The organism is Aeromonas sp. WP2-W18-CRE-05 (assembly GCF_014168615.1).
GTDB classification, from domain to species: domain Bacteria; phylum Pseudomonadota; class Gammaproteobacteria; order Enterobacterales; family Aeromonadaceae; genus Aeromonas; species Aeromonas caviae.
In genome coordinates this window covers 3,689,316-3,744,976 of sequence record NZ_AP021917.1, presented here as the reverse complement: position 1 = coordinate 3,744,976, position 55,661 = coordinate 3,689,316, and the positions used below count along the sequence as shown (strand labels likewise).

Here is a 55,661-nt window from a genome sequence, read left to right as displayed (position 1 = left end):
CCAACGTTGAGCCCCCTTACCGATATGGCCGAACACGTCCACCGCGATGAGCAGCAGCACCACCACCGCAAACAGGGGCACCGACCAGCGGGCATAGAGGGAGGGTGGCAGCTGGGCCATGCCGATCATCAGACCGAAGGCCAGGGCGCCGCGCACCAGCTGGCGCACGATGGAGTCGAGATCCTGGCCCGAGGCGGAGTAGAGCACCACCATGGAGAGGGCCATCAGGGTCAGCAGGCCGAGCAGCAGCGGCAGGTCGATGTGCAGCTTGTACCAGATGCTCTGCTGGCGGGCAGAATTACTCATTGGGAAACGACCTCACTCGGTTGGGACGGCTTTTCCGGTGCCGGTGGCAACTGGGGTTCCGGCGGGAGCAGATAGGCATCCAGCATGTGGCGGGCGACCGGTGCCGCCATGGCGCTGCCGCCCCCGGCGTTCTCCAGCACCAGGGCGACCACTGCCTTGGGTGCCTCGAAGGGGGCGAAGGCGACGAACAGGGCGTTGTCGCGGTGCTCCACCTTGGTGGTGGCCGCGTTGTAGACCTGGTTCTCCTTGAGGCCCACCACCTGGGCGGTGCCGGACTTGCCCGCCGCCTTGTAGGGGGTATTGGCGAAGGCGCGGCGCCCCGTCCCTTCGTGGCCGTTGATGACGCGCCACATGCCGTCCTTGGCCACCTGCCAGTAGGTATCGCTCTTGGCGGCGATGGCCACGTTCGGGTTGATGGGGGCGTTGACCACGCCATCGGAGGAGGCGGTGCTCTTGAGGAGGTGCGGCGTCACATCGTGACCGTTCTGGGTCAGGATGCTGATGGCCTTGGCGAGCTGGATCGGGGTGGCGCTCCAGTAGCCCTGGCCGATGCCGATGGAGATGGTGTCCCCCTGGTACCAGGGTTGACGCCAGCGGGCCATCTTCCAGTCCCGGGAGGGCATGACGCCCCGGGTCTCTTCATAGAGGTCCACGCCGCTGTACTGGCCGAAGCCGAACTTGGTCATGTAGCTGTTGATCTTGTCGATGCCGACCCGGTAGGCGAGATCGTAGAAATAAGTGTCCGCAGACACTTCGATGGCGCGATAGACGTCGAGCCAGCCGTGGCCCCAGCGGCGCCAGTCCCGGAACTTCTTGGTGGTGCCCGGGATGGAGAAGCTGGGCCCGCCGAAGTAGCGGTAATTGGGGGTGATCGCCCCCTCGTTGAGCCCCATCACCGCCATCATGGGCTTGACGGTGGAGGCGGGGGCATAGATGCCCTGGGTGGTGCGGTTCACCAGCGGCCGGGCGGGATCGTTGAGCAGCGCCGAGTAGTTGGCGCTGGAGATGCCGGTCACGAACAGGTTGGGGTCGTAGCTCGGGCTCGACTCCATGGCCAGGATGGCGCCGGTGTTGGGCTCCATCATCACGATGGCGCCCCGGCGGCCGGCCAGCAGCTCCTGGGCCTTCAACTGCAGGCGGATGTCGATGTTGAGGTAGATGTCCTTGCCGGGCTCGGGGGGCTGGAATTTCAGGGTGCGCACCACCCGGCCGCGGTTGTTCACCTCGACCTCCTGATAACCCGCCACGCCGTGCAGCTGATCCTCGTAGTACTTCTCTACCCCCTGTTTGCCGATGTCCTTGGTGGCGGCATAGTTGGCGAGCTTCTCCTCCTTCTCGAGGCGCTCCACGTCACGGGTGTTGATCTTGGCCACGTAGCCCAGGGCATGGGTGAGGGTGTCGCCGAACGGGTAGTAGCGCTTGAGGTAGGCCTCGATGCTGGCCCCCGGGTAGTTATGCTGGTTGACCGAGAAGAGGGCGACCTGGTATTCGGTCAGCTTCTCGAACAGGGGCACGGGCTTGAAGCGGCGCTGACGTTTGACCTCGGCCAGGAACTTCTCCTTGGTCCCTTCCGGCAGGGCCAGCAGGGTGATGAGGTCGTCCGCGGTCTTCTCCAGGTTCTCGGTCTCTTCGGGCACGATCTCCAGGCTGTAGACCGGGCGGTTTTCCGCCAGCAGGACACCGTTGGCGTCGTAGATGAGACCACGGGGCGGCGCCACCGGCACCACACGGATGCGGTTGTCGTTGGAGCGGGTCTGGTAGGTTTCGTAAGACTCTACTTGCAGGTAGTAGAGGTTAGCCAGCAGCACCAGCATGAGGGTGACCATGCCGATGTAGGCGACCAGGGTGCGCCGGAAGAACAGACGTCCCTCGGCACTGTGATCGCGCATTTCAATGCGATTCTTCAGCATGCCGTTACCTTGTGGCTGACGTGCGGGTGAGAGAGGAGAAATGCATGCTCAGGGTCGGCATGGGTCACTCTCTGTGATAAGGGTGATTGGTGGTGATGCTCCAGGCGCGATAGAGGCTCTCGGCCACCAGCACCCGCACCAGGGGATGGGGCAGGGTCAGGGGCGAGAGCGACCAGCTCTGCTCCGCAGCAGCCTTGCACTCGGGGGAGAGCCCCTCCGGGCCACCCACCAGCAGCGCCACATCCCGGCCATCCAGCTTCCAGGCTTCCAGTTGCACGGCGAGCTGCTCCGTGGTCCAGGGCTTGCCCGGAATGTCCAGGGTCACGATACGGGAGCGGCCGGCGGCGGCCAGCATGGCTTCCCCTTCCTTTTGCAGGATGCGGGGAATGTCGGCATTCTTGCCGCGCTTGCCTGCGCCGATCTCGACCAGCTCGAACGGCATGTCTTTGGGGAAGCGGCGACGGTACTCTTCGAAGCCATGCTCTACCCAGGCAGGCATCTTGGTGCCCACGGCAATCAACTGGATCTTCATCTTTGGTTACGCTGTCGCCCTTTATTGCGAATTGACCTGGGCGGCGCCGCTCCAGAGTTTTTCCAGCTGGTAGAAGTCGCGGTACTCATCCTGCATCACGTGGACGATGACCGACCCCATGTCCACCAGCACCCACTCACCGGTGAGTTCCCCTTCCACGCTCAGCAGGTCGAGCCCCGCATGACGGGCCTCGCTGGCGAGGTTGTGGGCGATGGCACTGACGTGACGATTGGAGTTGCCGGAGCAGATGATCATGGTGTCCGTGATGCTGGATTTGCCGCGCACATCGAGGGTGATGATGTCGCGGCCTTTCATGTCATCGATCTTGTCGACGATAAAGGCGAGCAATTCTTGGCCTTGCAATGTCTTCTCCTATCTTCCGGCGCCAGAGGGCGGCGGATTATATCATGGTCACTCCCGTTTCCCAGCCTGGCAAAGGGAGCATCGCCCGGGGAGCCGTCCCGTGGGGGAGGGGCCCCTTGACGATCACTATAGTGTGCAACCCGGCCTGGCAATAGTCAGGGCCGGGCCCGGTGCGCCCGGACGTGTCGGCTGAGCCGCCTGCGTGGCGCCGTTTACTGCGTTGCCGATGAGCGGTAGAGCCCGTGGCGCCGGATATAGTCGGCGACCGGGCTGGGCAGCAGGTATTTGGGATCCTGGCCTGCCGCGAGCAGGGCACGCAGGCGTGTGGCCGACAGCTCGACGGGCAGATTGTCACAAAGCCAGACATGACCGTGGCGCTGGCGATGGAGATCCTGAATGTCCCGGGTCTGGTGGCGGGCCAGCAGCGCGGCCACCTGGACGGGATAATCCGGTTGCCAGCCTGGGCGGCAGCTCACCACCAGATGGGCGTAATCGAGCAGCTCCTGCCAGCGGTGCCAGCCCGGCAGGCCGAGCAGGGAATCCATCCCCATCAAAAAGCAGAGCGGGGTGTCCGGCAGCTCGCTCCTCAATTCGACAAGGGTGTCGATGGTCCAGGAGGGGGTGTTGCGCCTGAGCTCCCGCTCATCCACCACGAATCCCGGGTTGTCCGCCGCAGCGAGCCGGACCATGGCGAGTCGCTGCTCGCTGGAGCAGAGTGGATTGGCCCGGTGGGGCGGGATATGGTTCGGGAGCAGGCGCACCTCGGCCAGACCCAGGGCGTCCCGTGCCTCGATGGCGGGCCTCAGGTGGCCGATGTGAATGGGATCGAAGGTGCCGCCGAGGATCCCGATGGGCGGTGTCAGCATGATTCCGTCTCCAGCAGGGGGAGCGGGGTTCCGTCACGAAAGCCGAGGGCGATGGTTTGCAGCATCAGCCAGGCCTGCTCGGTGTCGAAATGGCGCTGGGCATGGTCCAGCTGGGCCATCAGTTGCCAGAGTTGCCGGATCTTGGGGAAGGGAAGCCGGGTCAGCGCCTGCTGGATGAGTTGCTGGCGACTCTGCCAGATGCGCAGGCGGCTGAAATGCTCCACCAGGGGCTGTCCGGCGCGGGCGGCCAGCGCCAGCTCGGTGAGCAGCTCCAGCTCGCGGCACAGGGTCCAGGCCAGCATGCCGGGTTCGGTGCCCTCGGCGCGCAGGGCCAGCAGGATGCGCTGGGCCCGGTTCACCTTTCCTTCCAGCAGGGTATCGACGAGCTGGAAGGGGGTGAAGTGGGCGTGGCGGATGATGGTCTCCTGCAGATAGGCGACGCTGATGGGCTGGGGCGGCGAGAGCAGGGTCAGCTTCTCGATCTCCTGGCTCGCGGCCAGCAGGTTGCCCTCGTAGGCGTGGCACATGAAGTTGACCGCATCCGGCAGTGCCTTGAGGCCGAAGCGCTGAAAGCGGGCGCTCATCCAGCGCGGGAAGAAGCGGGGCTCGGGGTGGTTGACCGGCACATAGGTGCCGCTCTGGCTCAGCTTGTCGAACCAGGCCGCCTTCATCTGGGTCTGGTTGAGGCGGGGGCCCGAGAGCACCAGCAGCAGGTCGGGGTGGAGCTGCTTGCCAATATCGCTGATGCGGGCGGCGAGATCCTTGTCGATCTTGGCGGGCAGCTCCAGCTCGATGATCTGGCGGGCCGAGAACAGGCTCATGGCCTGGCAGGCATCGTAGACCTGGTTCCAGTCCAGCCCCTGTTCCACCACGAAGCTGTGGCGCTCATCGAAGCCCTGTTTGCGTGCCACCTGACGCACGGCGTCGACAGCTTCCAGTTTGAGCAGGGGCTCGTCCCCAAAAATGAGATAGCAGGGCTTGAGCCCTGCCTTGAGATGATCCGCAAACTGCTCGGGATAGACTCTCATCAACACCCTCTCATCAAGATACGCGCATCAGAACTTGACCTGACTGAGCTGGCGAATAACCAGGTTGGCGGCCTGCTCCTGCATCTCCTTGCCGAGCTGCTCCTGCTCGCGGGAGGAGGCGAGTGCCGCATCCGGCTTGTTCAGGAAGCTGCGGTTGAAGGTGATGGGGAAGACCTGGGTCGGTTTTCCCGGCATGACCACGGTGAACTGGGTGCTGTAACTGAGCAGGTATTCGCGGTCCTGGCCGATGGAGTCGACCGAGGCGACCTGGCTGCGGCTACGTACCCCGGCCAGGGTCAGCACCGGGATGCCCTCCTTGTCGGCGAGCTGCACGCCAGCGGCCTTGAGACGAGTGGTGACCAGTCGGTAGAAGTCGCTCTTGTTGTCACCGACCACTTTCATGGTCATCAGTTCGGGGGGAATGGCGGTGCCCCGCATCTGAAAACCGCAGGCCTGCAGCAACAGTCCTGCCAGCACGATGGCCATCCAGCGCGTGAAGATGGTGCCCATAAAAAATCCTCTTTGCATGAAGGGAAGAGCGGCGGGCGCAGGGCCCGCCGTCATCATCCGTGTGTCGTCAGCCCCTGGCCCAGACCGTCGGCCGCCGCCAGGGGAGGCGTCATCAGTTGGCCACGATGTTGAGCAGTTTGCCCGGCACGTACACGACTTTGCGCACGGTCAGACCGTCGGTGAACTTCTGTACGGACGCATCGGCCATGGCCAGCTTCTCGACGTCGGCCTGATTTATCTCGGCCGGCACGGTCAGCTTGCCGCGCATCTTGCCGTTGATCTGCACCACCACCAGCTTCTCGGTCTCGACCATGGCCGCTTCGTCAGCCACCGGCCAGGCCGCGACATCGATGTCCCCTTCCTTGCCCAGCATCTTCCACAGCTCGAAGCCGATGTGCGGGGTGATGGGGTAGAGCATGACCACGACCGCTTCCAGCGCTTCCTGCATCAGGGCGCGATCCTGAGCGTCGCTGCCCAGTTTGGTCAGGTTGTTCATCAGCTCCATGATGGCAGCGATGGCGGTGTTGAAGGTCTGACGGCGACCCACGTCGTCGCTCACCTTGGCGATGGTCTTGTGCAGCTCGCGGCGCACGGCTTTCTGGTCGCTGGTGAGGGCGGCGACGTCCAGTGCGGCAACGGCGCCACCGGATACGTGCTCGAAGGTGATGCGCCACAGGCGACGCAGGAAGCGCTGGGCACCTTCCACGCCGGAGTCGGACCACTCCAGGGTCATCTCGGCCGGAGAGGCGAACATCATGAACAGACGGACGGTATCGGCGCCGTAACGCTCCACCATCAGTTGCGGGTCGATGCCGTTGTTCTTGGACTTGGACATCTTGGTCATGCCGGAGTGGATCACTTCACGGCCTTCGAGGTCGACCGCCTTGGTGATGCGGCCCTTGTCATCACGTTCCACCTTGACGTCGAGGGGGCTGACCCAGACGTTGCCACCCTTCTCATCCTTGTAGTAGAAGGCGTCGGCCAGCACCATGCCCTGGCAGAGCAGGCGCTTGAACGGCTCGTCGCTGTTCACGAGGCCCGCATCACGCAGCAGCTTGTGGAAGAAGCGGGCGTAGAGCAGGTGCATACAGGCGTGCTCGATGCCGCCGATGTATTGATCCACCGGCAGCCAGTGGTTGGCAGCCGCCGGATCCAGCATGCCCTTGTCGTAGTCCGGGGAGCAGTAGCGGGCGTAGTACCAGGAGGACTCCATGAAGGTGTCGAAGGTATCGGTCTCGCGGAATGCTTCCTGGCCGTTGTAGGTGGTCTTGGCCCACTCGGCGTCGGCCTTGATGGGGCTCTGGATGCCATCCATCACCACATCTTCCGGCAGCAGTACCGGCAGCTGATCTTCCGGGGTCGGCACCACGGTACCATCCGCCAGGGTCAGCATGGGGATGGGAGCGCCCCAGTAGCGCTGACGGGAAACCCCCCAGTCGCGCAGACGGTAGTTGACGGTGCGCTTGCCCTTGCCGAGCCCTTCCAGCTTGTTGGCGATGGCATCGAAGGCACCCTGGAAGTCGAGGCCGTCGAACTCGCCGGAGTTGAACAGCACGCCCTTCTCGGTATAAGCCGCTTCGCTCACGTCGACGTCACCATCAACCGGCTTGATGACAGGCTTGATCTCGAGGCCGTACTTGGTGGCGAATTCGTGGTCACGCAGGTCGTGACCCGGTACCGCCATCACGGCGCCGGTGCCGTAGTTCATCAGCACGAAGTTGGCGACCCAGACCGGCACCTTGCGGCCATCCAGCGGGTGAATGGCGTAGAGGCCGGTGGCCATGCCCTTCTTCTCCATGGTGGCCAGTTCAGCTTCGGCCACCTTGGTGTTCTTGCACTCTTCGATGAAGGCGGCCAGCTCCGGATTGTTCTGGGCTGCTTGCAGCGCCAGCGGGTGACCGGCGGCGATGCCCACATAGGTCACACCCATGAAGGTGTCCGGACGGGTGGTGTAGACCTCGAGGTGCTCGGCCTGACCGTCGATATTGAAGCTGATGTTGACCCCTTCGGAGCGGCCAATCCAGTTGCGCTGCATGGTCTTGACCATCTCAGGCCAGCCTTCCAGATTGTCGATATCGTTCAGCAGCTCTTCGGCGTAGTCGGTGATCTTGATGAACCACTGGGGGATCTCTTTCTGCTCCACCGGGGTGTCACAGCGCCAGCAGCAGTTGTCGACAACCTGCTCGTTGGCCAGCACCGTCATGTCGTTCGGGCACCAGTTGACGGAGGAGGTCTTCTTGTAGACCAAACCCTTCTCGTAGAGCTTGGTGAAGAACCACTGCTCCCAGCGGTAGTAGTCCGGCTTGCAGGTGGCCAGCTCCCGATCCCAGTCATAACCCAGACCCAGCATCTTCAGCTGGTTCTTCATGTATTCGATGTTTTCGTATGTCCAGGGGGCCGGCGCCGTGTTGTTCTTGATGGCGGCGTTTTCTGCCGGCAGGCCGAAGGCGTCCCAACCGATGGGTTGCAGCACGTTCTTGCCATTGAGCCGTTGATAACGGGAGATCACATCACCTATGGTGTAGTTGCGAACGTGCCCCATGTGTAGACGACCAGACGGATAGGGGAACATGGAGAGGCAGTAGAACTTTTCCTTGTCTACTTTCTCCACCGCCTTGAAGGTTTTCTTGGCATCCCAGTGCTTCTGCACTGCTGGTTCTATGGATTGGGGAACGTATTGCTCTTGCATTGGTGACATCCGGATCTGTGAAATGAATAGATAAAACGGCTGGGAAATCCCGATAGAATACCCATATCCTGCGGCGGCAACAACCGCCAGCATCCGCCCGGTCTCGGGCCAGGTCCGGTACCCGCGAGGATTTGCAGAGCCGCAAGAGCCGCGAGAGTCGCAACGAAGTGAGAATGGCAACCGCCGCCCGTGTCCGCCGGGCCCGAGGTCAGGGTCTGGCTCGATCGGGATTCAGCAGAGGAGTGATGGCCATGGACAAACGTCAAAAAGGGTACGAAGCCTTCATTGCCGAGCTGCAAAAGCAGTGGCAAGAGACAGAACAGTTCCAGGGGGAGCGCCTCAACCGGATGATCGCCAAGGTGCAGGCCTATCTGGAGGCGGCCGGGGATCTGACCCAGGACGAGCTGGCGCTGATCGCCGAGTATGTGAAGCGGGATCTGGGCAACTATGACGAAGGGCGCAAGGATGAGCAGGTGGAGGAGTCGGCCTTCATGCTGGCGCTCAAGGACACCGCCTGGTCCTGGCTGGCAGACGTGACCGACCGCACCCAGGTGGAGTGGCAGGAGTTGGCGGACGAGCTGGAACACAAGGGGGTCTACCGGGCGGGGGACTGGGTGGGACTCGGGGTGCTGGTGTGCGATCACTGCGAGTGGCGCCATACCGTGCTGCATCCAGAGCAGCTTGGCACCTGCCCGGAGTGCGGGGCCGATGAGTATCACCGTGAGCCGCTGTCTCCTTGAGCCGCCAGACTGTGCCAAGCCATAAGCCAAACCATAAAAAGAGGCGCCCAAGGGCGCCTTTTTTGTTTATCGGGGTTGTGTGGTCTTAGCCCTTGCGCGCCCAGGGGTGGGCACGGGGGCGCAGCCACAGGGCCAGCCCCAGCAGGGCGGCGGCCAGGCCATACATGGGCCAGCTGCCAAAACGCAGATAGGGGGTCATGCCGTGGGCGGGGCGTACCTCGGCACGCAATACTCCAGCCTCGAACTGCGGGATCTGGGCGATGATGCTGCCGTCTATCTCGGTGACGATGGTGATGCCGGTGTTGGTGTCGCGCAGCAGCGGGCGGGCCAGCTCCAGGGCGCGCATGCGGGCGATCTCCATGTGCTGCCAGGGGCCGATGCTGGTGCCGAACCAGGCGTCGTTGGAGACGGTCAGCAGGAAGTCGGTATCCGGCTGCACGTTGCGGCGCACCTCGTCCGGGAAGATGATCTCGTAACAGATGGCGGCGGCAAACTTGAGCCCCTTGGCGATCAGGTTCGGCTGCACCTCGTCACCCCGGCTGAAGGAGGACATGGGCAGGTTGAAGAAGGGGGCGATGGGACGCAGCAGATCTTCAAAGGGCACGAACTCGCCGATGGGCAGCAGGTGGTACTTGTAGTAGCGGTTCTTGTGCTCGTAGTAGTAGGACTCCTTGCCCTCAGCATCCTGTACCCCCATGCCGAGCACGGTATTGAAGAAGCGCTGCTGTTTCAGATCGTAATGGATGATCCCCGCCAGCAGGCCGGTGTCGTTCACCTTCATCGCCTTGTCCAGGCTCTCCAGATAGGTACCCATCTCCTTCTCGATGGCCGGGATGGCGGACTCCGGCCAGACGATGATGTCGGCATCCTGGTTCTCGCGGCTGAGATCCTGATACTTGCGCACCGTCGGCACCAGGGCCTCCGGATCCCACTTGAGGGACTGCTCGATGTTGCCCTGCACCAGCGCGACCTTGACCGGCTCACCCCGGGTCACCCAGTTGAGCTGCATCAGCCCCTGGGCGGCGCCCACCAGGGCGACGGGGAGCAGCAGCCAGGCCGGCTTGCGGTGCTGCCATACCAGCCAGAGGGCGGAGGCGGTGAGCAGCAGGGCGAGGGTGATGCCTTGCACCCCGAGAAGGGGAGCGAAGCCCTTGAGGGGGCCGTCTATCTGGGTGTAGCCGAACCAGAGCCAGGGGTAGCCGGTCATCACCCAGCCCCGCAGCCAGTCGGCCATCAGCCAGAGCGCCGGGAAGGCGAGCAGCCAGCGGCTCCAGTGGCGGCCGGCAAAGAAGCGGGCGAAGAGCCAGCAGGCCAGGGTCGGGTAGAGGGAGAGATAGGCGCAGAGCCCGGCCAGCAGCACGAAGGCGGCCGGCAGCGGAATGCCGCCAAACTCCGTCATGCTGACGTGGATCCACCACTGCCCCGGCAAAAACAGCCCCATGGCGTAGCCGAAGCCTCGCCAGGCTGCCTGTTTGGGGGTGGCCTTGTCCAGCAGGGCGTAAAGGCCGAGCAGGGAGGGGATCACCAGGGGCCAGTAGCCGAAAGGGGAGAAGGCCAGCACGGCGATGGCGCCGCTGGCAATGGCAAACAGGCTGGTCAGGAGTTTCGATTTCACGGGGGATCGGGGCTCGAATTGGACTGAATGGAAACACAATGGCCGACATCTTAACCGCAAACCGGGTCAACGGCGAGCCTCGCGGTCGGCGTGGGCCAAGTGGCGGTCGCGCGGCGGGAGGGAGGCAAAAAAAGCGCCCCTGACGAGAGGGGCGCGTGATATGCGTGGGGCTGGGCGGGATCAGGACTCCGGCTGCGCCGCCGCATGATGCTCGGGGATCTTTACCTGCAACTGTTGCAGGCGACGGCGATCGGCGTGCATCACCTTGAACAGGTAGCCGTCGAGTTCGATCTCTTCACCCTTCTTGGGCAGGTGGCTGAAGGCGTGCATCACCAGACCGCCGACGGTGTCCACCTCTTCATCGCTGAACTGGGTGCCGAAGAAGTCGTTGAAGTCCTCGATCTCGGTCAGCGCGCTCACCGAGAAGACTCGCTTGCTGATGCGGCGGATCTCTTCCGGCTCGTCCTCGATATCGTCGAACTCGTCGTCAATCTCGCCGACGATGAGCTCCAGAATGTCCTCGATGGTCACGAGACCAGAGACACCGCCAAACTCGTCCACCACGATGGCCATGTGGTAGCGCTCTTCCCGGAACTCCTTGAGCAGGCGATCGACCCGCTTGCTCTCCGGTACGATCACCGTGGGACGCAGGATCTTCTCCAGCTGGAGCGGCTCGCTGGCATGCTGGCCGCCAAAACCGAACGGCAGCAGATCCTTGGCGAGCAAGATGCCCTCCACGTGATCCTTGTCTTCGTTGATCACCGGGAAGCGGGAGTGGCCGGATTCGATGATGACCGGCAGGAACTCGTCCACCGGCTGGGACTTCTCGATGGTCACCATCTGGGAGCGGGGGATCATGATGTCACGCACGCGCAGCTCGGCAATTTCGAGCACGCCCTCGATCATGTCCTTGGTGTCCTGATCGATGAGGTCCCGCTCTTCGGCATCGGCGATGACCTCTACCAGATCGTTGCGGTCTTTTGGCTCGCCCTGGAAGAGTTGGCTGAGTTTGTCGAGCCAGGTTTTCTTCGGCGAGCCGGTACTAGGGTGATCGTCGGTCATTTTCTCTCTTGGTTACTCGTATGAACACACTTGAAATCGTTGTGGCTATATGAGGATGGGCATCGGCTGTTTCAAGACGATGACCATCCGGTTCGTTACTCTTCGTCGTTCAGATAAGGATCGGCGAAGCCCAGTTCCTGCATGATGTCGCGCTCGAGCTGCTCCATCTCTTCGGCTTCCTCGTCCTCGATATGGTCATAACCTAGCAGATGCAGACTGCCATGCACAACCATGTGAGCCCAGTGGGCCATCAGGGGCTTGCCCTGTTCGACGGCTTCGGCCTCGACCACCTGGCGGCAGATCACCAGATCCCCGAGCAGGGGCAGCTCGAGACCCGGCGGCGCCTCGAAGGGGAAGGAGAGCACGTTGGTGGGCTTGTCCTTGCCGCGATAGGTGTGGTTGAGCTCGCGGCTCTCCGCCTCGTCCACCAGGCGCACCGTCACCTCGGCCTCGGGCTGGAAGCCCAGAATGGTGCCGTCGAGCCAGCCTTGCAGCTGGGCCTCGGTCGGCAGGCCGTCCGGGCTGGCGCAGGCCAGTTGCAGATCCAGGGTCACGCTCATTGGGCACTCTCTTTGCTGGTGTTCTCGTTGCGGGGAGTGGCTGCGCTCTTCTCGGCCGCCTGCTGGGCATCGAATGCCTCGTAGGCCTGCACGATGCGGGCCACCACGGGATGGCGCACCACGTCCTTGGACTCGAAGAAGTTGAAGGAGAGGCCATCGACCCCCTGCAACACCTCCAGGGCGTGGCGCAGACCGGATTTGGTGCTGCGAGGCAAGTCCACCTGGGTGATGTCGCCGGTCACCACCGCCTTGGAATTGAAGCCGATGCGGGTCAGGAACATCTTCATCTGTTCCGTGGTGGTGTTCTGGGCCTCGTCCAGGATGATAAAGGCGTCATTCAAGGTTCTGCCTCGCATGTAGGCAAGCGGCGCCACCTCGATGACGTTGCGCTCCATCAGCTTCTCCACCCGCTCGAAGCCCAGCATCTCGAACAGGGCGTCGTAGAGGGGGCGCAGGTAGGGGTCCACCTTCTGGGAGAGATCGCCGGGCAGAAAGCCGAGCTTCTCACCGGCTTCCACCGCCGGGCGGGTCAGCAGGATGCGGCGGATCTCCTGGCGCTCCAGGGCATCCACGGCGGCGGCCACGGCGAGATAGGTCTTGCCGGTCCCGGCGGGGCCGATGCCGAAGCTGATGTCGTGGCGCACGATATTGGCGATGTACTGGGCCTGGTTCGGGCTGCGGGGCTTGATGAGACCGCGCTTGGTCTTGACCGTGACCTCCTTGCCGTAGGGCAGGGAAGGGGCGGGTTCGTCGTCCTGCTCCAGCACGCGGGACTCCTGCACCGCCAGGTGCACCATCTCGGGGGTGATGTCGCTCACCTTGCTCCCCTTGAGGGGCTGGGTTTCCACATAGAGGTGCTTGAGGATGACGGCAGCCGCCTCCACCTGGGCCTGCTTGCCGATCACTTGGAAGTGGTTGTCCCGGTAGCTTATCTCGATGCCGAGACGGCGCTCCAGCTGCTTGAGGTTGTCGTCAAAGGGTCCGCACAGGCTGGCGAGGCGCTGGTTGTCGGCGGGTTCCAAATGCAGATTCAGGGTGGAGATGTGTCGGCTCAAGGTGTCCTCTTATCGGTTGTTCCCCCGCCAGGGGGCGGAGGAGAGAGTCATCAATGGGGTCTGAAGGCCGCAACGCCCAGATCATCGGGCACGTTGTCAGGACGACGGGCGAGGATCTCGCTCGGGGCCGTGGCGATGCGCAGGTTCATTTCGTCCTCGCCGCGGATGAAGCGGCCGCGCAGGGAGTAGGGGCGTACGTCGGTGATCTCCACGTCGGCGAAGCCGCCGATGAGGCGGTGCGGCCCCTCGAAGTTGACCACCCGGTTGTTCTCGGTGCGGCCACTGAGCTGCATGGGATCCATCTTGGAGGGCCCCTCCACCAGGATGCGCTGCACCGAGCCCAGCATGGCGCGGCCGATGAGCATGGACTGGTGATTGATGCGGTTTTGCAGTCGGGTCAGGCGGGCCTTCTTCACTTCCATGTCGACGTCATCGGGCAGGTCCGCGGCCGGGGTGCCGGGGCGCGGGCTGTAGATGAAGCTGAAGCTCATGTCGAAGTTGATCTCCTCGATGAGTTTCATGGTGGCCTCGAAGTCTTCGTCCGTCTCGTTCGGGAAGCCGACGATGAAGTCGGAGCTCATGGTGATGTCGGGACGCACGGCGCGCAGGCGGCGGATCTTGGACTTGTACTCCAGCACGGTGTGCGGGCGCTTCATCATGGTCAGGATGCGATCCGAGCCGCTCTGGATGGGCAAGTGCAGGAAGCTGACCACCTCGGGGGTATCACGATAGACCTCGATGATGTCGTCGGTGAACTCGACCGGGTGGCTGGTGGTGTAGCGAATGCGGTCGATGCCGTCGATGGCAGCCACCAGGCGCAGCAGTTCGGCGAAGGTGCAGACCTCCCCGTCGAAGGTCGGCCCCCGGTAGGCGTTGACGTTCTGGCCGAGCAGGTTCACTTCGCGCACCCCTTGCTGGGCGAGCTGGGCGATTTCATAGAGCACGTCATCCAGCGGCCGGCTCACCTCCTCGCCACGGGTGTAGGGCACCACGCAGAAGGAGCAGTACTTGGAGCAGCCTTCCATGATGGAAACGAAGGCGGTCGCCCCCTCGGCACGGGGTTCGGGCAGGTTGTCGAACTTCTCGATCTCGGGGAAGGCGATGTCCACCTGGGCACCGCGCCCCTCCTGCACCTGCTTGATCATGGTCGGCAGGCGGTGCAGGGTCTGGGGTCCGAAGACGATGTCCACATAGGGCGCCCGGCTGCGCAGGTTCTCCCCTTCCTGGGAGGCGACGCAGCCGCCCACCCCGATCACCAGCCCCGGTTTTTTCGCCTTGAGCTTCTTCCAGCGACCGAGCTGGTGGAACACCTTCTCCTGGGCCTTCTCGCGGATGGAACAGGTGTTGAGCAGCAGCACATCTGCCTCTTCCGGCTCCTCGGTAAGCGTGTAGCCATTGCTGGCATCCAGCAGGTCCGCCATCTTGGACGAGTCGTACTCGTTCATCTGGCAGCCCCAGGTCTTGATATGAAGTTTCTTGCTCATTGCTTCTCGTGACTGGTTTTGAAATCGGCAGGGTCAAAGGACCGGCCATTTTACTCCGCAATCCCGGTGCTGACCAGTCTGGGGCCGCCCGCCGCCATCAGGGCCGGCTTGTCGTCGGCAATTGCGCATCCCTCTCACTGTTTCTGCCGCCTCCTTGCGTTATCATGCCCCATTCGGTTCGGCCCTTGCCCCTTATCGCGGGGACTCCTTGCAGGAATCAAGTTATGGAACAGTGTGATATCGCCATCGTCGGCGCCGGCATGGTGGGCGCCGCCACCGCCTGCCTGCTGGCGGCAGAGGGGCTCTCGGTTCGGGTCATCGAGACCCGGTTGCCCGAGCCCTATGCCCCCGAGCAGTCGCTGGATCTGCGGGTTTCCGCCATCAGTCAGGCCTCGGTGGCGCTGCTGACCCGGGCCGGTGCCTGGCAATATCTGCAGCAGATGCGGCTGTGCCCCTATCGCCGGCTGGAGACCTGGGAGCTGGACGGCTTCGCTACCCGCTTCGACGCGGTGGATCTCGGGCTGCCCCAGCTCGGCTACATCATCGAAAACCGGCTGATCCAGCTCGCGCTCCTGAAAAGGATGGAGGATTTCCCGACCATCCAGACCCATACCCCGGCGGCGGTGACGAGCCTGCGCCAGAGTGCGGATGACGCGGTGCTGACCCTGGATGACGGCACCGAGCTGCAGGCGCGCTGGGTGCTGGCCTGCGACGGTGCCGAATCCCACACCCGGCGATTGGCCGGCATCGGGGTGTCGCGTTTCGAGTACCGCCAGCACTGCATGCTGATCAACATCGACACCGATTTTGCCCAGGAAGACATCACCTGGCAGCAGTTCACCCCGAGCGGCCCGCGCGCCTTCCTGCCGCTGCCGGGCCGCCATGGCTCCCTGGTCTGGTATGACAGCCCGGCCCGCATCCGGGCGCTGGCCGCCATGAGCAACGAGGCCCTGGCCGTCGAGGTGCGCCGCCACTTCCCGAGCCGCCTTGGCGGTTTCACCGTGACGGCCAAGGGGAGCTTCCCCCTGGTGCGCCGCCACGCCAACGACTATCACGCCGGGCGAGTGGTGCTGCTCGGGGATGCGGCCCACACCATCAACCCGCTGGCGGGGCAGGGGGTGAACCTCGGTTTCAAGGACGTGGCCTGCTGGGCCGGGTTGCTCGGCAAGGCGGGGGCGCAGTGGCACGAGCTGGCGCTGGCCGGGCGTTACGAGGGGCGACGCCGCCCTGACAACCTGCTGATGCAGTCGGGGATGGATCTCTTCTACGGGGTCTTCAGCAACGAGATAGGCCCCCTCAGGCTTGCCCGCAACCTGGCGCTGAATCTGGCGGACAAGGCGGGCCCCCTCAAGGAGATGGCGCTACGCTATGCGCTTGGGCTGGTATGAGGCAGTGCGTGGCACTGCCAGGTGCCAATCGGGTGGCATATCAATCCGTGTGATGGTGCCAGCCGGTTTTTTATATGGCCGCGAGGAGTGATCCAGGCGGCGCAGGGGCAAAACGGCCTCAGGCAAGGGGGGAGTACACCATGAACAAGGCATTGCTGGTGATCGATTTCATCAACGACATCGCCCACCCGGACGGGCGCATTGCCGCCTCGGCGGCCCAGGTGATCGAGCAGGACGCCATTGCGCACGCCAATCAGGCGCTGGCCCATGCCCGCGCTCACGGCTGGCTGGTGGTGCTCATCAAGGTGGGGTTTGACGAGGGCTATCTGCTGCAACCCAAGGGCTCCCCCATGTTTGGCCGTGCCCGGCAGTTCGGGGCCCTCTCCCTGGCGGACAGCGGCACCGACTTTCATCCGGATCTCGATGTGCAACCCGGGGATCTGGTGCTGACCAAACCCAGGGTCAGCCCCTTCTACGGCACGGCGCTGGAGCCTGCGCTACGGGCCAATCGCATCGAGCATCTCTATGTGTGCGGCGTGAGCACCAGCTGGGCCATTCAGGGGGCGGTGCGAGATGGTCACGATCGGGACTACGCCATCACCATCCTGGAGGATGCCTGCGCGGCGGCGGATGCCGCAGAACACCAGGCTTCCCTGCGCATGCTCGGTCGCATTGCCGAGATCATCAAGGTCGCGGAGCTGGCGGAACGGGACTGAGCCCGGCTATCCTCTCCTGCAGGCTTATCATGCACCTCATGCGGGCTCGGGGTGCGTCTCTCTCACCATGGCGAGGAAGCGATCCCGGATGGGATCGGCAAATTCCGGGTTCCACACCAGGCTGATTTCCCATTCCGACCAGGGGCCGGAGAGGGGGTAGAGGGTCACCTCCTTGCCCGCGATGAATCCCACGCTGCGCGGCAGGATGGCGTTGCCGATACCGGCGGCCACCAGGGCGACCAGGGTCTGGATGTCTTCCGCCTCCTGGATGAGACCGGTCAGCCGGTTGGCACCGAGGAAGCGGGCGATCTGCTGGCTGAGGCCCGGGCAGCGATGGCCCACCATCTGCAGCAAGGGATCGCGGATCAGCGCCCGCTCCAGGTCGAAGTCCGGCCCTGCCACCCGGGTGGGGACGGCCAGCACCAGTCTGTCCGTCAGCAGCCTGTGTTCCCTCAGCTGCGGCGCATCAGGCCGTCGCATGAAGCCCAGTTGCAGCCTACCCGCCAGCAAGTGCTCCTGCTGGATGGCGGAGGTGGTGTCCCGCAGGTGAACCAGCACGTCGGGGGCCTGCTGCTTGAAACGAGCCACCAGGGAAGGGGCCAGTGCGAAGCTGGAGAGCCCGAACCCGATGTTGAGGCGTCCGGCGGCACCGCTTGCCAGCGCCAGGGCATGCCGCTCGAATCCCTTGCCGTGATCCACCAGCGCCCTGGCCTGGGGCAGCAACTGGAGGCCGATGGCGGTCAGCTCGGCCCCATGGCGGCCCCGGTTGAACAGGGTGCTGCCGAGGGCCTGCTCCAGGCCCTGGATCTGCTTGGTCAGGGCCGGTTGTGTCACAAAAAGCCGGCTGGCCGCCTCCCGGTAGTTGGCACTCTCGGCCAGCATGACGAAGGCCTGCAATTGTCTCAGGTCGAATCTCATTCCATTTGGTTATCCAATGTGGCGATTTATTGATTATAAATTATCTAATATCCTTGTTCTAATGGTCTCGAAACGGGCCTGCTTGCCCGCTGTTCAGCCACAAGGAGTCATGTCATGTCGAGCGAACGCTATCTGTTCTTGATCAAGGGGAGCCTGGTGATGGCTCAGCCGCTGGCCGCACCGGAGACCGGGGAGCTGCTGACCAGCCTGTTGCAGCAGGGGTTCGTCGTCGCCCCCTTGCCGGTGTGGGCCAGCAATGCGGAGCAGGCGATCGCCTGTTACGAGGCCGCTGCCCAGCGGCAGGGCTTCGCCGATGCGCTGGCGGGGAGAGCCCTGTGAGCGCGGTGTGCGTGAGGGCCGAGGCCCTGCTGCTGGACATGGATGGCACCCTGGTCCACTCCACCGGCGACGTGGAAGTCGTGTGGCGGCGCTGGTGTCAGCACCATGGGCTGGATCCCGCTCCCGTGCTCGCCATGTGTCACGGCGTGCGCTCACGGGAGGTGATAGGGGCCCTGGCTCCCCAGCTGGACATGGCGGTGGAGGTGGCCCTGCTCGACGATCTGGAGATGGCATACGCTGCGGTGCCGATGCCCCTGGACGGTGCCCGGCGACTGCTCGAACAGTTGCCGCCGAGGCACTGGGCGCTGGTGACCTCCGCAAGCCGGAGGGTGGCAGAGCACCGGCTGCTGCACGCCGGATTGCCGCTGCCCCGTCTCCTGGTGTGCGCCGGGGATGTGGTACGGGGCAAGCCGGATCCCGAGCCTTATTTGCTGGCTGCCAGCCGGTTGGGACTGGCTCCGGCCGATTGCCTGGTGTTCGAGGATGCGCCAGCGGGCATCGCCAGCGCCCTGCAGGCGGGTTGCCAGGTGGTGCAGATGGGGGGAACAAGGCGGTATGACGACAGGCTCAAGGGCTGGCTGCGGGACTGGCGCGGGATCGAGATCGAGGTGGCATCGGACGGGCTCCATCTTCATCTGCCCGCCCCGCAGCCGGCAGAGGCCGGATGATGACGACAAGAGCCATGCCATTCAGGTGCCGCAAGATTGCCCGACGCTGGGGGAAGCCTGCTCGGCCGAGTAGCGTTCCACCCGGTTGCGGCCATTGTGCTTGGCCAGATAGAGCGCCTGATCGGCGCGAGAGAGCAGCTCGTCCAGATTGAAGGGGCCCTCTCTCTGGGAGGCGATACCGATGCTGACCGTGATGCAGACGGCGGGCTCGGCTCCATTTTCTTCCCCTGGCTGCGCGACGATTTTTCGCAGCCGCTCGGCCACCGCCATGGCCTGCTCCTCGCTGAGGCCGGGCAAGATGGCCACGAATTCCTCTCCCCCCAGGCGACAGAAGAGGTCCCCCGGTCGAAGCTGGTCGCGCACCCGGGCCGCGAAGCCGCTCAACTGGTTGTCCCCCTCTTCGTGACCGTGACGATCATTGATGCGTTTGAAATGATCGATGTCCAGCATGCAGATCGCCACAGGGTAGCGCTGCACCGTGAGGTGCTGGAGCAATTCATTGGCGGCCGACCAGAAGCCGGCCCGGTTCAGCGCACCGGTCAGGTGATCGTGGTGGGCCAGGTGTTTCATCTCCCGTAGCAGGCTGTTGCGGGCCGCCATGATGCTGGCGGCGGTCAGGGGGGTGAGAGCGATCAGCATGACCCCTATCCGGACGGAGAACATCCAGTACTGGGTCTGGACATCGTGATTGATGACGAGGTGGCCGTTTGAGAGGGCGATCAGGATCAGGGTGCTGTAACCCAGGGTCAGCAGGCTGGTGGCGAAGACGGAGTAGGTGACGGCGCACCAGAGCAGTGCCGGTACCGGGAAGGCGATGGATCCCGGCCCCTCGATGAGCAGGGTGAGCAGCAGGGAGGCCACCAGGCTCAGCAGCGGCATCAATCCGGTCCAGGAGAACTCGGTGCGGTAGAGGAGGGTGCGCCAGGGGGGCACGCTGTCATGGGGAGGCAGTGTCAGGAGCACCGGCAGTATGGTCATGTAGTTCACCAGCTCGCTGGCAAACCAGAAGCCCAGCCCGTAGAGCGGGGGGCCCAGAGACAGGATGGGATTGATGATGGCGCCGACCACGCCGGCGGCGAGGGAGGCGGCCAGGGTGTTTCGCAGCAGGAGCACGAGGGAGGTGGGGCGCCTGAGGAGCTTGTCGGCAGGCGCGAGCCGATGCATCAGCAGATACCCGACGCCGATGCCGGCCAGGTTGCCGCAGGTCAGCAGGATGGTTTTGAACAGGGGCTCGCCGGTGAAGAGGGCGGCGAGAAAAAAGCCCAGTATGCCGCCGGCCCAGCCCGCCGGGGTGGCCAGGCGTGGATAGCGCACCATGCAGCCGAGCAGGACCGCATTGGCAGGCCAGAAGGCCGCCAGCAGGTTGGGGGGGCGGGTGAAGATGCCGATCAGCGAGAACAGCAGTATCAGGGCGGCGACACACAACAGAGCGGACAAGGGCGTCAATGTGCATGAGGTACGTTGGCGTGCGATGTCCCCCATGGGGACCTCCTGACAAGAGAGGGTTTGTTCAGAGTATGGCTGGCACGTGACAAGGGTGAACGAGTGCGAGATGAAAACGCCCCCTGGTGGAGGGGGCGTGAAGGCTTACCTGAAGACCCGGAAACGCACGTCGTCGTCGATGAAGGTCTTGTCGCCGGCAGGTTGCTCTATGCTGCCAAAAGGCATCTGAGCACGGAGCAGCCAGCTGGCGGGCAGGTCCCACTCCTTGCGCACCGCATCGTCGATGAGCGGGTTGTAGTGTTGCAGGGAGGCGCCGATGCCCTCCTGGGCCAGGGTGGTCCAGACCGCGAACTGGGCGATCCCGGTGGCATGTTCGGACCAGATGGGGAAGTTGTCGGCATAGAGAGCGAACTTCTGCTGAAGATCCTCGATGACGGCGGTGTCTTCAAAGAAGAGCACGGTGCCAGCCCCGGCGCGGAAGCTGCCGTTGATCTTGGCTTCACTCTGGGGATAGGCCTCCGGCGGCACTATCTTCTTGAGCTCCGCCTTGACGATGTCCCACAGCTTGTGGTGCTGCTCGCCGAACAGGATGACGGCACGGGAACTCTGGGAGTTGAACGAAGAGGGGCTGTGCTTGACGGCATCCTTGATGAGGGCGGTCAGCTGGGCCTCGGAGTGGGTCACCCGGTTGCCCAGGGCATAGATGGTACGACGTGCTTTGATCTGTTCGATAAACGGACTGCTCATAACATCTCCTTGGTTGATGAATCATCACCGCCAGCGTTGCCGACAAAGGTCATCTGGCTCCGATTTCTCGAGTCATCGACTATAACACCTTGCGGGCAATAAACCGTCAACGACGAGTAATGACTGTTTCTACTTTTTATGGATATTCACATGACGGATGTGAATATGGCCGCGAGACACCTTGATATCTTTTTTATCATTAGCAGTGGATGTTAATGACTTCAATCAATATCTTTTGCAGATTTTTAATCTATAAAATTCATAAAATATGACATTTTATAGAGGGTGGCATGACGGCGGCGCTGATCAAGGAACGCTATTACATACTGACTCCGCTGTCGCTTCTCCTGGGAGGGCTGGTGCTGATCGCCACCCTGTTGCTGGCGGCAGCCAGCTACCTGAGCAGCATCGACAAGACGGTGGCGGGTTACGGTCACATGCTGGCCGCCCTCGACGCCACCCTGTTCCAGGACATGGCGCAGGACAACCGCCGCCAGCTTGGCGTGCTGGAGGCGTCCTTGGACAAGCAGGCCATCGCTGCCGGGGCATCGGCCATCAATCCCATCTGGCCCATTGCCCATCAGTTCAAGTACGACGCCCACTTCCTCTATTTCTACAATGCGCGCACCCATCGGCTCGACGGCTATCCCGACTGGCAGCAACCGGAGGGCTACCGGGCACAGGCGCGGCCCTGGTACCAGACCCTGTCCGGCGAGGGTGATGATCTCGTCTGGTTCGGTCCCTACCCGGAGTTCGATTCGGCCGGAGAGGTACTGACCCTCATCAAGCGGGTCAAGGATGATGAGGGGCAACTGCTTGGGCTGCTGATGGTGGACATGTCGTTCAGCGCCTTGCAGGGGGCGTTGCACCGGGCGGTGGGTGAGGACCCGGTGGCCCTCTACATCACCGAGCGCAAGGGCGGCAAGCTGGTGGTGGGGCACAATCTGTCGCTGTTGCCGCCCCGCCTCGAGCGGGAGACGCAGGCGGCCGGCCTGGACGGGTTCTGGGAAGGACGCCACCTGCAACACGCTCTGGAGGGGATGGAGTGGGATCTCAACGTCTATCTCCCCCCCTCCCATTTTCATGAAAACCTGCAAGACACCCTGCTGATGGTGGTGCTGCCCGCCCTGGCATTGCTCTGCATCTGGCTGTGCAGCCTGTGGTTTCTGGTGCGGATCTTTCGTCAGGAGCAGGCGCTGGTGCAGGGCTCGCTCAGCGGCCTCATCCGGGATGAGGCGCGAAAGGAGATCCAGCGGCGTCAGCGAACCTGGTTCGTGCACGGCAGCCTGGGAGAGATAGAACAGGTGCGAAACAGCCTGCTGCAAGGGCAGGATGCCCTGCTCCACGACCCTCTCACCGGCATCCTGAACCGGCGAGCCTTCGATCAGCAGCGGGCGGGGCTGGAGCAGGCGGGGAGGCCCTACTGGCTGGTGCTGTTCGATGTGGACAACTTCAAGCGCGTCAACGACAGCTGGGGACACGGTGTGGGGGATGCGGTGCTGTTTCGGGTAGCCACCATCATGGCGAGAACCCTGGGGGATGAGCAGGTCTACCGCATCGGGGGCGATGAATTTGCGGCCTTGCTGCCCTGGGAGCAGGCGGAGGTGGAATGCCGCCTGACCCACCTGCTCGGTCGGGTGAAGGCCCTGAAATGGCGGGAGTTCGCCGACGCCATCACCCTGAGCGCCGGCGGAGCGCGCTATCCGGATGATGCCCTGACGCTGCTCGAGCGGGCGGATGCCTGCCTGTACGAGAGCAAGCACCAGGGGCGGGATTGCTGGCATCTGGCGGCGTCGTCGCCCGTTGACGGGGAGGTTGTGACAGTATCTGTCTGACGGTGATCGCTGCAAAAAAGGGCCTTTGGGCCTAGAAAAGGGTCATGACGGGGATAATTTCTCGTGTGACCTTTTTTTTTGATGTGGTTTCAGGTGGTTAGCCTGCTTTCTTGCATCGTGTCGCGAACCGGAGACAGGGAGGGCTGGCCGTGAGGTGCCCCTTGCGGCAGTGGCGCGGGTCAGGGGGCTTTGTATAGTGCAGGGAAAAATAATCAATCATCAGGTTTGACAGGAGTACCCCATGAAAATGAAACCGTTTGGCATGAGCGCACTGGCGCTGCTGGGGGCGTTGCTGTTGGGCACAGGACAGGTGCAGGCATCCGAGACCCTCAATACCATTCTCGGCGGCGGAGCCGGCGGGGTGGCGGGCACCATGATCGGCAAGGAGCTGGGTGGCGACACCGGCGCCCTGGTGGGGGCCGCCCTGGGGGGCGCGGCCGGTGGTGCGGCCACGGCCAATAGGGGCAACAAGAACGAAGCTGCGCTCGGCGGCGCCGTCGGTGCCCTGGGCGGGGCAGCCATCGGCAAGAGCGTCGGTGGCAGCACGGGCCAGCTGATCGGCGCCGGTATCGGTGGTGCCGGTGGCTCCGCCATCGGAGCCAGGACCGGGGATGGTCACGAGAGCCGCGGCGATCGCTATTACGATGACAGGCGCTATCACAAGCACCACAAGAAACACAAAAAGCACCGCAAGCACAGATGGCATGACGACTGATGCCGCGGCAAGCTGACCGACAAAAAGGGGCCTTTGGCCCCTTTTTTGATCCCGCTGCCGGCCCGTGAGGGGCGGCGATCGGCCTCTTACACCAGCCGGTGCTGGCGCCTGCCAAGGGAGAAGGCGTTGATGTTGTCGATGAGCTGATCCGCGAGGCGCTGCATCGACTCTTCGCTGGCCCAGGCCACGTGGGGAGTCAGGATGAAATTGGGGTAACGCAGGGCCTGCATCAGGGGGTGATCCGGAGGCGGCGGCTCGACGCTCGCCACATCGAAGCCGGCGCCCCCCAGACGGCCGTTGCCGAGGGCTTCGAGCAGCGCCTGCTCGTCCACCAGGCCGCCACGGCCCACGTTGATGAGCAGGGCGCCCGGTTTCATCAGGGCCAGCTCCCGCTCCCCGATGAGATGGCGGGTGTAGGGGGTGAGCGGGCAGTGCAGGCTGATCACATCCGAACTTTGCAGCAGGGCATCCAGGGGCAGTCTGTCGTCATCCCCCGGGGAGCCGACCTGGCTCTGGGCATAGTAGACCTCCATCCCGATGGCGCTGGCCCGCTGTCCCAGCGCCTGTCCCAGGGTGCCCTTGCCGATGATCCCGAGGCGCTTGCCATGCAGATCCGTGATGGGGTGGTCGAAGAAGCAGAACTGGCCGCTTTGCTGCCAGCGCCCCTCCAGCAGGGACTGGCGCCAGGCGAACAGGTTGCGCGACAGGGCGAGCATCAGGGCCATGGCGTGCTCGGGGACGGAAGGGCCCGAGTAGTTGCGGATATTGCACACGGCGACATTGGCGGCGCGGCACGCCTCCAGATCCAGGTTGTCGCTGCCGGTGGCGGCCAGGGCGATCAGGCGCAGTTCGGGCAGCTGGGCCAGTTCATCGGCCCCGATGCGCACCTTGTTGATGATGGCGATGCTGGCGCACTTGAGCCGCTCCACCACCTGATCCGGCGCCGTGGTCGGGTAGCTTTGCCAGTGATGGGGAAAATCGGGGCGGCGCAGATTGATGCCGGTGTCCAGGGTGTCGCTGTCGAGAAACACGATTTGCTGCATGAAGCCTCCTGCCATTGGTTCGGACATGATGCCAAACATGGAGGGCGGCTGACCAGCGCGGTGGCATCGGGTCAAGTCCGATGGGGAAGGCAAAAGGCGGGTGGCTGTGCCTCGGAGGGACTCAGATCCAGCCCAGGTGCGTCAGCCAGCCCTGGATACGCCCCGGCGTCTCCTCCAGATCCATCAGGGCATAGGGGCGGTAGTTGAGCTTGTGGCTGCGGCGGCTCTCGCTTCTGCGGGCTTCGGCCGCCAGCAGGGGCCAGCGTCCTCCCTCCTCCTGATAGAGATCCAGGGTAGGGATGCTGCCCTGGGCTATCTGCTTGGCGAGGGTCTGGTTGCTCAGCTGGTTGGGGAAAAAGCCGTCGAGCAGCACCAGGGCATCGGGGGCGGGCAACTGTTCGCTGGCGATGAGGTTGGCGGCCCAGGCGGCGCTGGTACCCTGGGCCAGCAGCAGCTTGAAGCCCCCCTCCTGCAGCTTGGCATCCCCCAGCTTGCTGATGCGGGAGGCAAACTGCTTGCGAAAATCGTCGATGACCTGCTGTTTCTTCTCGGCGGCGGGGTCGAGCTCGGTCTGCTGCGGCGAGGGGAGCAGCAGCAGGGTATCGAAACCGAGGCGCCCCAGCTCCCGGGTCAGTTGCCACAGCTGGCCGCTGCGCTGCCAGTCGGGCAGCAGGATGACCAGACCCACGTAGTTGTCGCTGTCGTGCTTGGCAAACAGTACCTGTTGCTTGTCCACCCTGGTGCTGTCGGGTATTCCCTGCCAGTCGCTGCTCTGCCAGTAGTCGGGGGGAACCAGGGGGGCTGGATCCGGGGCGGCGCCTGACGGTGCCTGCCCGGCGCCGTGGGCGGCAAAAGCAAGCAGGGTCAGCAGCAGATAGGGGCGAAATGTCATGGGGGATCCTCCAGCACTCCCTCATAGCGGCCTCGCCGGGGGTTTCTTTAGGGCAAGGGGGCACATCGGCATCGGCGGTGGCGAAGAGGGTCTGACCGGCGGGCCGGACACGGGCCCGGGATTGTTCCAAATGGCAAAGCATTCCCGGTTTTGATTGTTCCATCCCGAGACCCATACATGGTTCAGTAAGGGCAGACAGACAGGGGGCCGGGGCATGTCGCCACTGGCCGCAGGCGGAGAATTCTCCCCCCTGTCTCGTCAGAACGAGAGGTTCACCCTCACTTTCCATCGACAGGGAGCGTTATCGCCATGAGCACCTTGGTTCACTTGCCCATCCTCGACCTGAGGCAGCTGGATGCCTCGCCCGACGCCCGGGCCGAATTTCTGGCATCGTTGCGCGATGCCGCGAGAGAGACGGGATTTTTCTACCTGACCGGCCACGGCATCGATCCCGAGCTGCAACAGGAGGTGCAGCAGCTGTCGCGGGCCTTCTTTGCGCTGCCTCTGGCGGCCAAGCAGCAGGTCGCCATGATCCACTCTCCCCATTTTCGTGGCTACAACCGACCGGGGGCGGAGCTGACCCGGGGTCAACCCGACTGGCGAGAGCAGTTTGATATCGGTGCCGATCGCCCTGCCTTGCCGCGCGCGGCGGGCGACCCGCCCTGGTGGCGGTTGCAGGGGCCGAATCAGTGGCCGGAGGCGCTGCCGACACTGCAACCCGTGCTGACGCGCTGGCGTGGGCAGATGACCCGGATGTCCCGTACCCTGCTCGGGGCTTTTGCCGAGGCGCTCGCACTGTCGCCAGATGCCTTCGATGCCCTGCACGGAGAGCACCCCAACGAACATATCAAGCTGATCCGCTATCCCGGTGAGCGGGGCGCCACCCAGGGGGTCGGTCCCCACAAGGATTCGGGCTTCCTGAGCTTCCTGCTGCAGGATGACCAGCCCGGCCTGCAGGTGGAGGTGGCGCCGGATCACTGGATCGACGCGCTCCCGCTTCCCGGCACCTTCGTGGTCAACATCGGTGAGCTGCTGGAGCTCGCCAGCAACGGCTACCTGCGGGCGACCGTGCACCGGGTGGTGCCGTCGGCGCCGGGGCAGGAGCGTCTCTCCATCGCCTTCTTCCTGGGGGCCCAGCTCGACGCCGTGGTGCCCGTCTATCCGCTGCCCGAGGCACTGGCCCGTGAAGCCAGGGGGCCTGCCACCGACCCGCACAATCCGCTGCTGCGGGAGGTGGGCTGGAACTACCTCAAGGGGCGGCTGCGTTCTCACCCTGATGTGGCATTGCGCCACCATGCCGATCTGTTGCCGGCGCCCCGGGCGCTGGCGGTCGGCGAAACCACCCATTGATTGCATGGCAAGGAGCACAAGATGAACAAGCACGGACTGTTTTCCCTGAGCGGCCTGGTATTGGCCCTCGGACTCTCTCTCTCCGCCCAGGCAGCCCAGGCGCTGCGGGTTGCCGCGGATCCACTGCCCCATGCGGATATCCTCGGCGAGGTGAAACGCCAGGACCCTTCGCTGGATCTGCAGGTGATCGAGCTCAGCGGCGGCATCAATGCCAATGCCCTGTTGGTGGCGGGTGATGTGGATGCCAACTACTTCCAGCACGTCCCTTACCTGCGGGATCAGGAGAAGGCGCTCGGCACCGAGCTGGTGGTGGCCGCGACCGTACACGTGGAGCCTCTTGGCATCTATTCGAAGAAGTTCAAGCACCTGAGGGAGGTACCGGAAAAGGCGGTGATAGCCCTGCCCAACAATGTCACCAACCTGAGCCGGGCCCTCTATCTGTTGCAGCACGAGGGGCTCATCACCCTCAAGGCCGGCCATGAGGATCCGGCGCGGGATCTGGCGACGGTGCACGACATCGCCACCAACCCCAAGGCGCTCAGGATCCTGGAGATCGAGGCGCCACAGCTGCCGCGCTCCCTCGACGACGTGGATCTGGCGGTGATCAATGGCAACTATGCCCTGGAGGCGGGGCTGGAGCCTGCCCGCGATGCCCTGGGGCTGGAGAGCGCCCAGAACAATCCCTACGCCAACATCCTGGTGACCACCCCGGCGCTCAAGGATGATCCGCGGATCCGCCAGTTGGCGCGGGATCTGGAGTCCAGGGCGATCGCCGACTTCATTCGCAAGAGCTACAAGGGGTCGGTGATCCCGGTGGCCGGGCGGCAGTCATGATAGTGCTGGAGGGGCTCGGCAAGCAGTACCCGGGGCACGGGCAACCCGCTCTGGAGGGGGTGTCGCTCGAGATTCCGGATGGGGCCATCTACGGCATTCTCGGGCGCAGCGGCGCGGGCAAGAGCACACTCATTCGTTGCCTCAATCTGCTGGAGCGGCCAAGCCGGGGCCGCATCCTGTTCGATGGCCGCGACATCACGGCACTGGAGGGGGCGGCCTTGCGCCGCCACCGTCAGGGGACCGGCATGATTTTCCAGCACTTCAATCTGCTGCACGCCCGCAGCGTGGAGGAGAACGTGGCAGTCCCGCTGGAAATCGCCGGAGTGGCGCGCCGGGAGCGGGCGGCTCGGGTCAGCGAGCTGCTGGAACTGGTGGGGCTTGGCGAGCACCGTCGCGCCTTCCCCTCCCAGCTGTCGGGGGGGCAGAAGCAACGAGTGGGCATCGCCCGCGCCCTGGCCGCCAATCCGCGCCACTTGCTCTGTGACGAGGCGACCAGTGCCCTGGATCCGGAGACCACGGAGTCGGTGCTGGCGCTGCTTGCCGACATCAACCGCCGCCTCGGGATCACCATAGTGCTCATCACCCACGAGCTGGAGGTGGTCAGGGCCATCTGCGATCACGCGGCATTGCTTGAACGGGGTCAGCTGGTGGAAAGCGGCGCTCTGGGCACCCTGCTGGCCAACCCAGACTCCCGCGTGCGGCAGGCCCTGTTGCCGGATCCCGAGATCCTGCGGCGTTTCATGGCGCGTCACGGAGTCACAGAGGAGGTGCGTTTATGCAGAGTCGCCTGAGTGCCGATGCCTTGCTCGAACTGATGTATCAGGGGGCGCTCGAAACGCTCTACATGGTGGGAGTGGCGGCCGTGTTCACCCTGTTGCTGGGGCTGCCGACCGGGGTGCTGCTGGTGGTGACCCGTCCCGGGGGCGTGCTGCCCTTGCCCCGTCTCAACATGGTGCTGGGGATCGGTATCAACATCGGGCGGTCGCTCCCCTTCGTGGTGCTCCTGATCGCCCTGATCCCCCTGACCCGGCTGGTGGTCGGCACCTCACTGGGCAGCACCGCCGCCATCGTCCCCATTACCCTGGGGGCCTTCCCCTTCTTTGCCCGGGTGGTGGAGAGCGCCCTTGATGAGGTGGACAAGGGGCGCGTCGAAGCCGTGCTCGCCATGGGGGGCAGCGGCTGGCACGTGGTCGTCAAGGCGCTGCTGCCCGAGGCCTTGCCGGCGCTGCTGGCCGGACTCACTCTGACGGTGGTGATGCTCATTGGCTTCTCTTCCATGGCGGGGGTGGTCGGTGGCGGCGGGCTCGGGGATCTGGCGATCCGCTACGGCTACCAGCGCTTTGACGACAAGGTGATGGCAGGGACAGTGGTCATGTTGCTGCTGCTGGTGCAACTGGTACAGGGGGTGGGGGACAGGCTGGTGCGGGCACTGGCCCATCGCCGCTAGGGGCACGGCTTCTCATCAGGTCGGCCGTGAGGTGCCAGCCAATAAAAAAGCGAGCCAAAGGCTCGCTTTTTTGCAATCACATCAAGGGGTCAACTTAGTTGACGCGACGCTTGAATTCACCGGTACGGGTGTCGATTTCGATCTTGTCACCGATCTCCACGAAGGCGGCAACGGCCAGCTCGTAGGAGGTGCCCTTCAGGCGGGCAGGCTTGGTCACTTTACCGGAGGTGTCGCCACGGGCGGCCGGCTCGGTGTACTCGACTTCACGCACGATGGTGGTCGGCAGTTCTACGGAGATGGCTTTCTCGTTGTAGAAAGTCACTTCGCAGAGGTCTTCCATGCCGTCTACCAGGTAGTTCAGGGCATCACCCAGGTTGTCTTTCTCGACGTCGTACTGGTTGTACTCGGTGTCCATGAAGACATACAGCGGGTCGGAGTAGTAGGAGTAGGTGCACTCTTTACGCTCCAGCTGAACGACTTCCAGCTTGTCGTCGGCCTTGAAGACGGTCTCGGTGGCGCTGCCGTTCAGCAGACCCTTCAGCTTCATCTTGACCACGGCGGAGTTACGGCCGGATTTGTTGAATTCAGCCTTCTGGACCACCATCGGCTCGGTGCCGATCATGACTACGTTACCAGCGCGGATTTCCTGTGCGGTTTTCATGTAAAAAATTCCTGTTCGTGAAACGGACGGATAAAAACTGCCAGATTATATACGGCTTTCTAAAAATTTCACCAACCTCGTGACGAGATCCCCGTCCGCCAGCAGCCTCTGTGGCCAGGTGCGCCCATGTTGCTGCCATATGGCCGCGTATTGCGGCCATTGTGCCCAGAGTTCAACGGTGTGTTCCCCCCGGTTGAGGGCATGGTTGAAGCGGCGCAGCCACTGACCGGCCGACGCTGGCAAGGGGGAGAGGTAGTGGTCGAGAAAACCGTCCAGCTTGACCATGTGGGCATCCTCTTCCTGCTGGTAGATATGCCAGAGGAAGGGGCGCCCCGCCCACTGGGCCCGCACGAAGGAGTCCTCCCCGCGCACCAGGTTGAGATCGCAGCTCCACAGCAGGCGATCGTAGCCCCTCTGATCGGTCATCGGCAGCAGCTTGATGGTGAGGTTGCCCGCCTGGAGCAGATCTCCGGCCCGGGCTCCGGGAATGGCCTCTGCCAGCCCTGCGCCGATAAGCACGTCGTCGAGGGAGCGCCCCAGCGGCAGCAGCAGGGTGACGGGGGGGACGCTCTGGCGCCAGCCCTCGACCAGGCTCCTGAGGGCCTCGCTCTCGTAGGTAAAGAGGCTGACCCGCAGCTCGTCTTCTCGTTGGGGTGGCAGGCCGAGGCTGGCCCAGTAGGCAGTCAGTCCCGCTTCATCCTGTTGCCAGCGCTCGCGCTCGACGATAAGGCCGTGCTCGCACAAGAGGCCGCCCGTTTTCTGCGTGAAACCCGGGAAGAAGAAGTATTTGTCGAGGCGCCGGCTGCCGACCTGCTGGGGCGAGGCGAGGCCATGGCAATCCTCGACCCAGCTCTCGGCCGAGAGGTATTCGAGGTTGATCCAGCAGGGGGGCATGGTCTGCTCGGCCATGCGTTCGATAAAGGGGGCGGGCAGCTCGCAGGCAAACGCCTCGATGACCACCCTGGCCGGGGTCATGTCGGCGGGGAGGCGCTCGTGCCAGTGCTGGACATAGATGCCATCGACCCACTGACCGTCCTGTGCGGGGTCGAGCGCCGGGCAGATGCGGGCGAAGCTAACCAGATCGTCCACCCAGAGCCGCACCTGCACCTCACTCTTCTGCGCCGGGAGCGCGCCTTCCTGTTTGAGCTGGCGGGCGAGCCGCCAGGTGACGCCGATGTCACCGAAGTTGTCGACGACGCAGCAGAAGATGTCCCAGTCGAAGGGGGGGAGAGGGCTTGTCATGGCGCGGGATCCCAGATGCAAAAAAACCGGTGCGCAGGGTAGCACACCGGTTGGTCGGCTTCTAACCGTCAGCGCGTGACGGGGTCTGTGGCAGGTTACTCCTTGCCGTAGACGTTGTTCTCCTGCTCGCGCACCCGGATGAAGGTGGTGCGTTTGGTGAGCTCTTTCAGCTGGCTGGCCCCCACATAGGTGCAGGTGGATCGCACCCCGCCCAGGATGTCGCGCACCGTGTTCTCCACCGGGCCACGGTAGGGCAGCAGCACGGTTTTGCCTTCGGAGGCGCGATACTCGGCGACGCCGCCGGCGTGCTTGTCCATGGCGCTGGCCGAGCTCATGCCGTAGAACTTCATGAAGGGCTCGCCATCGACCTCGACGATTTCACCGCCGCACTCTTCGTGAGCGGCCAGCATGCCCCCCAGCATCACGAAGTCGGCGCCGCCGCCGAAGGCCTTGGCCACATCCCCCGGGCAGGTGCAGCCGCCGTCACCGACGATCTGGCCACCCAGGCCGTGGGCCGCATCGGCACACTCGATGATGGCGGAGAGCTGCGGGTAGCCGACCCCGGTCTTGACCCGGGTGGTGCAGACCGAGCCCGGGCCTATGCCCACCTTGACGATGTCGGCGCCGGAGAGGATCAGCTCCTCCACCATCTCGCCGGTCACCACGTTGCCCGCCAGGATGACGTGGTTCGGGCAGGCCTCGCGGATCTTGCGCAGAAACTCGACGAAGTGCTGGGAGTAGCCGTTGGCCACGTCCACGCAGATGAAGCGCAGGGCGCTGGACATCGCGAGGATCTGGCGGGTCTTGGTGAAGTCCTCCTCCGAGGTGCCGGTGGAGACCATTACGTGGCCCAGCAGGGCCGGGTCGGTCTCATTGACGAAGGTTTGCCACTGCGCAAGGCTGTAGTGCTTGTGCACCGCCGTCATCATCTCGAAGCTGGCCAGGGTACGCGCCATGGCGAAGCTGCCGACGGTATCCATGTTGGCGGCGATGACGGGCACGCCCTGCCATTGGGTCTGGGTGTGCTTGAAGGTGAACTGGCGGGTCAGGCTGACTTGGGAACGGCTCTTGAGAGTAGAGCGCTTGGGGCGAAACAGGACATCCTTGAAACCGAGCTTCAAGTCTTCTTCGATACGCATTGCGAATTCCTTATTGAGCCTTGTGTGAGAGCTCACTTTGCAGTGGCAACTTTTCGGCAGGCGCAAAAAAACCGGTGGTTTTCAGGCCCTCCGGTTTACAGCAGTGTAGGCAAAAATCCCGTCAGAACAAGACTGATAATTCACGCACCGCTGTGGTAGCCTTTGGCGTCACAACCTGAGGATGGCCGCCAGCGTCATCCAGCACCCTGTTCTCCCCTCGTTTTCCTGCTGCATTCCCCACTCACGCACCGTGCCCGGCATGGATTGTCGCCTGTTGGCACCGCGTCCAGAGCCCGCTCCCCTGCACGCCAGAATCCGGTTGACCCGGCAGTTGGCTGTGATACATCTGGGCGCAAGACTGACAAGGCGAGAGAGCAAGATGGGCAAGAGAATGGTGGCGGCGGCCATGATGTGGGCGCTGTGCGGCAGCGCGATGGCGGCCCAGACCAGCTATGGCTGGATCGAGAAGGGGGTGCTGATGCCCTACGGAGTGGCGGTCAAGATGAAGCTCGATACCGGTGCCCTCACTTCGTCGCTGGATGCCCGCGACCTGAAGCATTTCAAGAAGGATGGCAAGCCCTGGGTGCGCTTCAACCTGGTGCTGACCGATGCCAATACCGACAAGGTGGTGCGCCGGAGCGTGGAGCGACCTGTGGAGCGCAGCGTGACGGTGCGCGGGGCGGGCGGCATGGAGCAGCGCCCGACGGTGACCATGTCCGTCTGCGTCGGGGACCAGGTCTACAAGGAGTGGTTCGCGAATTCAACTTCGAAGTGCGACACTCGCCTATGCCGCCTGACGGTACTCTTCGAATACCTTGACAGGCTGCCTGAATCCGAGACATTTCCGAGGTCGTAGGTTGAGCCACTGCTCCGCTCTCCTGACATCCTCGTCCGTGACCTCTCTCAGGTCTGTTCCCTTTGGGATAAACTGCCTCAACAGCCCATTGCTGTTCTCGTTCAGACCGCGCTCCCACGAAGAGTAAGGGTGCGCAAAGTAAGTCTCGGCACCCAGCGCTTCCTCTATCGCCTTGTGTTCGGCAAACTCGCCGCCGTTGTCAAAGGTGATGGTATGCACCTGCTCGATGTAGGGCGTTAACATCTCGATTATCGCATCCCGCACCACCCCAGCCTGTTTGCTCGCGACCCGCTTGACCAGATAGAGCCGGCTCTTGCGCTCCACCAGGGTGACCAGTGCACCTGTGCCTTGCTTGCCCAGCACCGTGTCCGCCTCCCAATCACCGAGCCGCTCCCGGCTATCGACGATAGCCGGCCGTTCATCAATAGAGCGGGCTTCCTTGATGGGAGAACGCAGGCTGCTCGCCCCCTTGCGGTAGCGCTTGTGGCCCTGGCGCAGATGGCGGTACAACTGGCCACCCCGGGCTTTGTCGGCGGCCACATGGCGGTATATCCACTCGTGACTCACCATGAGGCCTATCTGCTTGCCCACCGCGCTTATCTGCTCCGGGCTCCACCACCAGGCGAGTGTCAGCTCGACAAACTGGATGACATCGGCAGATAGCCGAGATTTGGCCGCACTGGCCCGTCGGTGGGTGGCGTGCTGATGCGCATTGTCTGGCTGGTAGCCCTGCGGCCCGGCGTTACGACGCAGCTCCCGGTAGAGGGTGGAGCGATGAACGCCAATGGCGCGTGCGGTGGCAAGGATGGACATCCCCTGTGCGCGAAGCACCGATAACTGGTATCGTTGCCCCTCGGTCAACTGCTGATAGCTCATGGTGATACTGCTTTTACTTTGGCGAGCAGAAGGGTACCACCAATCAGCAGTTGGCCACCTCTCGCCATTCATCCATGAGTGTCGCACTTATTATCTGAATTCCCGGTTCACCCTGCGGGATCGCAGCAAGATGATCTACCCGGTGCTGCTGGGGCGCCGTCTGCTGGCGGAGCTGGGACCGGTGGATTCGAGCCGGACCTTCACGGTACAGCCCACCTGCGACTAGGGTGGGGCTGCCATGAAAAACGGGGGCCTGGCCCCCGTTTTTCATGGCGTGCGCAAAGGCTGACCCCTCATGCCTGGCGCGAGGCGGGCAGCAGCACGCTCACTTCGAGCCCCCCTTCGGGCCGGTTGTGGATGTCGAGATCCGCTCCGTGAAGCTGGGCGATGCGCGAAACGATGGCCATGCCAAGGCCCACGCCATCCCCCTGCTGGGGATTGACCCGGAAGAAGCGCTCGCACAACCGGGAGAGGGCGGCGGTGGGGATGCCGGGGCCGTTGTCCCGCACATCCACCCGGATCCGGTTGCCCACCTGGCTCACCACCACGGCGACCTCGCCGCCCACCTGGGTGTAGCGCAGCGCATTGTCGATGAGGTTGCCGAACATCAGCTCCAGCAACATCGCCTGTCCCATTACCTGCACCTGTTCGGCGCCCTCCAGGGACAGCTGCTGATCCTTTTTCAGGGCGATGGGGGCCAGGGTCGCCAGGGTGCCCTGCAACAGGGGGAACAGGGGGAGGGCGGTGAGGGCCGGGCTCTGCTGGTTGTCGATGCGGGCCTGGGTCAGCAACTGGCGGATAAGCCGGTCGCTGCGATCGAGGGCCAAGAGCATCTTGCGCAGGGCCTGCTCCCGGCTCTGATCATCCTCGGCCGTCATGGCGTTCTCGCTGTGGATGCGCAGCACCGCGAGGGGGGTGCGCAGCTCGTGGGCGGCCTCGTTGGTGAACTGTTTCTCCCGATCCAGAGTGTCAGCGAGGGCGTGCATCAGCCGGTTGATCTCCCCCACCAGCGGCGTCAGCTCCTCGGCCTTGATGGTGAGATTGAGGGGGCTCAGGTTGGCGGGATGACGCTCGCCGATGGCTTGCGCCAGCTGGTGCAGCGGTGACAGCCCCCGGGTGATCAGCCACCACAGCAGACCGAGCAGGAAGGGCAGGGTGATGAAGAGGGGTAGCATGGTGAGGGTGGCCATCTTGCTGGCCAGCTCGCTGCGTTCGTCATCCCGCTCCGCCACGATGAGCCAGGTCTGTTCACCTTCGTTGTAGAGGGTAAAGGTGCGCCACTCGTGGTGATCCTTGGTTTCGCTGTTGAAGCCCCGCTCCAGGGTGGTCAACGGTTGGGCCGGGGCATTGGGCGAGCGCAGCAGCACGGCGCCCTGCTCGCTCAGCAACTGGAAGTAGAGGTTGTGCTCGAATTCATGGCCATAGGGGGTGAACTCGTTGTCCTGGCCGAACTGGAAGAAGCCGCCCTTCTCGATGTGGGGCGTCTCGGGGACGGCCTGCACCCACTCCTGGTACACGGTGCCGTTGCGCGGCAGCTCGCCGCTCTGCTTGAGATAGCGGCTGAGCAACTGGTTGGTGATGCGGGCGGACTGGGCGAGACGGGCATCAAACAGCTCTTCCATTTCGTGGTTGGCCTGCAGGTAGCCGATAAGGCCGCTGATGGCGAGGCTGAGGCTGACCAGGGCCAGGATGCCGGAGAGCAGGAAACGGCGGATGGAACGGACACGGCTCATGGAGCGGAGGCTCCTCTTGCGCCCTGGACGTCGAGCTGGGGCACGATGTAACCGACACCGCGAATGTTGCGGATGAGCTCGGGGAAGAATTTCTTGCGCAGATGGTGAATGTGCACCTCCACCGCGTTGCTCTCTGCCCCCTCGTCCCAGCCGTAGAGGCTCTGTTGCAGTTGATCCCGGCTCAATACCCGGCCGCTCTGGGTGATGAGCTCCTGCAACAGCTTGTACTCATGGGGGGTGAGCTTGACCGGCTCGCCCCGATAGGTGACCTGTTGTGACGCGGGGAAGAGCTGCAGCTCCCCGTACTCCAGCACCGCCTGGGCCTGCCCCTTGCTGCGCCGCACCAGGGCGCGCAGCCGGGCGTTGAGCTCCTGCAGGGCGAAGGGTTTGACCATGTAGTCGTCGGAGCCTGCATCCAGCCCCAGTACCCGGTCGTCCAGGGCATCACGGGCGGTCAGGATGAGCACGGGCAGGGTCTGCCCCTCCCGGCGCAACTTGCGCAGCAGGCTGATGCCGTCGATGTCCGGCAGGTTGAGATCCAGGACAAGGGCGGCAAACTCCTCGCTCTTGAGCGCCGAGAGGGCCGGCATCCCCTGCTGGAGCCAGTCCACCGTGTAGCCGCTGCTGCGCAGGGCATCCACCATGCCGTCTCCCAGCATCACATCATCTTCCACCAACAGGATCCGCATTGTTCTCTCCCTCAAACGACACTGCCCACCAGTATGCTAGCTGGTGGGCAGAGTTGAAATAGCACACTGTGCTGCTTGTGTTTACAGCTTGGCGAGACGCTCGCGAATTTCCATTCTGCGGCCCTCGTCCGCCACCTCGCGGCCAGGGCGCGCCGGGGCGGCCAGGGCCTTGTCCAGATAGATCTTCGCCTGTGCCTTGTCACCCTGATCCAGCAGGAAGTCGCCGTAGAAGAAGTTGGGGTCGATGCCGGTGGGATTGATGGCCAGCGCCTGCTTGAGCAGCTTCTCCGCCTTCTCGTCGTCTCCAAAGCCCACCGGCCAGCCCGGTACCTGGTAGTAGAGGGAGCCCAGGCTGGTGTAGGCCGAGCCTTCCAGCGCCTTGGGATCCTGCTTGATGGCGATCTCGAGCTTGGCCTTGGCCTCCTTCACCAGACCAAGGGCGCCGAGGCCGCCCTTGGCCCCCGCCCAGGTGCTCTTGACGATGGCGGACCAGATCAGCAGATCGGTGCGAAATGCCTCCTTGGCGCTCGCCTCATCGGCCTTGGCACTCAGGCTCTCCAGGCAGCTCTCCTTGGCTTTTCCGGTCTGCTGGTACTGGCAGTGGGCCCACTCCTGCTGAATGGTGGGCAGGGCATCGGCGGCCTGGGCCAGACCGCTTGCCAGCAGGCCTCCCAGGGCGAGCAACAGGGGGCCGTGACCAAATCGGGGACGGAAAGTGGTGTGCTTCATCTCAATGTTCCTTCTCGTTTGTCGCACAGGCGGGATCGCTCCTGTGATCGGGGGCTGGGGAGGCGGTGCGGCGGGCGTGGCGCTCGATGATCGGGCGCTGCTTGGCCAGGGCCATGTCCACCAAGGCGGGCAGCAGGCCGTTGAGCCGCACAAAGAGCTTTTCCGGCCAGCCGAGCCAGCGGCGGCGTGTCTCGTTGCACAGGGCGATGACGGCCTCCTCGGCCACGTCCTGTGGGCTGTCGGTCCGGGTGCCGAGCTCGGCATTCATGGCATAGGCCGCCTCGGAGTTGAGGTGGGTGCGGGTGGCACGGGGGGCAAAGTGCAGCACCTTGATGCCGGTTCCCTCCAGCTCCCGCCCCAGGGACTCGCTGAAGCCGCGCATGGCGAACTTGCTGGCGCAATAGACGCTGTAGCCGGCAAAACCGATGGCCCCGAGGCTGGAGCCGATGTTCATGATGATGGCGGGCTTGCGCAGCCGGGGCAGCAGGGCCCGGGTGAGCTGGATGGGCGCCTCGACGTTGAGCAGCAACTGGCGTGTCACCTGCTCGCTGCTCTGATCTTCCAGCCAGGCGAACTGGTTGCAGCCCGCACTGTTGATGAGCACGTCCAGCCCCTCGTCCAGGGCCGGATGTTGCAGCAGCTGCGCCCGCTCATGGGGAGAGCCAAGATCGGCCGTCACCGTCTGGTGGCGATCCGGATGAGGCAGCTCCCGGCGCAGGCGCTCCAGGGCGCTGGCCCGACGACCGTGCAGCAGCAGATGGGCACCCTGGGCCGCCAGTTCATGGGCCAGGGCTTCACCAATGCCGCCACTGGCGCCAGTCAGCAGTATGCGTTTGCCTTCAAGCTTCATTGGCAGGATCCCGTGAGCTGATAGAGCATGTCGCCATAGAGGCGGTAGACCACCTTGGCGGCGTGAATGATGGCGGCCTGATCGGCGGCATCTTCCACCCGGTTCATCAGGGATTCGAAGAATTTGAGGTGCTCCTGGTCCAGGGCCCCGTGGGAGCTCAGGTAGCTCATGGCCTGAGGCGGCAGACCCAGACCGCTCTTGAGCTGGTCGGCGACGGTCAGGGCGATGGCGACGCTGGTGCCTTCCAGCACCTGCACCATGCCGAAGAAGCCCATGGGGTTGCCGCGCTGGATCTGATCGTAGAGGAAGGCCACCATCAGCTCGATGGGCAGGCCCGGCTGGCCGTGGCGCACCTCCTCGGCATCACCGCCGCAGGCACGGATGTCGTTCAGGATCCACTCCTGATGGCCGTACTCCTCGTCGATGTACTCCCTGATGGCGCCTCGCACCCATTCGTACTCCTGCCCCAGTTTGCCGCCGGTGGCCATCAGGAGCGGCACCGTGTGGCGCACGTGGTAGTAGGCCTGTGCCAGGAAGGCGAGGTAGGTGTCACGGCTGATGTCGCCGCGGCGGCAGGCCTCGATGATGGGGGCGTTGAACAGGCGTTCGCGTTCGCAGGCGGTGGCTTGTTGCAGGGTCTGGTAGAAGCTCATGAGGTCTCTCCTGTGAGGCATTGGCTGATCTGCCGGGAAAAATGGTGATAAATCTCGTTGCGACGGGGGCGCCCGTTGGCCGTCAGGAGGCCAGGGAGCTGATCCAGGGCGACCGGCAACCAGTGATGGATGCGGGCGTAATCGGGCAACTGCTGGTTGAGCCGGGCAATCTGCTCTGGCAATTGGGACTGGCTGCCCGGCAGCGGCTGGATAAGGGCCACGTTGGCGGGCTGACCGTCACCGAAGATGACGATGCGGGCGATGGCCGGGCAGAGCTGGGCCTGGGCTTCCACCCACTCCGGGGAGAAGTTGCGGCCAAAGGCGGTGATCTGCACGTTCTTCTTGCGCCCCGTGATATGGAGATAGCCCTCCTCGTCGATCCGACCCAGATCCCCTGTGGCGATCTGGCTGCCCGTCTCGCCCTCTTCCCCCAGGTAGCCCAGCATGGCGCTGCCGCTGACCATGACTTCGCCGTCTGCGGCGATCGTCACCTGGCAGTGGGGCAGGGGCAGGCCGACGCTGCCGGGACGATCCCCGTGGGGGCCGTTCAGGGCGACCACGGAGCCGCATTCTGAGAGACCGTATCCCTCGTAGACCGGCAGCCCCGCCGCACGGGCGTGAGCGATGAGTTCGGGGGCGACCTTGCCGCCGCCCACGGCGACGAAGCGCAGGGTGCCGAGCTGTGTTGCCAGGGCAGGGGTATTGAGGCACAGGGCCAGCAGCAGGCGCAGCAACTCGGGGACCAACACCAGGCTGTGGCTGGGCCAGCGCAGCAGTGCCTGGGCCAGGGCCGCAGGATCCAGCTTGCTGGAGCCCGAGAAGCCGAGTTCCCCCAGGGAGGGGATGCGGCTGCAGGCGCCGGTCAGCATCGGTACATACAAGCCGGTCAGGTTCTCCAGCAAGGTGGTGAGGGGCAGCAGGGTCAGGTGTTTCTCAACCCGGGCAGGGGCCACCCGCAGGGCAAGGGACTCGCAGACCGAGGTCATCTGCTCCAGCGACAGGCAGACGCCCTTGGGTTGCCCCGTGGTGCCCGAGGTATAGGTGATCTTGGCGGTGCCTGCAGGCAACTCGGGGAGGCGTGCCGGGATGCGGCGCCACAGGGGCACGGCCTGCTCATCGGGCCTGCCTGCCATGAGCACGAGGGGTGAGGCGGCTTGCCACCCCTGGTGCTCCGGGCCGACCAGGGCGTCTGCTCCGCTGCTTTCCAGCAGCCACGTCTGCTGCGCCGGACTGAAGAAGTGGGGAACCGGGATGACCACGATGCCGGCCCAGGTGCAGGCGAGATCGATCAGCGCCCAGGGCAGGCCGTTGTCGAGTTGCAGGGCCAGGCGGCGGATGCCGGCCCCTTGCAGCACTCCTGCCAGTTGCTGGATCTGCTGCCACAGGCTCTGGTAATCCAGCTCACCCTGGCTGCCTAGCAGCGCAGGCTGGTGCGGGGTCTGGCTGGCATGGTGGGCGATGGTGTCGAACAGCGTCATTGCGCGCACCTCCTGTCGATGTCGGCATGGTTAAAAAGGCGGGGCATGGGCCCCAGCAGGTTGAGCAGCAGGCTGCTCTGTGCGAGCACCTCGCGCCCCTGGTTGATGTCGCCTGCCATCACCTTGGGCTGGCAGCGGTAGTATTCGCCCCAGGCGCTGGCATCCTCTCCCACCTGATGGGCCTCTGCGAGTGCCAGCTCCACCGGGTTGAGACGCAGGCGGGTAAAGCTGTTGCGCAGCTTGGCGGTGCCGGTGAACACCACGTAATCCAGGGCGTTGTCACACAGCAGACGGCACAGCGCGGCAAACATCAGGCGGGCGTGACCCGGTTCGCTGCAGGCAAGATTGCCCACTTCGATGATGCGGTGGCGGGCCGGACGGACCCCGAGACGGGTCTCAATGGCGGCCTCGACAGGCTGCTCCAGATATTGCTCCAGATAGAGCGGTTGCTCGTGCTCGCCATGGCAGGCCTGGTTGATGCCGCAGGCACCGACCAGCACGCCATCTGCCCGGTAGAGCCCGAGCAGGCAGGGCAGGAAATGGGGAATGCGGGCGTTGAACTCGAGGGTATAGGCGGCCTGGATATAGGTTTGCAGTGCCATGACCTGCTGCGGGGATTCGGCCAGGATCAACCGGTAGGGGGCTTGGATCTCGATGGTCATGGTTGGCTCCTTCTCTTGCGATGGGATGAGAGTAAAAGGGCAAACTTAAGAAACCCTTAAGGCGCAAAAAAAGACGAAAAAAACTGGCGGGGGGTGAACGGGGGTCGATGGGGGCACCAGACAAAACAGTTGCCAGCAGCGGGCGTGGCAGGCAATCTGCCCCGCTGTCGCCACCCGAGGAGCTGCCATGTCATCCCCTGTTCACTGTCCCCTGTGTCTCTCCCCTCGGCACCATGCCCTGCCGGTGGCGGGCAAGGGCTATTACCGCTGCCTGGCGTGCGAGCTGGTCTGGATGGACGAGGCGGACCACCTGGACGAGGGGGCCGAGAAGGCGGTCTATGACGGGCACGACAACCGGGTGGACGATCCCCGCTACCGGGCCTTTCTGATGCGTGCCTTTGGCGAGGTGCTGGCCCGGGTGTCGCCTCCTGCCAGCGGCCTCGATTTTGGCTGCGGCCCCGGGCCTGCCCTCATCGCCATGGGGCGGGAGGCGGGCTTCGAGATGGCGGGCTACGACAAGTTCTATGCCGACGACCCAGAGTGCCTGACAAGGCAATATGACTTCATCACCAGCACCGAGGTGATCGAGCACATCGCCACCCCCCGCGCCGTGCTGGACACGCTCTGGGGCTGTCTCAAGCCCGGCGGGGTGCTGGTGTTGCAGACCCAGCGGGTACTGGGGGACGATCGCTTCAAGACCTGGCGCTATCGCCACGATCCCACCCATATCGTCTTCTTCGCCGAGGCCTCGTTCCGTGCCCTGGCGGCCCGCTGGCAGGCAGAGGTCGAGTTTCCTCATGCGGATGTGGCGGTGTTCACCAAACCCTGAGCCGGGCGTTTTCATTTGGCCATGAGTTGGGCATGCTGGTGGCCTGATACCCAGGAACGGATGCCCCTATCTCCATGTCGATCCCCCACCTCTCATTGCAAGACGCTCGCCACCTGCAACTGGCGGCCCAGGGGCTGCTGACCCCGCGCCGCGCCAGTGCAACCCCCGCCGACCTGCTCGCCTGCATTCGCCGCATGGCGTTGCTGCAGATAGACACCATCTCCGTGGTGGCCCGCAGCCCCTATCTGGTGCTGTTCAGCCGTCTCGGCCACTACGATCCGCGCTGGCTGGAACAACTGCTGGCCGATGGTGACCTCTTCGAATACTGGGCTCATGAGGCCTGTTTCGTCCCCCGGGAAGATTACCGGCTGCTGCGCCATCGCATGCTGGATCCCGCCGCCATGGGCTGGAAGTTCTCCGCCCAGTGGCTCAAGACCCACGGCGGCGAGATAGCGCAGATAGTCGAGCGCATACGCCAGGATGGCCCGGTGCGGGCGGCAGACTTCGAGCGCAAGGGGGACAAGGGCAACGGCTGGTGGGACTGGAAGCCCGAAAAGCGCCACCTGGAGGTGCTGTTTACCGCAGGCCAGCTGATGGTGCGCGAACGGCGCAATTTCCAGCGGGTCTACGATCTCGCCGAGCGGGTCATGCCGGAGTGGAATGACGAGCGGGATCTGCCGAGTCCTGATCTCGCCCGGCGGGACATGGTGCGAGCCAGTTGCCGGGCGCTGGGGCTGGTCAAGACCGGCTGGGTGGCGGATTACTATCGCCTTAAACGGGGGAAATACGACGCCCTGCTCCACCAGCTGGCGGATGAGGGGGAGCTGTTGCCGGTACGAGTGGAGGGGTGGCAGCACGGAGCCTTCGTTCACGCCTCCCTGGCCGATGAACTGGTCCGGGCCCAGGCGGGCTCCCTCAAGGCGAGCCACACCGCCGTGCTCTCGCCCTTTGACCCGCTGGTGTGGGATCGCAAGCGGGCCAGCGAGTTGTTTGGCTTTGACTATCGCATCGAGTGCTATACCCCGGCCCCCAAGCGCCAGTACGGTTATTTCGTGCTGCCGTTGCTGCATCGCGGCAAGCTGGTGGGCAGGATGGACGCCAAGGCCCATCGCAAGGAGGGGGTGTTTGAGGTCAAGAGCCTCTATCTGGAAGACGGGGTCAGGGTGACCCGGACCCTGGCCCAGGATCTGGGCAAGGCCATCCAGAAGCTGGCGGAGTGGCACCAGACCCCGACCCTGCGCTACGGCGCCATCCCTGCGCCCTTGTTGGCTCAATGGCAGGAGGTGGCACGCTGAGGAAGGACGCCTACCCTCGCATCAAGCCGGGCAGCACCAGCGCAACGGCCGCGGTGATGCGCTCGCGAATGTCGCTGCCCGGCGCCAGCAAGCCGAGCGCCATCTGGCGCAGCGGCTCCGCCATGGTCATCGCCAGCAACAGATCGCTGGTCTGGGCGGTGTCCAGCTCCCGAAGCCAGCCCAGTTGCTGCTGGCGCTGTAGCCACGCCGCCAGCGTCGCCCTGCCGCGGGCAATACCGTTCTCCTGATAGGCCGCCAGCAGGGCATCCCGCCCCGCGAACTCATGCTGCAGCAGCCGGAACATGCCCACCGCCGGTGCGCTCAGCACCTGTCCCGCTATGGCCTGCAAGCCCAGCTCCAGCATCTCCCCTAGGGCGCCTGGATGAGCGGCATCCTGCTCGAAGGCCGGCTGGAAGGCATCGGTCCAGCTGCGCACCGCCTGCGCCACCAGCTCGTCGCGATTGGCGGCGAAGCGGTAGAGGGTCTTCTTGGCAACTCCCGCCTCTTTGGCCACCGCATCCACGGTCGCAGCGCTGTAGCCTCCCTTGAGCAACAAGGTCAGCGTCGCCTCGGCGAGGGCGGCGCGAAGGTCGGCTTCCGGGGTGACCGGACGGCCTCGTGAGCGTGTTTCTTCATCGTTCGGGTGTGACATATGGGCTCCTGGAAAGCATTGACAGACCCAGCATACAGGCATAGCGTAATTTAAGAAACGAACTTCGTTTCCTAAATTTATGGGAGTCATATCATGCATCCTTCTGCCCTGTTTGCCCCTTGGGGCGTCAATGACATCAACGAGTTGCTCAGCCCGCAACCCCTTCGCCTGGAAATGGGTCTGACCCGCAGCACCGACGGCCTGCTGACGGTCGCCATCCGCACCGATCTGCACGGCTGCAAGGGGCGCATGCTGGATTGGTGGTTCACCTTCTTCGAGACGACCCAGCACATCAGGTGGTGGCACCCGCACGATCATGTCGAGCACCGGGGCTGGGATCATCACTGGAAAAAAGGGGAGCGCTTCGTGGGAGCCAGCATAGAGGCGGTGGAGTGGCTTGCCGAGCTGCCGCCGGTGGCAGCTCGCCTCAAGTTCCACAGCGCCGAAGAGGTGTTCGCCCCGCAATCGCTACAGGAGGCGCGGGAGACGCAGGCTCTCTCTGCCGCCATCTGCGCCCGTATCGGCTTTGGCGATGAGGTGGCGCTGGATGAGCAGGGGGCGCCGCTGGATGGCGAGATGTTGCACCTGGCGCGCGATACCCCCTACGGCTGTGTGCTGCGCAGCCGCTTCCTGCTGGGCAAGGCCTGCACCAATCCGCTTGACGAGGTGCCGGACGAGATAGGCTTCAACCGGATGCGCCACTGCTACAGCGAATTCAGCTATCTGGCGCAGTTTCTGCCGTCGCTCTACTACGCGGAAAACGGCCGTGAGCCGGCACCGAGGCTCTGGTGAAGGATGCCGAACGAGTGCGCAGGACAGCTGCCGGATGGAGATGAGCCGCGGAAGATGGTCATAAAAAAACCGGGCACTGGGCCCGGTTTGTCATGCAGTCAGGATGTGCTTACTGGAGCACCAGCACCATCAGCAGACCGACGGTGATGGCGGACACCAGGAAGGCGAAGCCATAGAACACATAGTGGTGCAGCTTGGTGGTGTGGATCCCCAGATCGTGCAGGCCGTGGTAGATGCGGTGCATGCCGTGCCAGACGGGCAGGGCGATGATCACCAGCAGGATGCAGGCACCCCACCAGGAGCTGGCGAATGCCAGCACGCGCTCGTAGCTCATGGTCTCCACGTCCATGATACCCATGGGCACCAGCAGACCTGTGATGAGGACAATGACCGGCAGCAGCATGGCAACCACCATGCCACCCGCACCAAACAGACCCCAGTAAATTGGCTCGTCAGAACGTCTCATATTTTTTCCTCAAATCAGGCCACGATGATCAGGACAAGCAGGGATACCGCCGCCAGCGCCACATACTGGGCGATGACGATCGGCTTCTCCGGCACCAGGTCTTCGCCACGGAAGATGCGCATGGCTTTCGGGGCCAGGGCGAACCAGGTCTTGGCGTGGAACAGGCAGGCTGCCAGGGCGATGACGTGGAACAGGATGGCAATGGGGCTCTGCAGGGATTCCAGCCAGCCATTGAATGCCTCCTGACCCTGTACCAGCCGCAGCAGACCCCACATCAGCACGACGGCGTAGATGGAGACGAAGATGCTGGTGCCTTCGCGGATCATGTAACCGGTGTAGAAGGCATTCTTCAGCCACCAGTCTTTTTTCATCTCGCGCACGTAAGGCTTACGTTTGCTCTCAGTGTTGTTCATGGTCTCACTCCTGGTCTCAATCCGGCTTGAACATGGCGATCATGTAGTCCTTGGCGCTCTCGACCTTGCCAAGCTGGATGGCGGCGGCCGGATCCACGCCCTTCGGGCACACTTCGGAGCAGTAGCCCACGAAGGTACAGCCCCAGACGCCCTCGTCCTGGCTGATGATCTTCATCCGCTCCTTGGACGCGCTGTCGCGATTGTCGGCGTTGTAGCGATAGGCCAGTGCCAGGGCCGCCGGACCGGTGAACTTCTTGTTGATGCCATATTGCGGGCAGGCCGCGTAGCACAGACCGCAGTTGATGCACATGGAGAACTGGTGATACTTCGCCATGTCAGCCGGGGTCTGGGTGTACTCGCCATCGCACAGGCTGCGCGGCTCAGACGGGATGATGTAGGGCTTGATGCTCTCCAGCTTCTCGATGAAGTCGGACATGTCGACCACCAGATCGCGCTCGATGGGGAAGTTGTTGAGCGGTTCGATAGTCATCTTGCCCGGCAGGTAATCCCGCAGGAAGGTCTTGCAACCGAGTTTCGGAATGCCGTTGACCATCATGCCGCAGGAGCCGCAGATCGCCATCCGGCAGGACCAGCGGAAGCTCAAGGTGGAGTCCAGATGATCCTTGATGTATTGCAGCGCATCCAGCAGGGACATCTCTTTGAGGTAGGGCACCTGGAAGGTCTGCATCCAGGGCTCGTTATCCTGCTCGGGACGGTAGCGCAGGATTTCAATTTCGATCATCTCAGCCATTCTTCTTAGCCTCGTCTTGTTTCTCACCCTCGGAACCGTACACGCGCTTGGCCGGTTGGGATTTAGTGATCTTCACATCGGAATAGTCGATGGTCGGGGCCCCTTCACCGTTGTAGAAGGAGAGAGTGTGCTTGAGGAAGTTGACGTCATCGCGCTCCTCGTAACCGTCCAGACGCTGGTGGGAACCGCGGGACTCTTTGCGGTTGATGGCGGAGTGCGCCATGGCTTCCGCCACGTCCAGCATGTAGCCCAGCTCGATGGCGTACAGCAGGTCGGTGTTGAAGACCGAGGACTTGTCGTTGATCTTGATCTTCTTGTAACGGGCTTTCAGCTCGTTGATCTTGTCGATGGTGCCCTGCATCAGCTCTTCGGTACGGTAGATACCGACACCGGCTTCCATGGACATGCCCAGTTCGTTGCGGATATCCGCCGGGTTTTCGGTGCCGTCGATGTCCAGCAGGGAGAGGTGCTGCTTGATGAGCGCCTCGGCCTTGGCGACCAGCGCCTGGGTGTTGCCGTGTTGCTGGGTGGCGGCAAACTCGGCTGCCTGCTCACCGGCCACCTTGCCGAAGACCACGATCTCGGACAGGGAGTTGGAACCCAGACGGTTGGCGCCGTGCAGACCGACGGAGGCACATTCGCCAGCGGCATAGAGACCGGCCAGACGAGTGGCGCACTTGCCGTCGGTTTCGATGCCACCCATGGTGTAGTGGGCGGTCGGACGTACCGGGATCGGCTCTTTCACCGGATCCACACCCACGTAGGCCTTGGCCAGTTCGCAGATGAAGGGCAGACGCTCTTTCAGGTACTTCTCGCCAAGGTGGCGCAGGTCGAGGTGAACCACGTCGCCCATGGGGCCTTGGATCACGCGGCCTTTTTGCTGCTCCTGCCAGAAGGCCTGGGAGAGACGGTCGCGCGGACCCAGCTCCATGTGCTTGTTCTTCGGCTGGCCGACGGGGGTTTCCGGGCCTAAACCGTAATCTTGCAGGTAGCGATAGCCATCCTTGTTGAGCAGGATGCCACCCTCACCACGACAACCTTCGGTCATCAGGATGCCGGTGCCCGGCAGACCGGTCGGGTGATACTGGACGAACTCCATGTCCCGCAGCGGTACGCCGTGGCGGTAGGCCAGGGCCATGCCGTCCCCGGTGACGATGCCACCGTTGGTGTTGTAGCGATAGACACGACCGGCGCCGCCGGTGGCCAGCACCACGGACTTGGCCTGGATGAAGCGGGTGATGCCGTTCTGGATGTCAAAGGTGACGACACCCTGGACACGGCCATCTTCCACGATGAGATCCAGACAGAAGTGCTCGTCGAAGCGCTTGATGGTCGGGTACTTGATGGAGGTCTGGAACAGGGTGTGCAGGATGTGGAAGCCGGACTTGTCGGCGGCGAACCAGGTGCGGGGGATCTTCATCCCGCCGAAACGGCGCACGTTGGCCTTGCCGTCCGGTTTGCGGCTCCAGGGGCAACCCCAGTGCTCCAGCTGGATCATCTCGTTGGTGGCGTTGTTGACGAAGTACTCGACTACGTCCTGCTCACACAACCAGTCACCACCGGAGACGGTGTCGTTGAAGTGGTTTTCCAGGGAGTCGTCATCGCGGACGACGCCTGCGGCGCCACCTTCGGCGGCCACGGTGTGGCTGCGCATCGGATAGACCTTGGAAATCAGGGCGATTTCCAGCTCCGGGTGGGCTTCTGCAATGGCGATTGCGGCACGCAGGCCACCGCCACCGGCACCGATGATGGCAACATCGGTCTTGATAATATCCACATCTGCCTCCTTAGGGATAGATTTGCTGAGCACGATTTTGCTCTATGAAAAAAATTCAGGCTTGATGCAAGTCAAACTGCTTTGTTTTAGTGCTTGGCAACGGTGATTTTTATTACAACCACCCCATTCCTTGGATGAAAATGCCGTCATTATCGCCATCCATCAGTGATCTGGATCAGCCGTACTCGCTACTCTGGTGATTTTAACTCCAAGATTATACGTAGTTTTCTTTCAAAAAAATGAGAAATGCCTCTCTTTTTGGGTATTACCCATAAAGTTTTTAAGTTTTTTATCAAAACAGTTTAATGATAACTATTATCACGATGACATATCGAGGTTAGGCATCAAAAAAGTAATGCGAATATAGCCATGACAGACTGGGCCCGTCTCCCACACATGGGTAAAAGGAGATGTCGATCACAGGGTTGAGGGTCTCGAAAGGGGATTATAACCGTTGAAACAAAAAGGGTTTATAAAAAAGGGGCCTGAACGGCCCCTTTCTTCCCATGGTCGATCAGATGCGGAACATGCCGACCTGATTATTCAATTCACCTGAAATATTTTTAAGCTGGGCCGACAGATTGCGGGAGCTGTCCGCATCCACTGCCAGCTCGTCCGAGACATCCTTGACCGCCTGGATGTTGCGGCTCACCTCGTCGGTGACGGCACGCTGTTCCTCGGCGGCGCTGGAGATCTGGGTCGCCATGTCGGAGATCTGGTTGATGGAGGTGGTGATCTGCTCCAGCGCCTGGGTCGCATCGTTGGCATCTTCCACGCTGTTCTGGGCCAGCAACTGACCCTCGTGCATGGTACTGACGGCGCCCTGGGTGTTGCGCTGCAGGGTCTCGATCATGCTGCGGATCTCGACGGTGGAGCTGTGGGTGCGCTGGGAAAGCACCCGCACCTCGTCGGCCACCACGGCAAAGCCGCGTCCCTGCTCGCCAGCCCGGGCGGCCTCGATGGCGGCGTTGAGCGCCAGCAGGTTGGTCTGCTCGGCGATGCCCTGGATGGTGGAGAGGATGGTGTTGATTTCCTGGGCGTTCTTCTCCAGTTCCTGAATGATGCCGGAGGCCTGCTTGACCTGGGTGGCGAGATCCGTGATGGAGCGCTGGTTGCGGGCAATCACCTGCTTGCCGTGCTCGCAACTGCTGGAGGAGCTGCGGGCCGCTTCCGCGGTCTGCTCGGCGTTGCTGGCCACTTCGACGGCGGTGGCGGACATCTCGTGTACTGCGGTCGCAATCTGGGAGATCTCGTTTTGCTGGCGGGCCAGCCCCTGGTTGGATTTCTCCGCCATGTCGTGGGAAGACCTGGCCTGCTGGTTGAGCTGGGTGGAGGAGTTGGAGATGTCCTGCACCATGACGTGGATGCGCTCGATGAAGGTGTTGACGTGCTTGGCGACGGTACCGACCTCGTCTTCACGCTCGATCTTGATGCGACGGGTGAGATCGCCGTTGCCGCGGGAGAGATCGGCAATTGCCTCGCCCAGGGTTTTCAGCGGCGCCAGGGAGCCGTTGATGGCGACATAGGAGAAGCCCGCCACGATGAGGATGGTCAGCAATCCCTGGATGAGGGCGGAGGTGACCATGCGGGAGACGGACTGGTAGGCGACCGCTTCGTCCACCACGATGCCGAAATACCAGTTGGTGTTGGGGATCTCGGTGAGGTCGAACACGCTCGCCTTGCCGCTGATATCCATCTCGGAGATGGTGTTGTCATGGGCCAGCTCGTTGACCTTGGCTGCCGTCAGTTCCGGGGAGATGGCGGTGGCGGGTTTGAGGGTCAGATCCTTGTCCGGGTGGGCGATGATGGTGCCGTTGCTGTCCACCAGAATGGCATAGGTGCCTTCCGAGTTCATGGCGAGCACGTCTTTCACCAGGCCGTCGATGGAGACGTCACCGGCGATGACGCCGTCGGTGTTGCCGCGACTGAAGGGCTCGGCGATGGTGATGATGAGCTGGCCCGTGGTGATGTCGGCATAGGGAGCCGTGATGGCGAGCTTGCCGGCGGCCATGGCGTCCTTGTACCAGGGGCGCTGGCGCGGATCATAGCCGGCCGGCAGATCGGTCGGCTTGCTCTGGATCATCCGGCCATCCTTGGTGCCCACGTAGACGAGATCGAAGTTGCCCGCATTCATGGACTGGGCCAGGTGGCTGAGGGGCTCGTCTTCCTTGGCGAAGGCTTCCTTGGTGGCGGTGACGAGATTGATGCGGGCGTCGAGCCAGCGGGAGATCCCCTTGACGTTGGCGACCGAGCTGTCGTCGATGAAGCTCCAGATCAGCCGCTGGGTTTCACTGCGCAACTGGGAGGTGTTGTACCAGACCTGCAGGCCGGTGATGACCAGAATGATGGCCCCGATGGAGAGGACCAGCTTGTTCTTGATGGATAGGTTCATGTTTACATCCTTGTGAGCGTCAGTCAGAGATCCATGGTGTTTGTTATTGTTATGAGCCAACTCTGTATCGGCTGGCTATGGACTTTATGTATCCCGGTGCACCGCATTTTTTCAATTCTTTTCACCTCCTTGTGGCCTGCCAGGGCGCGCCGATACTCAGCTGAATCGATCTGGCCGGTTGGTGAAGATGCCATCGACACCCATGCTGGCGAGGGCGCTCCCATCACTCACTTCGTCGACCGTGTAGACCAGGATCTTGAGCCCCCGGCGATGGGCATCCGCCACCAGGGTCTCGTCGACGAAATCCACGTCGCAGTTCAGTGACCAGGCCCCCAGCGTCTCGGCAAAGGCGGCGCCGTCGAGGGGCAGGCTGGCCGTGAGGGCGCCTATCCTGATTTCCGGTCGCAGTCCCTTGAAGCGTAACAGCTCGGGATGATGAAAGGAGGAAACGATCCAGTGCGCCTGGGTAAAGCCAAGCTCGGCCTCGGCCCGCCTGGTCAGGGCGGCCACCGGCTCGGCGGTGTGGGCGCCCTTGAGCTCGATGTGCAGTTCGCAGCGCCCCGCCACCAGTGCCATCACCTGCCACAGGGTCGGGATCCGCTCCCCGTCCCCCGCATCCAGGCTCGCCAGGTACTCCCGGGATTGCCCGGTCAGCACACCCTGGCCGTTGGTGCAGCGCTCCAGCCGCCGGTCGTGGAAGACCCAGAGCTCTCCGTCGGCCCACTGCACGTCCAGCTCGATGGCTTTGGCACCCAGATCCAGCGCCAGGCTCATCGCCTTGAGGGTATTCTCCGGGGCCAGGCCGCTGGCACCGCGATGGGCAATGATCTGCATGATGGCTCCTGTTGTCGTCTTTGGGGGCTTCATCCCCGGCTCATCCGGATGTCGATCTGCTGATGTGGCAGATGCATGCCGACCTGGCCGAGTTTCTCCAGGATCAGGGAATGTACCTCGTGTGTAATGGGCATCCGGTGATCCATGTTGTTGACGTAGAGCCGGATCTCGTAGATGAGGGCAGAGTCGGTGAACTCGATGAGGAACACCTCCGGGGCGGGCGTATCCAGCACCAGGGTGGATTCGCGCACGCTCTGCTCCAGCAGTTGCTGTACCTGCTTGGGATTCTGGGTCAGGCCGATGCGAATGCGCAAGCGGACCCGGGTGATGGCATCGGACAGGGACCAGTTGATGAATTGCTCGGTGATGAAGGCCTTGTTGGGGACGATGATCTCCTTCCTGTCCCAGTCCACTATGGTGGTGGCGCGGGTCTTGATCTTGGTGACGGTGCCGGTGAGATCCCGGATGGTGACGGTGTCACCCAGGCGGATCGGTTTTTCGAACAGGATGATGAGGCCGGAGACGAAGTTGGCGAAGATCTCCTGCAAGCCGAAGCCCAGCCCCACCGAGAGTGCCGCCACCAGCCACTGGGTCTTGGACCAGTCGATGCCGAGCATGGAGAAGCCGGTGAGGGCACCAATCAGCAGTACCAGGTACTTGCTCACCGTGGTGAGGGCGAAGCCGGTGCCGGGGGAGAGGCTCAGGTGCTGGAGCAGGGTGAGCTCCATCAACCCTGGCAGGTTGCGGGCGGTGACCACCGTCAGGATGAAGGCGAAGACGGTCAGCATCAGATCCTGCAGGGTGATGGCGGAGAGCTGCTCGATGCCGGCCACCTTGCTGCTCACCTGCCACACCTCGATGCTGCTGAGGAAGCTGAATGCCGAGTTGAGATCCGACCATTGCACCACCACCAGCATGGTGAAGCCCAGCATCAGCAGGGTGCGCACCAGGCCGAGGGACTGGGCGCTGATGGTATCCAGATCCAGTTCGGGCTCCTCCACCACATCGGGGATCTCGGAGCTGAGATCGTCCTCTTCCCGCTCCCGCTGCGCCAGGATCTCGGCCCGCTTCTGCTTGGCGCGATCGAAGGCGAGTCGGCGGCGCTGGATCAGCATCCAGCGGTGGGCCAGATAGTAGACGAGCAGGCAGCCGAGCCCCGCCAGCAGGCTCAGCTCCAGCTGGCGCAGCAGGGTGCGGGAGGTGTAGAAGTAGCCGAACAGGGCGCCCAGCACCGCCAGCAGCGGGGCCAGCATCAGGCTGTTCCAGATGAAGTGGTGCAGCAGATGGGGCTTGGTCATGTCTGCCTGACCCCAGGTGAGGGGCAGTTTTTCCCGGTTGAGGCGGGCAAAGAAGAGCAGCAGCCAGAGGGCCCCGATGATGAAGGCGAGGCGTCCCAGGGAGTCGTAGAAGGCGTGCTCCTGATAGCTGCTCGCCATGCCCTGCACGAAGAAGCTCGGGATCAGCACCAGCAGCAGGGTACGAAACTGTCCCCACACTCGCTGCACCCGCTCCTTCTGCCAGCGGAAGTGGAGGATGAGGATCCCCTTCTCCAGGGTGAGGTGGCGCGCCACCAGCAGGGCCAGCAGCAGGAACCAGATTTCACCCAGGCCCCGGGCCACCGCCACCGCGAAGGGATATTGCCAGGCGCCGTCCAGCAGGCCGTGCACCATGAGCACCATGGCGGGCAGCGGCAGGGCGGCGAGCACGGAGCGCACCAGCAACCGGCTGGTGAGGCTGAACTTGTCCTGGGTTACCTTGCCGATGCGCGGGGCAATGTACTGGCTGTATTGAAGGAGGTGGCGAGCCAGTTTCAGCCAGCACCAGGCCAGTCCCAGCAGCCCGAGGCCAGCCAGGGTCAGGCTCAGTAGGTTGTTCTCGGCGATGGCCCTGGGCAGTTGCAGCCAGTTGGCCGGATTGAAGGCAAGGCCGAGGGCGGCCGGGACGCCGAGCAGCACCGCCGGGCTCAGGGGGCGCACGTCCGGCATCCAGAACAGATGGCTGGCACTGAGTTCGCGGATCTCGTCGATCTTGCTGTTCTGGCGGCTGTAGAGCAGCTTGAGGCGGGTCTGCTCCTGAATGAGGGTATCGGAGGCATCGTTGAGCCGGGTCAGCAGTTGCCGTCTCGCCTTGAGCAGGTTGTCCAGCACGGCGCGCTGGGCCCTGTCCAGGGTGATGCCGTCTCCACTGAGCAGGCTGTTGCGCAGTTGCACCGGATCCTTCAGGGCATCCTGCTCGGTCTCGTACTGGTATTTGGCCATGCGCGCCTTGACGATGGCGGACTCCAGCCGCTCCAGCGGGAAGTAGGCGGGCAGATCGGCCAGCTTGCTGCGCAGGTTCTCGCCGTAGGCGTTGCTTATCTGCAACCACTCCAGCTGTTCGCGCACCGAATTGACCAGCTCGTTGAGCCCGGAGAGGGAGGTGTCCACCCCCCGTTGCTCGTCCTGCACCCGTTCAATCTGGTCCTCGAGGGCCCCCAGTTGCAGGGAGAGGGCCTGGTTTTGCTGCTGTTGCTCCTGCAAGAGGGGGAGGTCAGAGGTGAGCTGGCGGCGCAGGCGTTCGCTCTCGGCCAGGGCCTGCTCGGTCTTGTCCCGGCGCAGCTGGTTCTGCTGGGCAAGCAGACTGGTCTGCCACTCATCCTCGTCGGTGATGGCGAGGTTGAGCTCCTGCAGCTTGAGCTTGCCCAAATCGTTGCGCTGCTGGGCGGAGAGCTGCTCCAGCTCCAGCATCTGGATCCGGTCGGAGAGGCTCTGTTCCTTGAGTCGGGTGGCCAGTTGCTGGGCCTCCTGCAACCTGTCCGACTCGTTGCTGAAGCTCAGGCGATCGAGCAGGGAGCGGGTCTGGAGCAACTGCTTGCGCAACTCGTCGACCCGCAGGTGATATTCCTGGCCCGTGCTCTCAAGCTGGTTGAGGCTGTCGGTCACCGCCTGACGCTCCTTGCGCAGGTTGAGCTGGCGGTTGCTGCTCAGGCTGATGGCCTGGCGCAGGGCATCCTCCTTGAGGGAGGAGAGGGACGGGCGGGACTGAGGCTGATAGTTGTGCAGCCCCTCCTTGAGACGGGCGGACTCCTTGGGGTAGTCGATGAGGATCTGCTGGTAGGCCTTGCCCTGTTCCCGGTAGCGCTGGGCATCCCGGGCATATTGCAGCGCCTGCTGGTAGCTCTCCCGCAGTTGCTGGTTTTCCGGGGTATCCGTCTTGGGGATGCTTTGCAGCAGCTCCTCTACCTGAGTGATGGCATCATCAGCCTGGACAGCGGAGAAGGGGAACAGGCTGAGACAGAGCATCAGACAGAGCAGGCGTTGCAACATGGCGCACGTTTCCGTTCAGGAGAAGTCGCCCTAGCCTAAAGCAGGGGCCGGGGCGGGTAAAGCCCTCAAGATGAATGATCCACGGCACAAATAACGGGTGATCCGGGTCTTGTTTGGCTATTATTCTGGCCGTTCCCCTTCATTGAGCAATTTATGTCCTCCGTCGATCTGGGCACGGCCCCCCTTTCCCGCCTCTTCTTGCGTTACGTCACCCCCACGGTGGCCGCCATGCTGGTCACCGGCATCTATGTCACCATAGACGGCATCTTCGTCGGCCATATCCTGGGCCAGGACGGGCTGGCCGGCATGATGCTGGCGTACCCCATCTGCGCCGTGCTCTACGCGGTGGGTGCCCTGATCGGCATGGGATCCTCGTCGCTGGCCTCCTTCTATCTGGGCAAGGGGGAGCAGGCCAGGGCGCGCCACATCGTCGGCAATGCCCTGGTGATGGTGCTCATCGCCTCCGCGCTGCTCGCCTTCATTGGCATTCGTTACGGCAAGGCCATGCTTGTCTGGATGGGGGCGCAGGGGGTCATCTTCGACGCAGGCTTCGCCTATCTGCAGTGGTACGCCTGGCTCGGGGTGTTCGCGGTGCTCTCCATGGCCTTTACCGCCCTGCTGCGCAACGACGGGCGACCCGGCCTCACCACCTGGATCCTGGTGGGGGGCGGCGTGCTCAACGTGCTGCTCGACTACCTGCTGATGGCGGTGATCCCCTGGGGGCTGGCGGGGGCCGCCATCGCGACCATGCTCTCCCAGGCTGTCACCGGGGGCCTGTGCCTGTGGCACTTCTTCACCCCCCGCAGCCAGTTGCGCATTCGCTGGGATACCCTGGTGCCCGACTGGCGGCTGATGGGGGAGACATTGCGACTCGGGGTGTCGAGTTTTCTGATGTACCTCTACCTCTCGGTGGTGCTGGCGCTGCACAACAAGGCGCTGCTCTCGGTAGGCACTTCGCTGCACGTGGCCGCCTATGGGGTCATCAGCTACAGCGAGGCCTTCTTCTATCTCATCTTCGAGGGGATCGCCATGGGCATCCAGCCCATCGCCAGCTTCAATGCCGGGGCGGGCAACTGGGCACGGGTGCTGCGGGTGCGCAACCTGGCATTGGGAGTGACCATGGCGGTGGCACTGTGCGGGATGATCCCGCTGTATCTGTGGCCAGAGGCAGTGGTTTATCTGTTTGCAGGGGACAATGCTGCCCTGTTGCCGGTGGCGACCCTCGGTATCTGGCTCTACTTCTGGGGGCTGCCCATGGAAGGCTTGCTGCTGGTGGGGGCCACCTATTTCCAGGCCATCAACCGGGCCCGCATCGCTTCCCTGCTCACCGGCGGCAAGCTGGTGCTGATCGGCGGTTTCCTGTGGGGCTTCTCCTCCCTGTGGGGAGTGGCCGGTGTCTGGCTGGCGCTGCCCACTTGCAGCACTCTGCTGGTCCTGGTGATGTGGCGGGCGATGAGCAGGGAGGGGCGCCAGCACAGCGCTGCCTGAGATGTGGTCATGCGTCCATGAAAAAGGCAGCCTCGGCTGCCTTT

At 63.5% G+C, this 55,661-nt stretch carries 53 protein-coding genes and 1 pseudogene (1 of these 54 only partly in view); 17 read left to right on the top strand and 37 right to left on the bottom strand.

What is annotated here, in order from left to right:
- The 8 genes from rodA to leuS form a co-directional block, all read right to left on the bottom strand.
- Positions 1–306, bottom strand: partial view of a rod shape-determining protein RodA gene (rodA, locus tag H7R73_RS17410; protein WP_010673760.1) — the 5' end (the start) only. It extends 798 nt beyond the left edge of the window; the window shows 306 of its 1,104 coding nt (coding positions 1–306); the start codon lies at positions 304–306; the stop codon falls past the left edge of the window.
- Positions 303–2,216: a penicillin-binding protein 2 gene (mrdA, locus tag H7R73_RS17405; protein ID WP_010673761.1), complete on the bottom strand. Its 1,914-nt coding sequence runs from the start codon at positions 2,214–2,216 to the stop codon at positions 303–305. The genes rodA and mrdA overlap by 4 nt, the downstream gene beginning before the upstream one ends.
- A 64-nt stretch (positions 2,217–2,280) precedes the next feature.
- Positions 2,281–2,748, bottom strand: coding sequence for a 23S rRNA (pseudouridine(1915)-N(3))-methyltransferase RlmH (gene rlmH / locus H7R73_RS17400; RefSeq protein ID WP_005298242.1), 468 nt, complete (start codon positions 2,746–2,748; stop codon positions 2,281–2,283).
- Positions 2,749–2,769: 21 nt separating this feature from the next.
- The gene (gene rsfS, locus H7R73_RS17395) at positions 2,770–3,111 is read right to left on the bottom strand and encodes a ribosome silencing factor (protein ID WP_010673762.1); all 342 of its coding nucleotides are present in this window, start codon (positions 3,109–3,111) and stop codon (positions 2,770–2,772) included.
- A gap of 212 nt (positions 3,112–3,323) precedes the next feature.
- Complete coding sequence (gene nadD / locus H7R73_RS17390) at positions 3,324–3,977, bottom strand: nicotinate-nucleotide adenylyltransferase (protein ID WP_103259682.1); 654 nt, start codon at positions 3,975–3,977, stop codon at positions 3,324–3,326.
- Complete coding sequence (gene holA / locus H7R73_RS17385) at positions 3,971–5,005, bottom strand: DNA polymerase III subunit delta (protein WP_182951339.1); 1,035 nt, start codon at positions 5,003–5,005, stop codon at positions 3,971–3,973. Before holA ends, nadD begins: the two co-directional genes overlap by 7 nt.
- Before the next feature lie 27 nt (positions 5,006–5,032).
- Entirely contained in the window at positions 5,033–5,515 is a 483-nt protein-coding gene (locus H7R73_RS17380) for an LPS-assembly lipoprotein LptE (protein ID WP_010673765.1), read from the bottom strand.
- Between the two features lie 112 nt (positions 5,516–5,627).
- On the bottom strand, positions 5,628–8,204 hold the full coding sequence (gene leuS / locus H7R73_RS17375; protein ID WP_103259683.1) for a leucine--tRNA ligase: 2,577 nt from the start codon (positions 8,202–8,204) through the stop codon (positions 5,628–5,630).
- A gap of 251 nt (positions 8,205–8,455) precedes the next feature.
- On the opposite strand from leuS, the gene H7R73_RS17370 reads away from it, so the two are divergent.
- Positions 8,456–8,944, top strand: a complete 489-nt coding sequence (locus H7R73_RS17370) for a zinc ribbon-containing protein (RefSeq protein WP_005298255.1) — start codon at positions 8,456–8,458, stop codon at positions 8,942–8,944.
- 85 nt (positions 8,945–9,029) lie between these two features.
- On the opposite strand, the gene lnt is transcribed toward H7R73_RS17370, so the two are convergent.
- The 5 genes from lnt to miaB form a co-directional block, all read right to left on the bottom strand.
- Entirely contained in the window at positions 9,030–10,559 is a 1,530-nt protein-coding gene (lnt, locus tag H7R73_RS17365; protein WP_180911432.1) for an apolipoprotein N-acyltransferase, read from the bottom strand.
- 180 nt (positions 10,560–10,739) lie between these two features.
- Entirely contained in the window at positions 10,740–11,621 is an 882-nt protein-coding gene (gene corC / locus H7R73_RS17360; RefSeq protein ID WP_010673769.1) for a CNNM family magnesium/cobalt transport protein CorC, read from the bottom strand.
- Positions 11,622–11,716: 95 nt separating this feature from the next.
- Positions 11,717–12,181 carry an rRNA maturation RNase YbeY gene (gene ybeY / locus H7R73_RS17355; RefSeq protein ID WP_039041101.1) on the bottom strand — a complete coding sequence of 155 codons (465 nt, stop codon included), beginning with the start codon at positions 12,179–12,181 and terminating at the stop codon, positions 11,717–11,719.
- Positions 12,178–13,236, bottom strand: coding sequence for a PhoH family protein (locus H7R73_RS17350; protein WP_010673771.1), 1,059 nt, complete (start codon positions 13,234–13,236; stop codon positions 12,178–12,180). The genes ybeY and H7R73_RS17350 overlap by 4 nt, the downstream gene beginning before the upstream one ends.
- 50 nt (positions 13,237–13,286) lie before the next feature.
- Positions 13,287–14,720, bottom strand: a complete 1,434-nt coding sequence (gene miaB / locus H7R73_RS17345) for a tRNA (N6-isopentenyl adenosine(37)-C2)-methylthiotransferase MiaB (RefSeq protein WP_010673772.1) — start codon at positions 14,718–14,720, stop codon at positions 13,287–13,289.
- A gap of 224 nt (positions 14,721–14,944) precedes the next feature.
- On the opposite strand from miaB, the gene H7R73_RS17340 reads away from it, so the two are divergent.
- Together H7R73_RS17340 and H7R73_RS17335 are read left to right on the top strand one after the other, a co-directional pair.
- Positions 14,945–16,108 (top strand): FAD-dependent monooxygenase, encoded by a 1,164-nt coding sequence (locus H7R73_RS17340; protein ID WP_010673773.1) that lies wholly within the window; start codon positions 14,945–14,947, stop codon positions 16,106–16,108.
- Positions 16,109–16,248: 140 nt separating this feature from the next.
- Positions 16,249–16,824 carry a cysteine hydrolase family protein gene (locus H7R73_RS17335; protein ID WP_039041100.1) on the top strand — a complete coding sequence of 192 codons (576 nt, stop codon included), beginning with the start codon at positions 16,249–16,251 and terminating at the stop codon, positions 16,822–16,824.
- Positions 16,825–16,860: 36 nt separating this feature from the next.
- Here H7R73_RS17335 and H7R73_RS17330 read toward each other — a convergent pair whose 3' ends face one another.
- The gene (locus H7R73_RS17330; protein WP_042879667.1) at positions 16,861–17,742 is read right to left on the bottom strand and encodes a LysR family transcriptional regulator; all 882 of its coding nucleotides are present in this window, start codon (positions 17,740–17,742) and stop codon (positions 16,861–16,863) included.
- 114 nt (positions 17,743–17,856) lie between these two features.
- Between H7R73_RS17330 and H7R73_RS17325 the strand changes: the two genes are divergently transcribed.
- Together H7R73_RS17325 and H7R73_RS17320 are read left to right on the top strand one after the other, a co-directional pair.
- A complete protein-coding gene (locus H7R73_RS17325) occupies positions 17,857–18,081 on the top strand; it encodes a hypothetical protein (RefSeq protein WP_103259686.1) in 225 nt (74 codons plus the stop codon).
- Positions 18,078–18,749, top strand: a complete 672-nt coding sequence (locus H7R73_RS17320) for an HAD-IA family hydrolase (RefSeq protein ID WP_103259687.1) — start codon at positions 18,078–18,080, stop codon at positions 18,747–18,749. Before H7R73_RS17325 ends, H7R73_RS17320 begins: the two co-directional genes overlap by 4 nt.
- A 21-nt stretch (positions 18,750–18,770) precedes the next feature.
- On the opposite strand, the gene H7R73_RS17315 is transcribed toward H7R73_RS17320, so the two are convergent.
- Positions 18,771–20,231: a sensor domain-containing diguanylate cyclase gene (locus H7R73_RS17315; RefSeq protein WP_232092704.1), complete on the bottom strand. Its 1,461-nt coding sequence runs from the start codon at positions 20,229–20,231 to the stop codon at positions 18,771–18,773.
- 105 nt (positions 20,232–20,336) lie between these two features.
- Positions 20,337–20,939 carry a nitroreductase family protein gene (locus tag H7R73_RS17310; RefSeq protein WP_103259688.1) on the bottom strand — a complete coding sequence of 201 codons (603 nt, stop codon included), beginning with the start codon at positions 20,937–20,939 and terminating at the stop codon, positions 20,337–20,339.
- A gap of 290 nt (positions 20,940–21,229) precedes the next feature.
- Between H7R73_RS17310 and H7R73_RS17305 the strand changes: the two genes are divergently transcribed.
- Entirely contained in the window at positions 21,230–22,774 is a 1,545-nt protein-coding gene (locus H7R73_RS17305) for a sensor domain-containing diguanylate cyclase (RefSeq protein ID WP_103259689.1), read from the top strand.
- A 241-nt stretch (positions 22,775–23,015) separates the two neighbouring features.
- Positions 23,016–23,489: a YMGG-like glycine zipper-containing protein gene (locus tag H7R73_RS17300; RefSeq protein WP_039041096.1), complete on the top strand. Its 474-nt coding sequence runs from the start codon at positions 23,016–23,018 to the stop codon at positions 23,487–23,489.
- 86 nt (positions 23,490–23,575) lie between these two features.
- Here H7R73_RS17300 and H7R73_RS17295 read toward each other — a convergent pair whose 3' ends face one another.
- Together H7R73_RS17295 and H7R73_RS17290 are read right to left on the bottom strand one after the other, a co-directional pair.
- Complete coding sequence (locus tag H7R73_RS17295) at positions 23,576–24,532, bottom strand: D-2-hydroxyacid dehydrogenase (RefSeq protein ID WP_039041095.1); 957 nt, start codon at positions 24,530–24,532, stop codon at positions 23,576–23,578.
- A 121-nt stretch (positions 24,533–24,653) separates the two neighbouring features.
- Positions 24,654–25,424 (bottom strand): DUF3530 family protein, encoded by a 771-nt coding sequence (locus H7R73_RS17290; protein ID WP_039041094.1) that lies wholly within the window; start codon positions 25,422–25,424, stop codon positions 24,654–24,656.
- Positions 25,425–25,733: 309 nt separating this feature from the next.
- Here H7R73_RS17290 and H7R73_RS17285 point away from each other — a divergent pair, with 309 nt between their 5' ends.
- Genes H7R73_RS17285 through H7R73_RS17270 form a run of 4 tightly spaced genes read left to right on the top strand, consistent with a single transcriptional unit; the run spans position 25,734 to position 29,055 of the window.
- Complete coding sequence (locus tag H7R73_RS17285) at positions 25,734–26,774, top strand: isopenicillin N synthase family dioxygenase (protein ID WP_103259690.1); 1,041 nt, start codon at positions 25,734–25,736, stop codon at positions 26,772–26,774.
- Between the two features lie 21 nt (positions 26,775–26,795).
- Positions 26,796–27,608, top strand: a complete 813-nt coding sequence (locus H7R73_RS17280; RefSeq protein ID WP_042014517.1) for a MetQ/NlpA family ABC transporter substrate-binding protein — start codon at positions 26,796–26,798, stop codon at positions 27,606–27,608.
- The gene (locus H7R73_RS17275) at positions 27,605–28,399 is read left to right on the top strand and encodes a methionine ABC transporter ATP-binding protein (RefSeq protein ID WP_010673786.1); all 795 of its coding nucleotides are present in this window, start codon (positions 27,605–27,607) and stop codon (positions 28,397–28,399) included. Before H7R73_RS17280 ends, H7R73_RS17275 begins: the two co-directional genes overlap by 4 nt.
- Positions 28,384–29,055: a methionine ABC transporter permease gene (locus tag H7R73_RS17270; protein WP_103259691.1), complete on the top strand. Its 672-nt coding sequence runs from the start codon at positions 28,384–28,386 to the stop codon at positions 29,053–29,055. The genes H7R73_RS17275 and H7R73_RS17270 overlap by 16 nt, the downstream gene beginning before the upstream one ends.
- 94 nt (positions 29,056–29,149) lie before the next feature.
- Here the strand turns inward: H7R73_RS17270 and efp are convergent, their stop codons facing one another.
- The 3 genes from efp to H7R73_RS17255 all read right to left on the bottom strand — a co-directional run bounded on the left by efp (position 29,150) and on the right by H7R73_RS17255 (position 32,097).
- Positions 29,150–29,716 (bottom strand): elongation factor P, encoded by a 567-nt coding sequence (gene efp, locus H7R73_RS17265; RefSeq protein WP_010673788.1) that lies wholly within the window; start codon positions 29,714–29,716, stop codon positions 29,150–29,152.
- 45 nt (positions 29,717–29,761) lie between these two features.
- Positions 29,762–30,958 carry an elongation factor P maturation arginine rhamnosyltransferase EarP gene (gene earP, locus H7R73_RS17260; protein ID WP_103259692.1) on the bottom strand — a complete coding sequence of 399 codons (1,197 nt, stop codon included), beginning with the start codon at positions 30,956–30,958 and terminating at the stop codon, positions 29,762–29,764.
- 95 nt (positions 30,959–31,053) lie between these two features.
- Positions 31,054–32,097 carry a GMP reductase gene (locus H7R73_RS17255; protein WP_039041089.1) on the bottom strand — a complete coding sequence of 348 codons (1,044 nt, stop codon included), beginning with the start codon at positions 32,095–32,097 and terminating at the stop codon, positions 31,054–31,056.
- A 391-nt stretch (positions 32,098–32,488) separates the two neighbouring features.
- Between H7R73_RS17255 and H7R73_RS17250 the strand changes: the two genes are divergently transcribed.
- Positions 32,489–32,953, top strand: coding sequence for an ATP-dependent zinc protease family protein (locus H7R73_RS17250; protein WP_232092791.1), 465 nt, complete (start codon positions 32,489–32,491; stop codon positions 32,951–32,953).
- On the opposite strand, the gene H7R73_RS17245 is transcribed toward H7R73_RS17250, so the two are convergent.
- Complete coding sequence (locus H7R73_RS17245; RefSeq protein WP_019706001.1) at positions 32,882–33,829, bottom strand: IS30-like element ISAs2 family transposase; 948 nt, start codon at positions 33,827–33,829, stop codon at positions 32,882–32,884. The genes H7R73_RS17250 and H7R73_RS17245 overlap by 72 nt on opposite strands.
- A 106-nt stretch (positions 33,830–33,935) precedes the next feature.
- Between H7R73_RS17245 and H7R73_RS17240 the strand changes: the two are divergent.
- A pseudogene (locus tag H7R73_RS17240) lies at positions 33,936–34,055 on the top strand (putative ATP-dependent zinc protease); the annotation flags it as partial.
- A gap of 67 nt (positions 34,056–34,122) precedes the next feature.
- On the opposite strand, the gene H7R73_RS17235 reads toward H7R73_RS17240, so the two are convergent.
- The 7 genes from H7R73_RS17235 to H7R73_RS17205 form a co-directional block, all read right to left on the bottom strand.
- A complete protein-coding gene (locus H7R73_RS17235; protein WP_103259693.1) occupies positions 34,123–35,562 on the bottom strand; it encodes an ATP-binding protein in 1,440 nt (479 codons plus the stop codon).
- Positions 35,559–36,251 (bottom strand): response regulator, encoded by a 693-nt coding sequence (locus tag H7R73_RS17230; RefSeq protein ID WP_041215642.1) that lies wholly within the window; start codon positions 36,249–36,251, stop codon positions 35,559–35,561. The genes H7R73_RS17235 and H7R73_RS17230 overlap by 4 nt, the downstream gene beginning before the upstream one ends.
- 81 nt (positions 36,252–36,332) lie before the next feature.
- Positions 36,333–36,980 (bottom strand): tetratricopeptide repeat protein, encoded by a 648-nt coding sequence (locus H7R73_RS17225; protein WP_039039561.1) that lies wholly within the window; start codon positions 36,978–36,980, stop codon positions 36,333–36,335.
- Position 36,981: 1 nt separating this feature from the next.
- Positions 36,982–37,830 (bottom strand): SDR family oxidoreductase, encoded by an 849-nt coding sequence (locus H7R73_RS17220; protein ID WP_039039562.1) that lies wholly within the window; start codon positions 37,828–37,830, stop codon positions 36,982–36,984.
- Entirely contained in the window at positions 37,827–38,483 is a 657-nt protein-coding gene (locus H7R73_RS17215; RefSeq protein ID WP_042865119.1) for a TenA family transcriptional regulator, read from the bottom strand. The genes H7R73_RS17220 and H7R73_RS17215 overlap by 4 nt, the downstream gene beginning before the upstream one ends.
- Complete coding sequence (locus H7R73_RS17210) at positions 38,480–39,961, bottom strand: AMP-dependent synthetase/ligase (RefSeq protein ID WP_103259694.1); 1,482 nt, start codon at positions 39,959–39,961, stop codon at positions 38,480–38,482. The genes H7R73_RS17215 and H7R73_RS17210 overlap by 4 nt, the downstream gene beginning before the upstream one ends.
- Entirely contained in the window at positions 39,958–40,623 is a 666-nt protein-coding gene (locus H7R73_RS17205; RefSeq protein ID WP_182951337.1) for a thermostable hemolysin, read from the bottom strand. The genes H7R73_RS17210 and H7R73_RS17205 overlap by 4 nt, the downstream gene beginning before the upstream one ends.
- A 187-nt stretch (positions 40,624–40,810) precedes the next feature.
- On the opposite strand from H7R73_RS17205, the gene H7R73_RS17200 reads away from it, so the two are divergent.
- The gene (locus H7R73_RS17200) at positions 40,811–41,452 is read left to right on the top strand and encodes a class I SAM-dependent methyltransferase (protein WP_039039566.1); all 642 of its coding nucleotides are present in this window, start codon (positions 40,811–40,813) and stop codon (positions 41,450–41,452) included.
- Between the two features lie 74 nt (positions 41,453–41,526).
- Complete coding sequence (locus H7R73_RS17195; protein ID WP_103259695.1) at positions 41,527–42,747, top strand: winged helix-turn-helix domain-containing protein; 1,221 nt, start codon at positions 41,527–41,529, stop codon at positions 42,745–42,747.
- Between the two features lie 10 nt (positions 42,748–42,757).
- Here H7R73_RS17195 and H7R73_RS17190 read toward each other — a convergent pair whose 3' ends face one another.
- Positions 42,758–43,399 carry a TetR/AcrR family transcriptional regulator gene (locus tag H7R73_RS17190; protein ID WP_103259696.1) on the bottom strand — a complete coding sequence of 214 codons (642 nt, stop codon included), beginning with the start codon at positions 43,397–43,399 and terminating at the stop codon, positions 42,758–42,760.
- Between the two features lie 93 nt (positions 43,400–43,492).
- On the opposite strand from H7R73_RS17190, the gene H7R73_RS17185 reads away from it, so the two are divergent.
- Positions 43,493–44,191, top strand: a complete 699-nt coding sequence (locus H7R73_RS17185; RefSeq protein ID WP_103259697.1) for a DAPG hydrolase family protein — start codon at positions 43,493–43,495, stop codon at positions 44,189–44,191.
- 109 nt (positions 44,192–44,300) lie between these two features.
- Here the strand turns inward: H7R73_RS17185 and frdD are convergent, their stop codons facing one another.
- The 7 genes from frdD to mscM form a co-directional block, all read right to left on the bottom strand.
- On the bottom strand, positions 44,301–44,657 hold the full coding sequence (gene frdD / locus H7R73_RS17180; RefSeq protein ID WP_010673803.1) for a fumarate reductase subunit FrdD: 357 nt from the start codon (positions 44,655–44,657) through the stop codon (positions 44,301–44,303).
- 14 nt (positions 44,658–44,671) lie between these two features.
- The gene (locus H7R73_RS17175; RefSeq protein ID WP_010673804.1) at positions 44,672–45,070 is read right to left on the bottom strand and encodes a hypothetical protein; all 399 of its coding nucleotides are present in this window, start codon (positions 45,068–45,070) and stop codon (positions 44,672–44,674) included.
- A gap of 16 nt (positions 45,071–45,086) precedes the next feature.
- Positions 45,087–45,821: a succinate dehydrogenase/fumarate reductase iron-sulfur subunit gene (locus H7R73_RS17170; protein WP_041215634.1), complete on the bottom strand. Its 735-nt coding sequence runs from the start codon at positions 45,819–45,821 to the stop codon at positions 45,087–45,089.
- Positions 45,814–47,598 carry a fumarate reductase (quinol) flavoprotein subunit gene (gene frdA / locus H7R73_RS17165; protein WP_010673806.1) on the bottom strand — a complete coding sequence of 595 codons (1,785 nt, stop codon included), beginning with the start codon at positions 47,596–47,598 and terminating at the stop codon, positions 45,814–45,816. Before frdA ends, H7R73_RS17170 begins: the two co-directional genes overlap by 8 nt.
- Before the next feature lie 514 nt (positions 47,599–48,112).
- A complete protein-coding gene (locus tag H7R73_RS17160; RefSeq protein WP_010673807.1) occupies positions 48,113–49,990 on the bottom strand; it encodes a methyl-accepting chemotaxis protein in 1,878 nt (625 codons plus the stop codon).
- A 156-nt stretch (positions 49,991–50,146) separates the two neighbouring features.
- The gene (locus H7R73_RS17155) at positions 50,147–50,824 is read right to left on the bottom strand and encodes a glycerophosphodiester phosphodiesterase (protein ID WP_043156366.1); all 678 of its coding nucleotides are present in this window, start codon (positions 50,822–50,824) and stop codon (positions 50,147–50,149) included.
- A 29-nt stretch (positions 50,825–50,853) separates the two neighbouring features.
- Positions 50,854–54,129, bottom strand: a complete 3,276-nt coding sequence (mscM, locus tag H7R73_RS17150; RefSeq protein ID WP_042865126.1) for a miniconductance mechanosensitive channel MscM — start codon at positions 54,127–54,129, stop codon at positions 50,854–50,856.
- A 153-nt stretch (positions 54,130–54,282) separates the two neighbouring features.
- On the opposite strand from mscM, the gene H7R73_RS17145 reads away from it, so the two are divergent.
- Positions 54,283–55,617, top strand: coding sequence for an MATE family efflux transporter (locus H7R73_RS17145; protein WP_103259698.1), 1,335 nt, complete (start codon positions 54,283–54,285; stop codon positions 55,615–55,617).
- The last annotated feature ends 44 nt before the right edge of the window (positions 55,618–55,661 follow it).

Excerpts from the sequence above, each read along its gene's own strand:
- mrdA (WP_010673761.1), bottom strand. The coding sequence starts at position 2,216 with ATGCTGAAGAATCGCATTGAAATGCGCGATCACAGTGCCGAGGGACGT.
- rlmH (WP_005298242.1), bottom strand. The coding sequence starts at position 2,748 with ATGAAGATCCAGTTGATTGCCGTGGGCACCAAGATGCCTGCCTGGGTA.
- nadD (WP_103259682.1), bottom strand. The coding sequence starts at position 3,977 with ATGCTGACACCGCCCATCGGGATCCTCGGCGGCACCTTCGATCCCATT.
- holA (WP_182951339.1), bottom strand. The coding sequence starts at position 5,005 with ATGAGAGTCTATCCCGAGCAGTTTGCGGATCATCTCAAGGCAGGGCTC.
- H7R73_RS17380 (WP_010673765.1), bottom strand. The coding sequence starts at position 5,515 with ATGGGCACCATCTTCACGCGCTGGATGGCCATCGTGCTGGCAGGACTG.
- leuS (WP_103259683.1), bottom strand. The coding sequence starts at position 8,204 with ATGCAAGAGCAATACGTTCCCCAATCCATAGAACCAGCAGTGCAGAAG.
- H7R73_RS17370 (WP_005298255.1), top strand. The coding sequence starts at position 8,456 with ATGGACAAACGTCAAAAAGGGTACGAAGCCTTCATTGCCGAGCTGCAA.
- corC (WP_010673769.1), bottom strand. The coding sequence starts at position 11,621 with ATGACCGACGATCACCCTAGTACCGGCTCGCCGAAGAAAACCTGGCTC.
- ybeY (WP_039041101.1), bottom strand. The coding sequence starts at position 12,181 with ATGAGCGTGACCCTGGATCTGCAACTGGCCTGCGCCAGCCCGGACGGC.
- miaB (WP_010673772.1), bottom strand. The coding sequence starts at position 14,720 with ATGAGCAAGAAACTTCATATCAAGACCTGGGGCTGCCAGATGAACGAG.
- H7R73_RS17340 (WP_010673773.1), top strand. The coding sequence starts at position 14,945 with ATGGAACAGTGTGATATCGCCATCGTCGGCGCCGGCATGGTGGGCGCC.
- H7R73_RS17335 (WP_039041100.1), top strand. The coding sequence starts at position 16,249 with ATGAACAAGGCATTGCTGGTGATCGATTTCATCAACGACATCGCCCAC.
- H7R73_RS17330 (WP_042879667.1), bottom strand. The coding sequence starts at position 17,742 with ATGAGATTCGACCTGAGACAATTGCAGGCCTTCGTCATGCTGGCCGAG.
- H7R73_RS17325 (WP_103259686.1), top strand. The coding sequence starts at position 17,857 with ATGTCGAGCGAACGCTATCTGTTCTTGATCAAGGGGAGCCTGGTGATG.
- H7R73_RS17315 (WP_232092704.1), bottom strand. The coding sequence starts at position 20,231 with ATGGGGGACATCGCACGCCAACGTACCTCATGCACATTGACGCCCTTG.
- H7R73_RS17310 (WP_103259688.1), bottom strand. The coding sequence starts at position 20,939 with ATGAGCAGTCCGTTTATCGAACAGATCAAAGCACGTCGTACCATCTAT.
- H7R73_RS17305 (WP_103259689.1), top strand. The coding sequence starts at position 21,230 with ATGACGGCGGCGCTGATCAAGGAACGCTATTACATACTGACTCCGCTG.
- H7R73_RS17300 (WP_039041096.1), top strand. The coding sequence starts at position 23,016 with ATGAAAATGAAACCGTTTGGCATGAGCGCACTGGCGCTGCTGGGGGCG.
- H7R73_RS17295 (WP_039041095.1), bottom strand. The coding sequence starts at position 24,532 with ATGCAGCAAATCGTGTTTCTCGACAGCGACACCCTGGACACCGGCATC.
- H7R73_RS17290 (WP_039041094.1), bottom strand. The coding sequence starts at position 25,424 with ATGACATTTCGCCCCTATCTGCTGCTGACCCTGCTTGCTTTTGCCGCC.
- H7R73_RS17285 (WP_103259690.1), top strand. The coding sequence starts at position 25,734 with ATGAGCACCTTGGTTCACTTGCCCATCCTCGACCTGAGGCAGCTGGAT.
- H7R73_RS17280 (WP_042014517.1), top strand. The coding sequence starts at position 26,796 with ATGAACAAGCACGGACTGTTTTCCCTGAGCGGCCTGGTATTGGCCCTC.
- H7R73_RS17275 (WP_010673786.1), top strand. The coding sequence starts at position 27,605 with ATGATAGTGCTGGAGGGGCTCGGCAAGCAGTACCCGGGGCACGGGCAA.
- H7R73_RS17270 (WP_103259691.1), top strand. The coding sequence starts at position 28,384 with ATGCAGAGTCGCCTGAGTGCCGATGCCTTGCTCGAACTGATGTATCAG.
- efp (WP_010673788.1), bottom strand. The coding sequence starts at position 29,716 with ATGAAAACCGCACAGGAAATCCGCGCTGGTAACGTAGTCATGATCGGC.
- earP (WP_103259692.1), bottom strand. The coding sequence starts at position 30,958 with ATGACAAGCCCTCTCCCCCCCTTCGACTGGGACATCTTCTGCTGCGTC.
- H7R73_RS17255 (WP_039041089.1), bottom strand. The coding sequence starts at position 32,097 with ATGCGTATCGAAGAAGACTTGAAGCTCGGTTTCAAGGATGTCCTGTTT.
- H7R73_RS17250 (WP_232092791.1), top strand. The coding sequence starts at position 32,489 with ATGGTGGCGGCGGCCATGATGTGGGCGCTGTGCGGCAGCGCGATGGCG.
- H7R73_RS17245 (WP_019706001.1), bottom strand. The coding sequence starts at position 33,829 with ATGAGCTATCAGCAGTTGACCGAGGGGCAACGATACCAGTTATCGGTG.
- H7R73_RS17235 (WP_103259693.1), bottom strand. The coding sequence starts at position 35,562 with ATGAGCCGTGTCCGTTCCATCCGCCGTTTCCTGCTCTCCGGCATCCTG.
- H7R73_RS17230 (WP_041215642.1), bottom strand. The coding sequence starts at position 36,251 with ATGCGGATCCTGTTGGTGGAAGATGATGTGATGCTGGGAGACGGCATG.
- H7R73_RS17225 (WP_039039561.1), bottom strand. The coding sequence starts at position 36,980 with ATGAAGCACACCACTTTCCGTCCCCGATTTGGTCACGGCCCCCTGTTG.
- H7R73_RS17220 (WP_039039562.1), bottom strand. The coding sequence starts at position 37,830 with ATGAAGCTTGAAGGCAAACGCATACTGCTGACTGGCGCCAGTGGCGGC.
- H7R73_RS17215 (WP_042865119.1), bottom strand. The coding sequence starts at position 38,483 with ATGAGCTTCTACCAGACCCTGCAACAAGCCACCGCCTGCGAACGCGAA.
- H7R73_RS17210 (WP_103259694.1), bottom strand. The coding sequence starts at position 39,961 with ATGACGCTGTTCGACACCATCGCCCACCATGCCAGCCAGACCCCGCAC.
- H7R73_RS17205 (WP_182951337.1), bottom strand. The coding sequence starts at position 40,623 with ATGACCATCGAGATCCAAGCCCCCTACCGGTTGATCCTGGCCGAATCC.
- H7R73_RS17200 (WP_039039566.1), top strand. The coding sequence starts at position 40,811 with ATGTCATCCCCTGTTCACTGTCCCCTGTGTCTCTCCCCTCGGCACCAT.
- H7R73_RS17195 (WP_103259695.1), top strand. The coding sequence starts at position 41,527 with ATGTCGATCCCCCACCTCTCATTGCAAGACGCTCGCCACCTGCAACTG.
- H7R73_RS17190 (WP_103259696.1), bottom strand. The coding sequence starts at position 43,399 with ATGTCACACCCGAACGATGAAGAAACACGCTCACGAGGCCGTCCGGTC.
- H7R73_RS17185 (WP_103259697.1), top strand. The coding sequence starts at position 43,493 with ATGCATCCTTCTGCCCTGTTTGCCCCTTGGGGCGTCAATGACATCAAC.
- frdD (WP_010673803.1), bottom strand. The coding sequence starts at position 44,657 with ATGAGACGTTCTGACGAGCCAATTTACTGGGGTCTGTTTGGTGCGGGT.
- H7R73_RS17175 (WP_010673804.1), bottom strand. The coding sequence starts at position 45,070 with ATGAACAACACTGAGAGCAAACGTAAGCCTTACGTGCGCGAGATGAAA.
- H7R73_RS17170 (WP_041215634.1), bottom strand. The coding sequence starts at position 45,821 with ATGGCTGAGATGATCGAAATTGAAATCCTGCGCTACCGTCCCGAGCAG.
- H7R73_RS17160 (WP_010673807.1), bottom strand. The coding sequence starts at position 49,990 with ATGAACCTATCCATCAAGAACAAGCTGGTCCTCTCCATCGGGGCCATC.
- H7R73_RS17155 (WP_043156366.1), bottom strand. The coding sequence starts at position 50,824 with ATGCAGATCATTGCCCATCGCGGTGCCAGCGGCCTGGCCCCGGAGAAT.
- mscM (WP_042865126.1), bottom strand. The coding sequence starts at position 54,129 with ATGTTGCAACGCCTGCTCTGTCTGATGCTCTGTCTCAGCCTGTTCCCC.
- H7R73_RS17145 (WP_103259698.1), top strand. The coding sequence starts at position 54,283 with ATGTCCTCCGTCGATCTGGGCACGGCCCCCCTTTCCCGCCTCTTCTTG.